Source organism: Algivirga pacifica (genome assembly GCF_039543525.1).
GTDB lineage: Bacteria > Bacteroidota > Bacteroidia > Cytophagales > Flammeovirgaceae > Algivirga > Algivirga pacifica.
The window spans coordinates 1-45,845 of record NZ_BAABJX010000003.1; the positions used below are offsets into that span (position 1 = coordinate 1).

The window sequence follows — 45,845 nt, forward strand, 5'->3', positions numbered from 1 at the left end:
GCTTGAGTACTCTCCTCAGGATAATTATGTTTTATCCAAAGATTAACTGAGCGAAAGCTCAGTTTCTAATTAATGATTCTTCATTCTTCATTTTTAATTCTTCATTAAAAGCTAAGTTCGCTTCCTTCCTCTGTAACCTTCAATTCCGCTTCTGCGCCACAAATTACCGGAAAGTTAGGTTGATCATGGCCAATGTCCATTCCAAAAGATACCGGGTAATCATAAGTTGCTACTTTTTCTAAAATAATGTCCTCGATCGAAAGTGGAAATGGATTTCCATCATTAGGCTTGATATCTGTAAATTGCCCAATCACTAATCCTTTTAGATTATTGAACAGCCCTGCGCGCTGCATCTGTCCGAGCATACGGTCAATGGTATAAGGATATTCCCCAATTTCTTCTATAAATAGGATCTTTCCATCTGTGTTGAGTTGAGATGGTGTACCAATACTGCTGGCTAGTAAGGCGATATTCCCACCAATTACACTTCCCTTAGCTTCCCCGATTCGGTTACCGGAGTGGGCAGGGGCTTGGATTTGAGGAAGGGACTCTCCCATCATCATTTGTCGAAGCATCTCTGTACTCGCTTGGGCATCTTCTCTAAATAAATGAATCCCCATAGGACCATGGATACTTTGGTAACCCATTTGGTTCAGGTGTAAAAGAAAAGCCGTAATGTCGGAAAATCCGATTAACCATTTAGGGTTCTTCTGGAACTTCGTCCAGTCCAGTTGATCAATGATACGGGTGGATCCATAGCCTCCTCTGGCACAAAGAATGGTTTTGACTTCAGGATTATCCAGTACTTCCTGTATATCCTGCAGGCGTTGGGAATCAGTTCCTGCCATAGAGCCGTTTTCGGCATATACGTGAGGCATTATTTTCACACGGAGTCCCCATGATTCTAGTACCGGAATACTAGCTTCTACTTTGGTGCGGTCGACTTTTCCAGCAGGAGCAACAATGGCGATGGTATCGTTGGCTTGTAAGAAGGGTGGTTGAATAGTATGCATTAAATTTATGAATTAGGGATTATGGATCGAATAATTAATTTCAAGATTCCAGACTCTATATTTTAGGAGTGAAAAATGGTAAAATGTAATGATAAGAAAGCTCACCTTACTCGTATCTTGCACGTTATTAGGGTAGAAACTCCTTTATTTTATCACTACATTATCTCAACAATCCTGAAAAAATAACATTTTAACAGCAAACAGTACAAGTTCTAGTGCTACTTTCGTTGAGTGTACTAATTACTTACAAACTCATATGAAACTAGTTTCTACTTTTACGCTACTCAATTTTTTGGTGCTTACTTTTTTATCCTCACAAGCCCAAGAAAACGACAACCTCTATATTGATGTCATTACTTACAATACGGAATGGCTGGGAAAACCTGAAAAGGCAGGGCTTGACCAAACTAGGTCTACGCAGATAAAAGCAGTCGCAGAAGATATTCTACGTTCTTCGGCAGAGGTGGTCGCTTTACAGGAGGTAGTCATTGATGAAGTGAATGGAAATGCCTTGGAAGATTTACTAACAGAACTAAATCAGTTAGATACTTTGGAGGAATGGGCTGGAGGGTATAATGACTACTTTTCGTTTTGGTGGTCACCCGATTTTGAGAACTATCCTGCCCAACGCCAGGCCTTTGTCTACAAGACAAGTGTATTCAAAGAGGTGAAATTTTCTACTTTGCTGCTGGAGCAAGTTCCACAAGGAGATAATCGTTTTGCCTCTGGACGCCTTCCTTTCAGTATGGAAGCCTTGCTAATACAAGGTGATAGTAGCTTTTCAGTTCAACTTATCAACCTGCACCTCAAATGCTGCCAAGGAAATCAAGATAGAAGAAAAAACTCAATGCAACTTCTATTGAATAACCTCCAAATGTTACCTGATAGGAGAGTGGTTCTATTGGGAGATTTTAATACAGCGGATCAAGGAGGGGCTTATGGAGAAGCGGTATCTTGGGGGACGTATAGGGATGTCAATCAAAATCAAAAATGGGATTTTATACATCTTGCAGGAAGTAAAAAAGATAGAGCATGGAGCGATATTGACCATATATTTATGTCCGAGCAGGGTATTCCTTGGTATCAAGCCGTTCCGGATACGATGAGGAATAGAACCATTGCCGCTACTTATTCTGATCATGACATCATTAAGACTACGTTACGGGTAAACGCCAATACCATCGATGATCAAGAACTACCGTCTATTCCACAGGATTTAAAGGCTAAGCAACTCAACGAAAGCACCATACTACTGAACTGGACCCCTTCTACAGATAATATAGGAGTATATGGCTATACAATTTACCAGGAAGAAAAGCTAATAGGTTTTTCAAGGAGTAATGAGTGGCGAGTGGCTGACTTGAAGGTGATGCAGTCGCACCATTTTGCTGTTCAGGCAGTCGATAGCAGTTTTAATATTTCTCCTTTCAGTGAAACGCTATCCTTTACGTTAGAGAAAGAAAATCAGCTGCCAGTAGTATCCATCATTAGTCCTGAGCAAGATTTTGAAGTGAAAATGGGGAATATGTTGAGGATTGAAGTAGAGGCGTATGACCAAGATGGCGATATTCAGGAAGTAGCTTACTACGTGAATGATTCCTTGATAGGAATAGATCAAGAAGCCCCATTTGCCATGGAGTGGAAAGTCGCAGAAGTACGAACATACTCCTTGATGGTAACAGCGACAGATAACGATGGAGGAAAAAAGTCTTCATCAGTGATCACAGTTCAGGGAATAGAGAATGAGGATTTGGTGTTGCAAAGTGTTTTTACCGTAAATGACTATGCCTACTATTTTTACCCCAACCCATTAAAAGCGGGAGGACTACACCTCAGCGTAGAGCAGTATAGCACAGGAGATCAGTGGAAGGTGCTCAGTTTAGGAGGTCAGGTGATCAGGGAAGGCAATATTGACTCATCCAAAACAGCTATTCAACTCACTTTACCCAATGGAATTTATTTTTTACAGCTTAGGCTAAATGGAACCCTATATACGAATAAGTTGATTGTTGAGAGGGATTAATACGCTACAGTACTTTTGAAAAGCTACTTTTTACTACTAACAGATTATGATATTACTACGAGAACTAGTACAGATTCATCGTCAGTCGACGCCGAAGTACTTTAATTCGTTCTTGCCTAAGGATACTAAGCTAAGGCAATTGTATGACCTAATTTGCGAACAAGAACATTTACAGGATCATGAGGCTGCTTTCATGATTTATCAGACCTCGAATAAGGACAAACGCTATTTGATGTTGAAGAAAAACCTTATCAATAGGTTGTCCGATATGTTGGTGGTCTATGAGGAAGAAGGGGTAATGGAAGATATAGATTCTGAAATGTTGTACAGTAAGCAACAACTATTATTGGTCGACCTTTTACTTCGAAAAAACGTTTACCATAATGCAGAAAAGATCCTGCTTAAGTTGTTGCGTAGGGCGCAACGTAACCTATTGAATGGCCTTAGTGTGGAGTGTTATCGGTATTTGCAGATCATAGCTTCCTTGAAGGGAAGTGCTCGTCAGATACAGAAGTTAATGACCGAAAAGGAGCAGGTAGATATTTTAGTGGAGGCAGAAAATAAGGCTAGAAATGGTTGGTTGCGTATACAAGCAATGGGGAAGTTCTGTCTTTCCTTTGATGAAGAGATCGCAGAAGTGGCAGAAACGTTGCTTCAACAGTCGGGCATTTGGTGTTTTGAGAAACAATCCCTCTGGATAGGATACTATAAAAATAAAATAGAACAGGTAGCTGCTTACCATGGTGGCGAATTGGAGTTGTTTCAGCAAAAGGTGTTATCGATGAAGGATATCTTTACCCGTTATCCATTGTTGTCTACAGAGGCCAATCAGCGAGAATATTACTTTCATTATGCACGTAGCTTACAGATGCAAGGAGAGGTCAAAAGGGCTTTGGCAGTGGTGGAAGAGATCCTTCCCATGACTTCTTATGCTGCTTTTGATCGTTATGAAGTGCAAGCACTACACTTTGATCTTCTAATGAAGTTGAAACAGCCTATAGAGGCGGCAAAAGTAATGGAGGAAGTGATGGATTCTTGTCAGTATGGAATGTTACAGTCTGTTGATCAGTCTGCTTGGTTATTAAAAGAAGCGTATTTGATTTTTTGGGGAAAACTTCACGGGATAGAAAAGTCTATTAGATCCTATCTTAGAAACTTTCCGGAAGAGATTACTCCTGACCTTCTGAGGGAGGAGTGTAAAGCCGCTGTAATCTATAAAGAAAGCTATAATGTTCAGTTTTTAATCTTGAATAGTTTATTAGAAATAGAACAAAGGGAAGTTGACTGTTACAAGATGTTCAATAATATGAAAATGTATTACTTACGCTACTTGAAGAATAGTAAGGATATGAGGACACAGCAGTTTTTCCAGCAGTTTTACAAGTCATTTTTTCAACTTTACCAAGGGCGGGAAGTGATTTTTGATGAGCCTTTGGTGTCGGGTTTCTCTCCGGTAGAGATTATTCCTTATGAGGAGTTAATAAAAGGATACCTTGCTTGTATACAAACATACCTGAAGGAAGAGGAAGGAAGTTTTCTTTAGTGGAATAAGACCTTTTAGAGCTTGTTTGGAATACTGATTTAGATAGAGGAAATTTCTATAACCTGTTCAAATTGATTCAAATTTAGAGCGCACGCAGTGATAATAGTGGTTCTATTTGTTGACGTACGTAGTAAAATTTGAGTTGATTTGAACAGTGATTAGAGGAATTTTCTATCTGAAGACGTATTCCAAACAAGCTCTTAGTACTGATAAATCATAGATTTAACCTGATTGTAAATCAGGGAGAGTTTACTTTTTGATGTGATCTGTTCCTGAGAGGTTGAGGTGATTTGTGATTCAGTTGGAATGAAGTAAGTGAATAAAGAATCATTATTCCCTGTGATATAGATGATTTCGCAGTTTACTTTTTCCCATTTTCTGTGGTTGTTGAAAAGTATAAGTCCCTATAAGTTTGCTAGCATAAAGTCTAACAGCAAGCAATTCTCAAAGCTATTTCACGGTGCGACAGTACCGGTTACTTGATGATTAGATTTTTTGAAGGTCTAAATTTTTAGTATTCATCAAATTGAAAAATGAAAACTTATTTAACTTTTCTACTATTTACCTTAGTGTCATTTGCCGCTATTGGACAGACGCAAGTGACTAAAATTCAAGGCTCCTTGATAGAAGCGGGGACCAGAGAAGCAGTAGTGGGAGCTACGATTCGCTTAGAAGGAACAACGATTGGTACACTGTCTAACCTGGATGGTGCATTTGAGCTCTTGGCTTCAGGACAAGAGGGAACAACGGCTACCCTAGAGATCTCATTTGTAGGGTTTGAGAAAATCCTTAAGGAAGTCACGCTAAATAGGGCAACTGTTAACTTGGGTGAGATAGCACTTAAGCCGTCCGTTGTAGGTATGGAGGAAGTACTGGTCTTGGCATCGGTAGCCATCGATCGTAAGACACCTGTAGCCGTGTCTACTGTAAGACCAGAGTTTATTCAGGAGAAGTTGGGAACACAGGAATTCCCTGAGATCCTTAAATCTACACCAGGTGTATATACTACCAAGCAAGGTGGAGGTTATGGAGACTCCCGTATCAATATCCGTGGTTTTGATATGAGAAATACTGCGGTAATGGTTAACGGTGTACCTGTAAACGACATGGAGAACGGATGGGTATACTGGTCTAACTGGGCAGGACTAAGTGACGTAGCGAGGACTATTCAGGTACAGAGAGGGTTGGGAGCATCAAAGATTGCCGTGCCATCTGTAGGAGGTACGATCAATATTTTGACTAAAACAACAGATGCGGAAAAAGGTGGAAATGTTCAAATGATGATTGGTAATAATGGTTTCCGTAAAACAGGATTGACATTATCTACCGGTTTGATGGATAATAATTTTGCGGTAACCTTTATGGGAACACGTAGTGAAGGAGATGGATGGGTTGATGGTACTTGGCATGATGCGTGGTCTTATTTCTTGAACGTATCGAAGAAATGGAACAACCACATCTTATCCCTGACTGCTCTGGGATCACCTCAGCGTCATGGACAGCGTAGCAGCAAAGCAGACCCATCAGTGTACAAGCAGTATGGTAGACAGTATAACAGTGAGTGGGGCTACAAGAATGGACAAATGTTCAACTTGAGAGAGAACTTCTACCACAAACCTCAGATCTCATTGAATCACTACTGGACAATCAGTGACAAGACTGATTTAGCGACATCAGCATATGTATCGTTTGGTACTGGTGGTGGAACAGGTAGCTTAGGAGAGGAGCAGAGCAAGTTCTATAACTATAAAACCGCAGATGGGTTGATTGATATCGATCGTATTATTGCAGAGAATCAAGAGAATGGAAACAAAGGTGCTTCTGCGATCTTGAGAGCGTCTAGAAATGATCACAACTGGTATGGAGTACTCTCTAACTTGACACATAGAGTAAATGATCGTTTGACATTGAGTGGAGGTTTTGATCTGAGAGCATATCAAGGAAAACACTTCCGAGAAGTAACGGACCTATTGGGAGGAGAATTCTATATGGATACTCGTGACATGAATAACCCAACACATTTTGCGAAAGTAGGGGATGTGATTGATTATAATAACCTTGGGGAAGTAGCCTGGGGAGGAACCTTTGCTCAGGCAGAGTATACGCTAGGAGAGTTAACTGCTTTTGTGTCTGGTTCATTCTCTAATGTATCTTTTAGAAGAACAGATTATTTCAACTATCTGAATACGGATGAGGCACAACAGTCGGATTGGTATAGCTTTCAGGGATATAGCGTAAAAGGTGGAGCGAACTTCAACCTGACGGAGCAGCAAAATGTATTCTTCAATGCGGGTTACTTTGAGCGTCCTCCATTGTTCAATGCTGTATTCTTCTCTTACAACTCTAACGATGTAAACCCAGAGGCAAGAACAGAAAAGACCTTGGGTCTTGAGCTAGGCTATGGACTTAAGTTGAACAAACTTTCTTTGAATGTGAATGCTTACCATACAGAGTGGAGAGACAAGGCATTCGTGAGAAGATTCTTTGATAATGATGGAAATATCTTCTTGTTCAATATGTCAGGAGTGAATGCTCTTCACCAGGGAGTTGAACTAGATTTTGTTTATAGACCATTTAAGGCTGTGGAGTTTACCGGAATGGCTTCTGTGGGAGACTGGAGATGGACAAACGACCTGAAAGATGTACAAGTTTACAATGACAGTCAAGAGTTGCTAGGGACAATCAATATGTATACGAAAGATTTAAAAGTAGGGGATGCTGCCCAAACGACTTTTGCATTGGGAGCTAACCTTTTCTTAACAGACGATCTTAAAATTGGTGCAAACTTCAACCATTATGATGACCTGTACGCATACTATGACCCGGCAGGAAGAACCAATGCAGAGGAGAGAGGTGAGCAAGTATGGGAGGTGCCATCATACAATCTTTTGGATGTCAACCTAAGGTATAACTTCCAGGTGGCAGGGATGTCAGCTACATTGATCGGAAATGTAAACAATGTATTGGATACAGAATACATCTCTGAAGCAAACAGTGAGACCGCTGTTTATTATGGGCTTGGAAGAACATGGAGCTTAGGAATGAAATTAAACTTCTAGGCAGTAAAAAATACGGATGTTGAATAGAGCATTTGAAAGCTAAAATAGATTATGAAAAATCACATTTCAAAGATATATATCGTATTGGGCTTCTTGCTTGCAGTAGCATGTAACCCACTAGAGGAAATCAATGAGCAACTAGCGCAAGATGAAGCTTTGGAGGAAGCGAAGTATGCTTTCCTTTATGATAAAGAAGTTGCGCCAGCCGCTTATACGCTTACGGATGAGGATTATGCACTGTCTTCTGTAGAAAGTATTGTCAACTATAAGAACTTCTCTAATCAGAATTTACCATCCAAGTATCTTCCAGAGATTCTGAATCAACGTTTTTCTGCAGAGGATACAGAGACAATGATGGTTACTTATGCTTATTACAGCAGAGTGTTTGTAGATTATGATAATGCGCTGGAGTTATCTTCTGATGACTATAAGATTGCAATGGGACAGTCCTATTCCAATTTCAGTGATGAAGATAAGGCGAAGGCTTTGATTGCCAAATACCTGGACAGAACACAGTATGAGACGGAGGCAGGAAAGGAGATCACAGTTGCTTATACCTTGTATGAGCGTGCTTATGAAGATCAGTTCCTACAGATTGATATCGCTACTGGAGCATATGAATATGTGAGTGTAGAAGAAGCAGAATATACGTTGTCTTCTGATGATTATGAATTAATGGGACAGTCATACCCTAACTTCTCATCTAAGTCTACTGCAGAGGAAGAGATTGTAGCTTTTGCACAAGAGAAGTTTTCTGATAAGACTTCTGTGATTGTAGAGTACGTTTACACTTTCACCTATCATGACAAATACGTAGTATACCGTTTTGATGGTACGCAATGGCAGTTGGCAACATCTGTGACCTCAGTAACAGAAGAGTTAAGTTATAGCGTCAATAAAGAAGATATTACGAAAAGTACATGGAAGGCAGATTCTTCGATTAAATACACCCTGACTTCTGCTGATTATGAGCGCTGGGAAGATAATACGAAGTATCACAACTTTGATCTTCGCTCAGGAAAACCTGAAGGTGATTTCGCTGTAGTGATTAAGAAGATTGGTGAAGTATTGGACGATGTATTTGATCCGGTAGAAGAAGGGCAAGAGTTTTTGGTCACTTACAACTATTATGATGGTTTAACAGGAAGTGCTACAATTCGTGTTGTTAAAGAAGGTGGTATTTGGATGGAAGTAAAATAATTGGCAATTACCACGTGTTGACCAAGGTCCGAGACTCATTATTGAGTCCGGGCCTTTCTACGCTTAAAGAGAATCATAACTGATATGAACTATAAGAATTTTTTCTGTTTCACCTTGCTACTATTGTTGGGGGGCGCTTCCTGTAAGACGGGAAAACCGGACTACTTTCTTTTTTATCAACAAGCACAGGTATTGCCGGTGACCCTTCAAGAAGGAGGCGGGGGAATCGATACCACGCTTTTACAGCTAATTGCTCCTTATAAGGATAGCCTTGATAAACAAATGAATGAGATCGTAGCATATGCAACGGTAGATTTTATGAAAAGGGACTCTGTTGATGCTTTGGGAAGAATGATTGCTAAACAAGTACTTTCTTGGGCAAATGATTCATTGAATGCCCAGGCAGATATTAGCTTATTTAATCGTTCAGGATTCCGTACTTCTATCTATCAAGGAGAGGTTACCTTGGGAAAGGTGTATCAGGTAATGCCTTTTGATAATAGCTTGGTAATAGCTTCCTTGACAGCGGAAGGGGTTAGGGAAATGTTGAACTACCTTGGAAGAAGAAAAGAACCAGTGGCAGGTATGGAGATGACGATGATAGGTGATAAGGTGATACAAGTGAAGGTCAATGGGGAGCTGCTGGATGAGACTAGAACCTACAGGGTACTGACGTCGGATTATCTTTACAATGGGGGAAGCAGAATGGATTTCTTTCAGCAATCTACCGCTGTAAAAGCAATGCCGATATTACTGAGGGAAGCGATTTTAAAGGCTTTTCAACGATCGGGAAGATTATTGCCGATAGAAGAGGCTGTTTATAGACAAGATAACCAAACGGTGAACTAGAGGAGGTTATGAAAAGATATTCAAGAAGAAATTTCGTACAGTTATTGGGGAAGGGAGCTGCCGCATCCTTGCTACTTCCTACCACTGTATTAGGTAAAGAGCAGGACTTGATCAAATTGACGATCTTACACACCAATGATACGCATAGCCAGATAGAGCCTTTTCCTTTGTCCCATAAACGATTTGGTGGAAAAGGAGGGGTATTACAGCGAAAAGTGTTGATCGATCAAGTACGTTCAATGGAAAAGAACGTATTGCTACTTGATGCGGGAGATATTTTTCAAGGGACTCCTTATTTTAATATGTACAAAGGAGAGGTGGAGTTTCGTGCAATGTCTGAGATGAAATATGATGCTGCGACGATTGGTAATCATGATTTTGATAATACGATTGAAGGGCTGGACAGCGTATTGCCCCATGCCTCTTTTGAGTTTCTTTCAGCAAATTATGATTTTAGTAATACTGTTTTAGATGGAAAGGTAAAGCCTTATCAGGTCTATGAAAGAGAAGGAGTACGTATAGGTGTTTTTGGTGTAGGAATAGAGTTGGATAGCCTTGTGCCTAAAGCATGCTATAAGGAAACTGTTTATGAAGATCCTATTGCCGTAGCCCAAACCTATTCCCGTAAACTAAAGGAAGAAGAGCTGTGTGATGTGGTGATATGCCTATCCCATTTGGGATATCAATACAGAGGTGATAAAGTATCAGATATACAATTGGCCGAGAAGACCAAAAATATAGATTTGATTATTGGTGGACATACACATACTTTTTTGGAGGAACCAAGTAAGGTGATGAATAGTGAAGGGAAAGAGGTGTTAATTACTCAAGTGGGATTCGCAGGTATTAACCTCGGAAGAGTAGATTTTTACTTCGATCGAAAGAAAAAGCGACGATTGGCATTCCAGTCAGATAAAGATTGGAGTAGTACCGTAGTGGTATAGTTTACAAAATAAAACGGTCAGCATTCCTTAGAGTGCTGACCGTTTTATTTTAAATGACAAAGATGTGATTACTTCATCTTAGCAATTACGTCTGCCGTGATGTCATCTTTTCCATCAGAGTACAATAACATCCCTTTAGGAATTACGTACTGGTATCCTTTTTCTTTAGCGACTGCATCGATTCCTTCCTGTACTTTCTTAAGTAGCGGCTGCATCAACTGTTGCTGCTTAAGGCTAATACTTTGCTGTGTTGAAACAGGGAAGTTATCGTACTGTTGTTTCAAAGTCTGAATTTCTTTTTCTTTTTGCTGAGCGATAGCAGGAATTACATCAGCACCTTTCTGTAGGTAAGTTTGGTAATCCTGGATCTTTGTCTTAAGATCGTTTTCCATACGCTTGAACTCTTCCTGAAGTTGGTTTTGGAAGCTCTGAAGCTTTTGCTCTGCTACTTTGTATTCTGACATAGTCTGTAGTACGCTGTCAGCATCTACATAACCAAATACTTTCTGTGCTTGCGCATTGGCACTAAAGAAGAACAGGCCAACGATTAGAGTAATAAAAAATCTTGCTTTCATAATTAGTTTTGTTGAATGACCCTATTGAATTAGTTAGAGCCGGTAATTTTATCAATAACTTTTTGGGTGATATCCTCTGTCTCATTCTTGTAAATCACCGCATTTTCTGAGATCACCACTGAGTAACCGTTGGCAATGGCTACCTCTTTAATCGTATCCATCAGTTTTTTCTGAAGAGGCTTCATCAGTTCCTGCTCTTTCTTACGCACACGTTGTTGCGCATTGAACTCAAGCTCCTGGTATTCTTGCATCAGTTTCTGGTATTCATTCACTTTCTGCTGGTATACTTCTGGAGTGATATTCTGGTTTGTTTGCACAAACTGTTGGATCTGCTGTATGGCCGCTCCTTTCTGCTCTAGCTGCGTTTTGAATTGCTTGCCATAAGATTCCAAAATTTTCTGTTGGGTCTTGAACGCTGGCAAGGCTTGAATGATCTTCTGCTCATTGGCATAGGCTACTTTCTGTGTTTGAGCCACTGAAAGGCTCGTGCCCAAACCTAAGGCCAATAGCAGGCTTACTACAAATCTTTTCATCAGGAACAATTTTCAATATACTATTCTAAATAGATGCAAATTTAGGAATTTATACCACGTATGAAAGGAGATGGAAGTCCCCTTCCTGTTAAAAAACGTTGTATCTACCCCTTTTCCCCTATCTAGGGGTATCTGCAGGATCTCCTAACTCTAATTCTTCTAGTACCAAGTCCGTATAATTATGACGTGGGTCAGAGTAAATCATGGTGAGGTCGCTGGCTTTATCAAATAAGAAGCTCAATCGATTTTTACGAGCTACTGTTTCGGCTGCCTTAGCAATTTTGTCCTGCAGGGGCTTAATCATTTCTTTTCGTTTGACATATAGTAGTCCTTCATAACCAAAGTGATCTGCCTGATATTTTCGAAGCTCGGTCTTTTTTTCTTCTATTTTTTCTAGACGAACTTCTTTCATGTCTATCGTCAATAAGAGTTCTTCATTGCGATAGTCTTGTTCCAGACTGGTGATCTCTTTTTTCATTTTTTCGATTTCAGAGCTCCATTCCTTCGTAAGTTTGTCCAATCGCCCTAAGGCATCTTTGTACTCAGGAAGCTGCTCTATAATCACCTGACTGTCTATATAACCAAACTTTTGCGCTTGTAGCTGCAAGGAAATAAATAAGGTTATACTGAGGACAAGTAGCTTTTTCATATGGCAATTCTTTTAACAGTTTTCAACAAAAAAAGGTATTTCAAAAACACGCTTATAAAAAAACAGAAAGCACATTAGCTGTACTTTCTGTTTTAAATATAAAGAATCAAAGGGAAAATTATCGGATCTGCTGACCAATTGTAAAGTGGAACTGGCTACCACTTACATCTTGTCTTCCCGGTACATCATCAAAACCGTAGGCCCAGTCAATACCTAGCATACCAAATGCAGGCATAAATACTCTAGCTCCTACCCCTGCAGAACGCTTCAGGTTAAATGGATTAAACTCTGCGTAGCTTCCCCAGTTGTTTCCTGCTTCTGCAAAGCCTAAGACATAGATGGTAGCAGCAGGGTTTAGGGATACTGGATAACGAAGCTCCAATACATACTTGTTATATACCACACCACCTGAGCTACTTCTTTGCTGTCCATTCTCTACCTCAATAGGAACAATAGACTGGTTCTCATACCCTCTCAAGCCAACGTTCTCAGTTCCCAATAGGAAGTTGTTGGCCGTAAGACCATCACCACCAAGGATGAAACGCTCAAATGGTCCTAAGCCTTTGTCCTGGTTATATGGAGCAATAAAGCCCATATGTACTCTTGAAGCCAATACTAGGTTACCAATGATCGTCTGGTACCAAGCATTGTCAAACATATATTTATGGTACTCTACCCAACGGTAACGGTCTTCATTGGTGATGCCTTCCTCTGAGAAGTTCTTGTCACTAAACAAAGAGTAAGGAGGAGTCAAACTCACCGTTAGTGAGATTTGTGATCCTCTTCTTGGGTAAGTCGGTTGGTCAATACTGTTTCTCGCAATGGTCGTGTTGAACGTAAAACTGTGAGAGTCTCCTGTTGGATAATCAAAGAAACCAGTAGAAATAAAGTCTCTCAGACGGTATGACTGGAACGTGACAGAGTTATTCATCACAAAGTAGTCATCAGGCCATTTCAAGCGACGTCCAAGCCCTACGGATGCAGAGTGAATACCTAGTGATCCAGTCTCACTTTGAGAGGATAGATCGGTTACAAAGAAGTTTCCGGCATTGTTGTACTGTCGCTGTATAGAGTAGCTATAACTTACTGAAAGGGAGTTAGGCTTTCTTCCACCCAACCAAGGCTCTGTAAAGCTCACAGAATAAGTTTGGAACTGACGTCCGTTGGCTTGCATTCTCAACGATAGACGTTGCCCATCTCCTGCGGGTAGTGGCCTCCACATATCCCAGTTAGGAATATTTCTAATAGAGAAGTTGTTGAATACCAATCCAAGTGTACCTACGAAACCGTAGAAACCACCCCAACCACCAGATAACTCAATCTGATCATTAGGCTTCTCCACCAAGTTATATTTAATATCTACTGTACCTTTTGCTAAGTTTGGAATTGGCTGAATGTCAATTTGCTCAGGGTCAAAGTAACCAATAGATGAAAGCTCTCGTTGTGTTCTGATCAACTGTGAACGGCTAAACTTCTCACCAGGAAGTGTTCTGATCTCACGAAGAATTACGTGGTCACTGGTTTTGGTGTTACCGTTGATGATGATTTTATCGATATAGGCTTGCTCTCCTTCACTGATTCTCATTTCAATATCAATAGAGTCATCCTCTACCAATACCTCTACAGGATTTACATTGAAGAACAGGTATCCATCATCCATATACAAGGCTGAGATATCCGTACCACTAGGGTTGAAGGTTAGACGTTTCTGTAACTCTTCAGGGTTGTATACATCTCCTTTTTTGATACCTAGAACTTGTGCTAATTGAGCATCAGTGTATTTGTAGTTACCAGTCCAGGTGATATTTCTGTAATAGAAACGTTTTCCTTCCTCTATATCCATCTCGATATTTACGAGCTTTTCGTTTACATCGTAAACGCTGTCTCTCTCGATGCTGGCATTACGGAAACCATTCTTATTGTAGTAGTCAATGACGTTATTCTTATCATTCTCAAACTCTTCCGCAATAAACTTGGAAGGGTTGAAGATTCTATACCATTCCTTGGTTTTCGTTTTTTTCATTTTGCGAAGAACCTTCTTCTCCGCAAGTTGCTCTACGCCATTTAGTTGGATTTCGTTGATTTTGACCTTACTATTCTTATTGATCTCAATACGCAACTGAATGGCATTAGCCAAGGTAGGATCTTGCTCTCGGACAATTTTTACATCCGCATTTTTAAAGCCTTTTTCAGCATAGTAATCCTTAATGACGTTGGTCGTGTTCTTGATAAGGGCATCTGTAACGATACGACCTCTCACCAGATTGATCTTGTCCGAAAGGGTTTTGGCTTTGCTCTTGTTGACCCCCTCAAAATAATATTTTGATAGCTTAGGTCTTTCCTTTAAGACAATTTCCAGGTAAACGTCTGAGCCGTTCGTTTTGGCTACGTTGATCTGTACATCCCCTACAATACCCAAGCGCCATAATTTACGAATGGCTTTAGAGATGCCTTCTCCTGGAATGGTGATTTTTTCACCAACCTTAAGTCCTGAAATATTAATCAGGGCATTTTTGTCATTAAATTCAGCACCAACCACATCGATTCCCGCAATGGTATATTCGATAGGTATTCCGTAATCTACGTCCCCTTGTCCACCTTGTGAACCGTAGGTCGTTCCAAACTGAGCAGAAACGAAAAGGGTACTCCCTAAAAAGAGGCTGATAAAAATAATTAATGACTTGCTGATATGGTCATGCAGTAAGCTCATGCGATAAAAAGCGTTAGTATAATCTAATATTTTAAGGATACAGCCAGTGATATATATTTGATCGATAAAGTGGAAGATAAAAAAATCCTCAATAGACCACTTTATTTCTCTGCCTACGAACAGGCAGCTTTGGCCGTCTGATCTTCTGATCTGTATACAACAGACACTCAAAGATGTGTGAAAGTAGACAACGTGGCGTCTTTTTCTGTTATAGAACGTTATAAACCAGTAAATTTAAACAAACTTTAACAGCGAACAGCTTAATTACTGCTCAGCTGTTCACTGGTTTTGCCAAATCGTCTTTCTCTGGACTGATAGTCTAGTAAAGCGGCATATAACGTTTCTTTGCGGAAGTCAGGCCATAGTACATCGGTAAAGTACATTTCCGTATAGGCCATTTGCCAAAGCAAGAAATTACTGATGCGTAGCTCTCCACTAGTGCGAATCAATAACTCCGGGTCAGGAATCTCTCCAGTTGACATATAAGCAGAAACTTGTTGCTCACTCAATCCTTCCAGATCGAGAGATCCTGCCTGATGATCCTGGCAGATCTTACGTATGGCCTGAGTAATATCCCAACGTCCACTATAGCTCAACGCAAGGGTAAGTACCATTCCCGTATTATTACTGGTAGCTTCTATAGCTTCATTCAACTCATTTTGACATTTGTCAGGAAGCAAAGAAGCATCACCAATACTATTTAAACGAATATTGTTTTTCTGTAAGGTAGCTGTTTCGTCTTTAATCGTAGAAACTAACAGCTGCATCAAGGCTTTGACTTCTCGCTCTGGGCGATTCCAGTTTTCCGTAGAGAAAGCATATAACGTTAAGAAATTTACGCCTAGCTCTGCGGCACCCTCAGTAATATCTCTTACGGCTTTGATCGCATTTTTATGACCAAATACTCTCATTGCCCCTTTCTGCTTCGCCCATCGGCCATTTCCATCCATAATCACAGCTATATGATTAGGGATCTTTTGCAAATCTATATTCTCTTTCATTATTATTCCTTGAAAAATATCCTTATCGCTACGAGAAACCAGAAGTGTGTAAATACCATCAAAAAGTAACTGTGAAGCTGAGTCAACACTTCAGGTGTAGTGTGCGAAATTACTGATATATGTTATCATTACAAAACAACCTTTAATGTTCTTGTCTCTGATAGGCAGTTAGCTGTGTTTTTTAAGGAAGGGCGCCCCTTGTGCCCCCCATTTCTTTATCTATTCTCTTTTCTCCTTGGCTTTTCAAGCGGAAAGCTTCCTTCTATTGAGAAGATTTGTCTGAAATTTTGCATTTTGCTAATTGATTATTTTGATGAGGGGGCTGCTTTTGAGGGAGGTGATAAGCTTTTTGTGCTTGATGACTAAAGAAAACTATGCTGAAAATTATACTAGAAAACTATATTTCCTGGATCGGAAGATTGAGTGAATGGACAGGAAGGGTTGCATCATGGCTGACGACGCTTCTTGTCGTGCTAATATGCTTGGATGTGGCTTTACGCTATGTATTTAAGGAGGCGAGTGCCTTATTGCCCGAGCTAGAGTGGCATTTATTCTCTTTGATTTTTTTGATTGGGGCAGCGTATACGCTAAAACATGACCGCCACGTAAGAGTAGATGTTTTTTATATGCGTTTTTCTCCTCGTCTTAAGGCTACTATTAACCTGATAGGGGCACTTCTTTTCTTATTGCCGTTTTGTTTGCTGGTGATAGATACTAGTATCCCTTATATAAAAGCTTCTTATGTATTACAGGAGCATTCTGCTGATCCGGGAGGGTTGCCACATCGTTACCTGATTAAGGGAAGTATTGTGGTAGGCTTTACTCTATTATTGTTGCAAGGAATGGCAATGGCTGCTTCATCCTTGCTTATTATTATTTATGGAGAACCAGAGAAGGACCGTTATTGATTTTTTGCTATTGATCTGAAAATATTATGGAAGCACTGTTGCTGTTTATCATTCTTTTTGCTTGCCTACTATCGGGGTATCCGGTAGCTTTTGTTTTGGCAGGAGTGAGTATTCTATTTGGTTATCTGTTTTTTGGAGAGGACTTGCTTCGATTGATTCCTTTACGGATTTATGGTACAATGAGTAACCAAATTTTGCTGGCAGTTCCCTTATTTGTGTATATGGGGGTGATGCTGGAGAAATCCGGTATTGCTGAACGATTATTAAATACCATGTCGCTGTTATTGGGGAAAGTAAGGGGTGGCTTAGCTTTATCGGTAATTTTGGTGGGAGCCATGTTGGCAGCCTCTACGGGTATTGTAGGAGCTACAGTAGTGACGATGGGGCTGTTGAGTTTACCAGTAATGCTAAGTAAAGGCTATAAGCCGGAGGTTGCTACGGGAGTAATAGCTTCTTCAGGAACACTGGGACAAATTATCCCTCCTAGTATTGTGCTGATTTTATTGGGAAGTGTGATGAATATTTCGGTAGGAGATTTATTTGTAGCAGCCGTATTACCAGGTTTATTGTTGGTGACACTCTATATGCTGTTCATATTGTTTATGGCTGCATGGAAACCTGCTTATGTACCAAAAATATCAAAAAAGGAATTAGTTCGTTTTAAACAAGGAAGTACATGGAAAGGTATTATCAGGGCTTTTGTTCTGCCGTTTACCTTGGTGCTATCTGTATTGGGGTCAATTTTTGCAGGAATAGCGTCTCCTACGGAGGCAGCAGGAGTGGGAGCCATGATGGCTACCTTACTCACTTTGATGGAGCGTAAATTATCTTTTGGGGTAATGAAAGCGGTGATGAAGGAAACCACCTACCTTACTAGTATGGTGTTTATTATTTTGGTAGGGGCAACAGCTTTTGGCTTGGTGTTTAGAGAAGTAGAAGGAGATAAAGTGTTCATTGATTTTATACAATCGGTAGAATTATCTCCCTATGCATTTCTGGCAGTGGTACTTATTGCTGTTTTTATTGCAGGATTTTTTATTGATTTTATAGAGATCATTTTTATTTTCATACCAGTAGTGACCCCTATCTTTCAAATGTATGATATGGATCTTTTATGGGTAGCTATATTGATCTCGATAAATCTACAGACGTCTTTTCTGACACCACCTTTTGGCTTCTCCTTGTTCTATCTTAAGGGGGTAGCGCCTGAAGGGGTAACAACAGCTCATCTGTACAGAGGGATATTACCTTACATCATCATTCAATTATTTTTGATGGCATGTATTATCTTGTTCCCTGAGCTAGTAACATGGCTTCCATCCATGAGTGGCTAATGAAATAAATAACTAATCATCACACACAACCAGAAATCTATGCTAAAACAACTTAACCTTATTCCTTTGCTCTTCCTTTTGTTAAGTGCATGCTCTAAAGAAAAAAGCTATGTACATATGGAACTGGTGGGGCATGAGGTACAACTATATGAACTAGATCCTCAACGAGAGTCATCCGAAAGCATGGATGAAATGCTCAAGGAATATCGACAAACCCTTGAAGACGAAATGCATGAGGTGATCGCTTATCAGGTGCACGACTTTTTTGGGGAAAGTGCTGAGCTAGGAGAGTTTGTAAGTGCCCTAATGTTAGCGTCTGCTAACACGGATTTACAAGATGCTTACGTAGACTTGGCAGTGCTAGAAAAAGCAGCCCTTAAAGAAAGCCTATATCGAGGAGTTGTGACCAAGGATCATATCTATAGACTCTTGCCTGAGGAACAACTTCTGGTAGTGTTGACACTTTCCGGAAAGCCTTTGGAAGAACTACTGACCTATGTATATAAGAATTCAGAGGCTTATGCAGGTATTTATCTTAGTAAGGAAAATGGAGTGTTGACAGCAGAAGTAGATGGAGAAGAACGCCCACTTACGGATAGTTTACGTATTCTTACGGTAAAGTCACTCATGGATAAAGGACCTTATGCTGCCTTCTTTAAACATGCCGACAAGGTAGCGTTTCAGCCGTATTATTTTCGCTCACGTTTGATTAGCTTTTTAAAACAAAGTCAGGAATTTCAGGAAGGGCCTGAAATGTAGTACAATGACAGGACAATGACATGATGAGAATATACTTACCACTATTATTAATCCTAATTAGTAGCCTTAAAGGATATACACAAGATACAGAAACACATATTCTGACAATCTTGCATACGAATAATCTGAACAGTGAGGTAGAGCCTTTAGCGACGAAGGAGAACTATGCAAACTTTGGAGGCTTTTCCAGGTTACACCAACAAATCAGTGAGATAAGACAAGAAGAAGAGTATGTACTTCTTTTGGATGCAGGAGGGTTTATTCAAGGAACGGCCTATTATGACTTCTTTCAAGGAATCGTAGAAGTGAAGGCCATGTCAATGATGCAGTACGATGCCGTTAATATTGGTAGTCGGGAGTTTGTAGGAGGATTAGATCGATTGCTGAATATGGCCGCAATAGCTTCCTTCCCAATGCTGTCAACCAACTATGCATTGGATAGCACTATACTACATGATGTTGTTTTACCCTATAAAATCATTGATAAAGGGGCCATGAGAATAGGGGTGATCGGGGTAGGAGATGTTCTGCAAGATAAGTTAGCAGAGGCCAACTATGCAGGAGTCAACTACCTTGTGCCTGATCGTGTAGCTTCAGCGGTCGCCCTGAGACTAAAGAAAGAAATGGGGTGCCATGCCGTGATTTGCTTAACCTATCTGGACGATAATACTACCTCTACAAAAGAACTTTCGCTAAAGGACTTTGTCGAGAAATCTGAAGGAATAGATGTTTTCATTGGAGGGAAATCAGGGGAAATGTTAGCAACTCCCTTAACTTTGCAAAACAAAAATGGAGCACCTGTTTTGCTTGCACAGGCAGGAAAACAAGGAACACATTTAGGAAGAATCGACTTGACTTTTAAGGTAAAAACACTAGAAGTGCAAAGTAAGCAGTAGGGGCGTCCCTTGTGGTCGCCCGACACCCGAGAGAGTAGTACATTCGCAAGAGCGTCCCTTGTGGTCGCCCGACAGCTACCACAAGTAGATTGCCTTTACAACTGAACCAACAATATACCAGCAATGGAACATCCTATAGCAATTGAATTTTTTGATGAACTATACATCTTGCATCAGGAGGAACGCCTCCATATGCAGCAAAAGTTTATTAAGCTTAAAACCTTATTGGAGCAAATTTGTAAGGACCTGACAAGGGATGAACCCATGCATATGTCCAATTTATTTGCTCGAATCTCCTATTTAGGGAATAAAAAGAAGCTGGATAAACGATTGCTTTGGCAATTGCATAGGGTAAGAATGACCGCCAATAGGGTTCGCAAACGTTACTATACCCCAGATCAACAAGAGTGGCTTTTTGCCGTAGCTACCGTAACAGAAGCACTCAGTATATTATACGCAGAAAGCAATAGTACTCCTTTGGATATCCCTCCTAAGTTGAAAGATATACGCCCCGAACGCATCCCCTATCAGGTCAGTGCGAGGGAGATTGGAGAACGTATTGAGAAGATAAGGGTGGTCGTGCTTCAGAAGTTAGAGGATGAAGCTTGTTTGCTGTGTGTAGAAGAATCAGCGGCAGATGAGGAGACGGTGAAAGTGCGTTATGATGTGCCTCAGGACAATCTCGAATACACGACGACCATACATCACCTTTGGGAAGGAGCACAGTTGAACTTATTGGACGTTTATACGGATGAATCGGGATGCTACGTTCCCCGACATTTTGTAGTGGAACCGGATTACTTGGTAGATGTAACGGCTGTGGCAGAATGTTTCCAGAAGTCAGGAGTCAATACACTATTGAATCTGAATCGTAAGTTTGAGCAAACAGAAGCTACGGCAGCCATGCAGCTGGGTAATGTAGCCAACTTTTTTCTGGATGAGCTACTGAATGAGTCGGTACAAGATCCACTTAATTTTGAGGAGACTTTCAAGAAGACGTTTCAACAATACCCTGTACAGTATTCTGCCATTAATGATTTGCAGGATAAAGAGTCTTTTATGAAGTTTTATCAGCGGGCACAGATACAGTTTACGAATATCCGTAAGGTGGTACGGGAAGACTTGAAGACGGAAGGTATCAATGAAGATAATTGCTATATAGAACCGTCCTTTATATCAGAAAAATACGGGTTTCAGGGACGACTGGATTTGTTACATTTCAATGAGAAAGATGGAGAGCCTCATTTCGATATCTTTGAATTGAAGAGTAGTAGTTCTGTACCAAGCTTGGAGTTGGGGCGTGATGGGATGTGGGTAAACCACAAGACGCAGGCTCTCATTTATCGCATGCTTTTACAATCAGCCTTTCAGGTAAAGCCAGAACAGGTGAATCCCTCTATTTTTTATTCATCCGTTAATGCACAAAACCTTCGTTTTGCTCCTTCGGTACAATCACTGGAGAAGGAGATCCTGAATGCCAGAAATATTATTGTTTGTCGAGACCTACAGTTGGCACAGTCTCCTCATGGTGAGAGCGCTTCTCAGGTGCTACGTTTGATTTCTGAAAGGAAGTTTCAAGGTGCCCCTCCTTTTGTGATGGATAAGGTTAGACATTTTGAACACTCCTTAAGAAGCATGTCCATATTGGAAAGGGAGTACCTTTTCAGTTTTGTGAGTTTTATTGCGAAGGAGCAACAACTGTCGAAGATAGGGGACACGGAGTTTCGACAAGGGATGGCAGCCTTATGGCTAGAGGGATTTGACGAAAAGGCAGAGGCCTTCAATATCTTCTATGATTTGGAGATCGAGGAGAATCATGCCGATGCTGAAAAACCTCATATCATCTTTAAGCGGACTAACGAGGAAAACAATTTTGTCAATTTCAGGGAAGGTGATATCGCTGTGCTTTATCCTAGAAGTTCGGCAGAGGATCACGCACTGAAGAACCAGATCTTTAAATGCTCTATAGTAAGTATTACTAAAGATCATATTACGGTACGCTTCCGTTTTCGTCAGCGTAACTTGTCGTTCTTTAACTTACACCAGCAGTGGGCTTTGGAGCACGATGTATTGGATAATTCTTTTGCATCCATGTATAAGGGCTTATTCAGCTTTCTAAGTGAGACAAGCAAGCAGAAGAAAGACGTTTTATTAGGTATGGAAAAACCTAAGCGCGCACCATTGGTGACTGATTTCTATACAGAAGATGTCCTGAACGAGGAGGAGAAAAGAATTATCGGCAAAGCATTGGCTGCCGAGGATTACTTTTTGGTGGTAGGTCCTCCGGGAACGGGAAAGACCTCTCGAATGCTCAAAAACCTGACTGCCAACTTACATAAAGATCCTCAGCAAAATATCTTACTGCTGGCCTATACCAACAGAGCAGTGGATGAGATCTGTGAAGCGGTAGATATGGCCATTGAAGAAAAAGCGGATGGAGAGCGAAAGTTTATTCGTATAGGATCTGAGTTTTCTACAGCAGAGCAATGGCGACCATGTTTGCTGGATAAAGTAGCGGCGGCGGCTAAGAACAGGGCAGAGCTGAAGGAAATGATTCAGAAGCACCGGATTTTTGTAGGAACTTTGGCTTCTATTACGGGGAAACTGGAGTTGTTTAAGCTCAAAGACTTTGATATTGCTATAGTGGATGAGGCTTCCCAGATTCTAGAGCCACAGATTGTGGGATTACTCCCTAAGGTACGTCGATTTGTCCTTATTGGAGATCAAAAACAGTTACCCGCTATTGTGCAGCAAGAAGCAGAACTTTCGGCGGTAAAGCAGGAGGAGTTGCATAGTATTGGATTATTCAATCGTAGAAACTCTTATTTCGAACGTATTTTTAATCGTTGTCAAGAGAATGGTTGGGAGTGGGCGTTTGATATGTTGACGCATCAGGGGCGCATGCATCAAGAGTTGTCCGTGTTCTCTAATCAATCTTTTTACGATAATAAATTGACGACAGTCCCTCTGCCTTGGCAGCATGCAACCTTAAGTTTTGATAAGGTAGATCAGGAGAATAAATATGAGCGAATGCTGAGTGAACATCGTTTATTATTTATTCCATCCCGAAAGAAATCTGATGATAAGTCGGATAAAATTAATTCTGATGAGGCGTTAATGGTGGTGGAACTGGTGAAGGCCGTGAAAAGTCTTTACCTGTCGAATGGGAAAGGCTTTGATCCACTCAAAACGATAGGGATCATTACTCCTTATCGTAACCAAATTGCCCAGATCAAGCATGAGTTGGAGCAGGCCGGGATTGAGGAAGCAGATAAACTGACCATTGATACGGTAGAACGTTATCAGGGCAGTCAACGAGAGGTGATTATTATTTCTTTTTGTGCCAATACTCCTTTTCAAGTCAAGAATCTCATGTCCCTGACCGATGACGGTGTGGTAGATCGAAAACTGAACGTAGCCATTACCAGGGCAAGGCAACAGATGATTTTTGTAGGAAACGAGGAGCTACTTTCCAGGGAGACAATCTTTTATCGATTGATCGAATGGGTGAAGTCCCGTGATGGCTATATCCACGAGGAAATTCCGAATATGCTGAAACATGATTTCCAACTACCGAAGGAAAGGTTGAGTACAGGAGTGGAACTGATCCCTGAAGATGTCGCTTTTGAAAAAGCCTTTGAAAAAGTGGTTTATAATGTTGTCCAACAACATCCAGCAACGGAGGGGGCCTCTTTAATGGGAGCAGATGATCATTTTCTAAGAAATATTGTATTGGCATACGGCAGGACGATCTTTGATGAACCTTACGAACATGAATGGGAGCAGTTTTGCTTTTCGGCAGAGGATAAGGTCAACGCTTATGCTTATTTCAATATGCAAAAGCATTTTTATTCCGGTAAATATGTGTTGGGGCAGATCAAGGACCAATTGGCAGAAACACTAGCGAAATGGAGTAATCGTTTATTCTTTTTTGATATAGGGTGTGGTCCAATGACGGCAGGGTTGGCATTTAACCAAGTGATGCAAACGACTCGAAAACACTTTGTCTTTAACTATATAGGGGTAGATCATTCACAAGCTATGCTGGCAAAAGCGAAGGAGTTCTCTGAACAAGACCTGCTAGAACGAACAACCTATTGTAGTTTGGTCAGTAGGTTGGAAGATATCAACTGGGGATATGTACAGGACTGTTTCGCACAACCTCATGTGATTATCCTTAATTTCTCCCATGTGATGGAGGTGTTTACGCTAGAGGAAACGTTGGTTTATGTAGATGTCTTTAAACGTATGATGAGTCGTTTTCCTCAGAACAGGTACTACGTGGTATATCAATCTACCTTGGCAGAGCAAGAGAGCTATAATTATAAACACTTCCTGGAGCGTTTGAACAGTAACTACCAAATACTGACCAATGGAAAAGCACAAGTGAAAGGGAAGGGGTGTAGTGAGGTGTTGTATGATCAGCAAGAAGAGGTGTATTATGAGTGGATAGCCCTGTAGAGGCGCCCAATCTGGCCCATTTACTAAGTAGTCCGTAAGGATGCGCCATTGGTGTGTCCGAGTTTATAAGCAAGTAGAAGGAACATAGAAGAAAAAGAAGAATCTATACCCTATATCCAAGAGATGTAAGAAATGAAGGAAGCTTAAGTTTATATCTATCCTTTTCTCAAAGTATATACATGGCAAACATTCATAAAAGCCATGAAAAAATACTTGTTTTTAATGATGATACTTTGCCTGATATTAGGATGTGAAGAAACATCACCTTCTTCTGAAAGCACTGAAAATACCACCCTACTTACTTCACGAAAATGGACAGTCACAAGGGTAGAACTCAATACCGGTAATGGATGGACAGATTATACAGAAAACTGTGACTTATCTATAGAAGAACGCTACCTGGAAGAAGGAAGTTGGGAAAGAATACAGCATAGTACCAGATGCACAGCGATCCATCTGGTAGCATCAGGACAATGGACCTTGGAGGCAGATCAGCAGACCATCAGTTTTTACTACCAAGGTAATAATTACCCTCATCAGGTGAAGATTGTTGGATTGGATGAGGAACAGTTGGTGATCGAGGAAGAGGCTTCTCAGGTGAATAACGCGAGGTTAAGGACTTATTTTCAAGCGATTAAGGTTCCTTAGACGTTTACTAGTCGTAAGCTCTAGCTTACGGCTTTACAGCGCTTTTTTCGAGGGTCCACCCTCGTATTAACTAGATGTGTATAGAGTATTTGACAGGAGGCTGGAGCCTCCAAATTGCTTTTAGGTCGTAGGCAGGAGCCTACGACCAGTATTTATTATTTAACTTATGAATATCAGTAGTCATAAGCCCTACAACTAAACATCATGAACGAGCGAAGCTCAATTAACACACGCCGTGTAGCGGATAAACAAAAACGTTTAAATAACCACAGAAGGCATCTTCTCCAAATACTCTTCCTTAAATTCAGCACCTACCCCAGGAGCATCTTCCAAACGGATTTTTCCATGAGCCCCATAAGTAATTCCCCCTTCCACAGGGTCCTCTGCCAACATTAGCGCGGAGTCCATATCATAGTGGATAATATTTCGTTTAGCCATGCATAGGTGAGCCAATACCGTTAAGGCAAAACGGGAATCGGCCATACAACCTACCTGACAGATCAAGCCTGCAGCTTCTGCAATATCTGCAATCTTCAGGGCATTGGTAATGCCGCCGGACTTGGAAAGCTTAATGTTAAAAGAATCGCATGATTGGGAAGCGGCCAATCGGAATGCGTCACGGTGGTCAAACACAGACTCATCAGCCATGATGGAGATCGGGCTGTTTTCGTAAACCTGTTTTAGCCCAGCTTGATTCCAAGCAGGAACAGGCTCTTCACACAATTTGATGTCATATTTTTCCAGTGCCTTAAGGGTACGAATGGCTGTAGCAACGTCCCATCCCTGATTGGCGTCAATAGAAAGTGGGATATCGTATCCAATAGCCTCTCGTATAGCCTTGATACGGGCGACATCTTCACTCATAGTCGTACCCAACTTTACCTTAATGGCAGGGAATCCCTCCTTAACAAATAGAACTGCTTCACCAGCCATTTGATCAGGAGAGGCAATGCCTACCGTCATGTCTGTATGTAGATCAAGGTCGTTATTACCACCCCATAGTGCATAGAGAGGAAGGTTGCAATGCTTACCCATGATATCGTATAAGGCGATGTCGAAAGCACTTTTAATGGTGTTATTGCCTGCAATGGCTTGGTCAATATCTTTCCATCGGTCTGCTATAGCCAATGCATTTTTACCTTTTAGGGCAGAAGCCAGTAGTTTGCCTATTTCAAAGGCAGCGTCTTGTACTTCTCCATTGATAAAGGCAAAAGGAGAGCCTTCTCCCGTACCTATAATACCTGCATCGGTATGGATACGCACAACAATATTATCTGTATGGGTGATGGTTCCCAACGAAATATTGAATGGTTGTTTATAGGGAATTCTTAATTTATAGATCTCTATCTTGGTGATGATTAATTCTGTATTCATAATCTATATGTTATTGTTGAGGCGGCTTGCGCCGCTGGTTGAGCGCTTCGCTGTTGAGTTTCACCTTTGGTGAGTTAAGTTTATTACCTTGAGCTTGAGGCGAATAAATAACTCACTAAAAGTGAGTAGTAAATAACTGAAAATTAAAAATTGATCATTGAAAATTAAAATCCTACTGAGCTAGTAATTTTACGTCTGAAGTATCAATGTTCACTGCAATGAGTGTGATCCAAGAAGCTTGTAATGAAGTTTTTTTTAGAAATAGGTGATCAAAAAATAATAGAAAAGAAATTACACACTTATTTTTGGTGAAAATAATAAGCAGATAATTCGATTCTATTCCATGAGTATATAATCTACCGAAGGTAGACCTAATCGAGGACATACCTCAACTCACCGAAGGTGAATCTCAACAGTGAAGCGCTCAATCAGCGGCGCAAGCCGCCTCAACAAATTGACTACAAATGATAATTCACGAGCAAATGCCCGAAGAGGAATACAGGGCACACCCAGCGATCAGTAATACAGATTTATCCCTTTTTAAAGACCTATTGACAGGACGTATACGTTATAGACGTTCGCAGGCATTGAGAATGGGATCGGCGATACATATGGCGATATTGGAGCCGGATCGATGGCCTGCTTACCGACATAAGTTTGCTCCTAATGATCTAAGGAGGATAGAGAAAGTAACTAAAGCGGCCTTGAGGAATGAAGAGTTGCAGGCAATGGTACAGGACGAAGAGGTAAAGAAGGAAGTAAGTATGTTCTGGACAGATGCTGATACGGGAATTGAATGCAAGGCGAGAGCAGATTTATACTTGGAAGGAGCTTTTATTGGAGATCTTAAGAGTACTTCAGCACGTCAATTAGACCATTTTTTAGCGGATGCTCATCGTTATGAATATAATCGACAATTAGCGTTTTATTGTAGTGGTGCCGGGGTGAAAGAAGCTCGCTTGATTGGTGTAAGTAAAAATAATATGGGAAGAGTGTTTACCGCAGCTTATTCGATGGAAGGGGATTTTATGAAGGCTGGGATTCAAATGTACAAGGCGTTATTGAGGCAATTGCAGGAAAGAGAGGATTTACAAGAGCAATTTCAGCAACTGAAAAAAGGATAAATTTAGAATCATGTAGGCCCTCGCGTCACGAGAGGGCCTGCGGAAGAATAGTATTTCGGGTAGCTATAAGGTTACTTTATTATGAATAGGCTCTGTCGACAATTATAAATTAGAATATGAAAGAAAAAGCATTGTTGTCCGTTGATAAGCAGCAGTTACTGAACCGTATTGAGGGATTGGAAGACCCTACCATCCTTATGCGAGTACAACAACTGATAGATCCAAGCAACGAAGAGGAGTTGGACGATCCCTTTGAGGTGATACTTAAAGAGGTATTGGAGGAGGTAGATAAAGCGCAAGAGCCTTTGCTTATACATCAGGAGTCTTCTAGCCAATATACTTTATTGACAAGATTGGAGCATCAGTTGGCTCCTTGGAGTTTTGGCTTATCCTTATTGTTCTTGATGAGCTTGGGATTGGTTATTCAAGAGCTGGCACAGTTGGGAGATTTATTATTGAGCGATCAGAAAGAACGAGAGATCGCGCATATTTACTATTTATTGACCCCTATGCTAGTTGTTTGGCCTTATTTTTTCTGGGAGTATTTTCAGTATTGGAAAAAGAGCAAAGGACTGGGGATTAAGAAACGAACAAAAACATTATACCTCTTAGCCGCCTTTTTTCCGGTGTTACGATTTGCTACGCCCCGTTTTTCGGATCAAAACTTGATTTGGCTACCAGCATGGCAATGGAGTTATCGTAATGATACGCTATTTGATACGTTACGCAAGAAGTTTAGTCTACCGATGATTCTGATAGCGGCGTTGATTGTTCCTATCTTATTCATTGAAATGAAATATGAGGAGCAAATGCGGGCTTATGTGTCGGATATAGATTTTTACCTGGAAGTCAGTCAGGCATTTATTTGGATGGCTTTCACCTTTGAATTTGTATTGATGATCTTCGTGAGTAGGGAAAGGGGCGATTATGCCGTGAAGCACTGGATGGATCTTTTGATTATTCTGGTACCGTTGATTTCTGCTTTTCGTTCGATGCGCGTATTAAGGGTGTTAAGGGTACAAAACCTGGCAAGGGCTTATCGGGTAAAGGGATTGTTTTTGAAGTTGAGACAAACATTATTCTTAGCTGATATTGTACATCGTTTACTTTACCCTAATCCCAAAAAGCATCTGAAAACATTACAAAAGCGTTTAAAAGCGAATAAGCGTCAACGTTATTTGTTGGAAGAACAAGTGGGATATGCCATTGAACGATTGCGTAAAAAGGAGGGAAAAGTGAATGAATAGAATGCTAATTTGTTAATGAAATCAAATAAAAAACCTTGACTTTTCATAAAAAATTGTATTTTTGACACTAACATTTGTAATAAAGTTATACCAATTTAAAGGGCGTGTACGTTCGTTTAAAAAAAGGTATTTTTTTTATTTCTATTATAATTAACTAATCAACGATGAAAAAACTTTTAATTTCTGTATTGGCACTTTTTGCATTCTCAGCTGCCAATGCACAGCTACACTTGGGTGCTAGACTAGGTGGTAACGTAGCTTTTTATAACTCAGATGTAGAGGCTGAAAATGTAGCTCCAAGATTGTTCTCTCCAAACATTGGTGTAGTAGCAGAGGTAAGAATTGCTCGTTTCGGTGTACAGGCAGAGGTGCAGTACTCTCAGCAAGGACTAGACGTGAATGGTGCAAAAACAGGTGTTGATTTGTCAGCGTTATCTTCAGGTGTAGATTTGACAGACCCTTCAGCAATTGCAGCATTTGCAAGCCAGTATCCAAACTTGGCAACACAATTGGCTTCAGGAGCTGAGCTTCCAGCAGGTGAGGTATCTACAGAAGGAACACAAAGAAGAGATTACTTGAACATCCCTGTAATGGCGAAACTACACTTGCCATTGGGTATCAAGATCTTTGCTGGTCCTCAGTTTGGATTGCCACTAAGCGCAGTAAACGATTATAAAAACACATTGTCTTTGAACAAAGGTGAGTCATTCGTAAATGCTGTAATGGAGAACCCATCACTTCAAAGTGAAGTAGTTCAATTTGCTGAGGCAAATGGATACGGACCACAAGTACAAGGCTTGTTGGGATTAGCTCAAGGTGGTGAAGCAGGTGTAGAAGTAGAAACAGACGTAAAAGAGGAAGTAAGCCCTCTAGATGTATCTGCAGTAATCGGTGTTGGTTTCCAAATCAAGAAATTGGCGATCGATGCACGTTACGCTAACTCGTTCACTAACATGTACAAAGATGTTTCTGAGCTAGCTTCAGGTAATACTAAGAACGCTGTAGTTCAAGTAGGTTTGACTTACTTCTTGTTCTAAGAAACACATAGTAGTCTTATCTGGTAAGTATAAAGTTTAGTAATAGAATATTTCTGTTGTAGAGGAAAATGGTTATATCCTTCTTCCTTTATCCTTCCTCTTTCAACTCGATGGGAAGTAGAAGTTATCTATAAACGCTATAATTGCTTGCTCGAGAAGAATATTGCATGAGAGAGTCACGGATATAATTCTGTGACTCTTTTTTTGTGTTTTAACGTGTTTTGTGTTTTTTTGTGTACAACTATTCTTCATTAGCAGAAACTATCTCTTAAAAACCATAGAATGAGAGACCAATTTTTAACGCTCAGGCGTTTATCGCTGCATATACTTTTTTTTCTGTTTACGATTTCTACCGGAACCCTGCTAGCACAAGAGGTATCTTCTGCCTATCCTCCTTTGCCTGAAGGAATCAAGCCTACTAACTTGACTCCTAAAGAACTTAAAGAAGTGGAAGAGCTCAAGGAGCGTCACCTCAAGATGCTGAAAAGAGGTGATTACAAAGAAGCCTCTCGTTGCCTTAACTTGATTGCACTTACCTATTGGAACCATATGAAGTTATGGGAAGCTATTGATTATTATGATAGTTCGTTAGTGCTGAATGAGAAGGTGGGAAACAACAGTGGTATTGCCAAGATCAATAACAATCTGGGAATGATTTACTCGGATCTACTGCAGTTTGATAAATCGTATAACTACTTCTACATGACGCTCAAGGAGCGAAAGGCCAACAAAGAAAAGTTGGGGGTATACTCTGCACTAATCAACTTGGCAGTTGTAGCAGAAAACCTTAATAAGAACAAGGTAGCCATTGAACACCTACAAGAAGCACTTAGTATTGCTATAGAACTTAATGATGTTCCTTTGATGAGAAGCTGTTATGGCATGCTTTCAGAGAATTACGAGAAAGTGGGGGACATGGATAATGCTAAAAAGAACTTTGAGCTATATAGAACCTTCAATGAGATGGTGCATAGGGTCAAGGAAACGGCCATGGAGAAGGATAAGGATCTGATGAAATTAAGAGCCGAGTTAGCTGAAACCCAAAAAGAGAAAAAAGAGCTCGAATTAAAAGCCGTAAAAGAGGAGTTAGGTCTAACCAAGGAGGAGTTATATTCCTTTGAAACTCAATACAGGGATTTACTGGATACAGCCAATATCAGGGACTTACAGATTGCGCTATTGAAGACGGAGGAGAAGGAGAAAAATATGAAGTTAGAGCGTCAAAAGGAACTGAATGAATGGCATAAGCAACAGACTAAATACCAGCGTATACAGCGAAACTTTTTCATTGTACTCACCTTACTTTGTATTGTAGTACTAGCGCTCTTTTGGAAGAGTTATCAGGAAAAGAAAAGCTCTAATATCGCTTTGCAGGAAAAACAAACCCAGATTCTTGAGCAAAACCTCTTGCTATCCGAAAAGAATAAAAATATACAGAAGAGTATCAATTACGCTAAGCGTATTCAGTCGGGAGTGATGGAGCCTTTGGAGCACCTTTCTCATATTTTACCAGAATCCTTTATCTTCTTTCAGCCGTGTAGTACGGTGAGTGGGGACTTTTACTGGTTCAAGGAGGTAGAGCGAGATGGAGAGCGATTGGTATTGCTGGCAGGAGTGGATTGTACAGGGCATGGCGTACCTGGAGCTTTTGTTTCTTTATTGGGAAAGAGCTTTTTGGATCAAGTGGTGGCCGAAGGAATTATAGATCCCGATCAGGTACTTTTGGAAATGGATTATCGTATTTCCAGAGCTTTACACAAGGATTCTCATGGAACGATGGACGGAATGGATATGGCCTTTTGTGTGATTAATCGCGAAAAAGCTTATATGGAGTATGCAGGGGCACATTTTCCATTGGTATACTTTCAGGATGGGGAAGTGAACTACATTAAAGGAGCTCGTTACTCTATTGGTGGATACCATGGAAAGGGGAGAAAACCTCATTTTCCGGTACACCGTATCGACATTACAAAACCAACTCGTTTCTATACGTATTCGGATGGTTATATTGATCAATTTGGAGGTAAAAAAGATAGAAGGTTTACCTCTAAACGCATGCGAGAACTTTTGAAGCATATCCATCAAGATAACTCTGAAAGACAGAAAGAATTACTACAGGTTAATCTCAAAAATTGGATGAAGGAAACGTCGCAAACTGACGATATTCTTGTGATTGGGGCATTGGTTTGCTCCAATATGGAACAAGAGTGGGAGGGATTACAGAAACATTCCAACAACCGATTAACAACTTCTTGAAGCGACTAAAATCAATTAAAATACTAACAGGGAATAAATTCTTATTATATGAAATTCTCATTTCTATTTAGGCACTTTTTAATTTTGGGGTTTCTTTTTCCATTGCTGGCAGAAGCTCAAACGCCTAAGGAGCATGAATTTACACATTACGTGGATTCTGCCAATCGCTATTACACACAGGCCTCTTTGCCGATCTACGTGATGATCTCCCATAAGCCCGATATGTCCGATGCGACACCTCTGGCCAAGTTAGATAAGACTAAAAATACAAATAAGGTAGAGCCATTTTACCTGGATGGTCCCGGTATGCATATCTTGAAGCACTATGATCAAATTGATCATCGGGATGATCGATTTATTATTTATGCTGATGGAGAAGCACCAAGCTCTGTCAGTCATTTTGAAGGAGCGGAGCGCTATAAAGATACCAATGGGACGGTATATTATGGACCTGGACTTAATGTCACCCTAAGTACAGAAGATGATATGGTAGGAGTGGCCAAGGTTTTTCATTCGATTAATGAAAAGGAATATACCCCTTATCAGGAAACAATTTCCTTTGAGCAGGAGGGAAATATCTCCTTTAAATACTATGGTGTCGATCATGTAGGGAATGCATCAGCTCCCAAAGAGGAAGAGTTTGTGATAGATACTTCTTCTCCTAATACTTATCATGTGATCAATGGAATTTCTATTGATAATATTATATCGGTGAGCAGTAAGGTATTTCTCTTGTCAGGTGACTCTTTATCAGGGGTAAAAGAGGTTTGGATGCGATTTGATGATGAGGAGTTTGTACAGTACAATACCAAAGAGCCAATAGCGACAGCAAGATTAGAGGATGGTGAGCACGTATTGGAGTATTACGCTATAGACCATGTAGGCAACAAGGAGGAGGTGACTTCTTTTGATTTCTACTTGGATAAAACAGCACCGATTACGGCAGCAGATGTATTAGGTGATCGCTATGTGGTAGATGGAGAAATGTTCTTCTCAGGAAGGTCTAAATTGAAATTAACTGCCGTCGATAATAAGGCTGGAGTAAGAGCGATTATGTACTCCATCGATGGACAGGAGTTCCAGAAATATGAAAATCCATTCTATTTGCCTTCTGTAGCTGGAAAACACTCAGTAAGTTTCTACTCTATTGATAATCTGGCCAATGAGGTAACGGAAAAGGAAATGATGTATAACCAATACCTGCACAACGTCAGTAAAGTATACTTGGACTTGACCGGTCCGACACTATCTTACGGGTTTGAAGGAGATACTTTTATGAAGGATGATACCTTGTATATTAGTGAAAAGACAGGAGTCAGATTGAATGCGACTGATCCGGAGTCTGGTATGCAGTATATTGCTTATAGCTTCAATCAGGAGATTGACGAAATTACTTACGAGAGCCCTTTACATTTGAAGAAAGAAGGTGCTTATCAGTTAAATATCTATGGATATGATAACGTAAACAACCGTAATGTAAAGAGAGGGACATTTGCTGTAGATAATACTGGTCCGGAGGTCTTTGTCCATTATAGTATAGATCCTATTGTGGATGAAAATGGGCAGGAGTACTACCCTTCTTATACCTCTGTATTCTTAGCGGCAACAGATAAGCTGACCGGTTATAAGGCGATGTATTACAAGGTAAACGGTAAAGCAGAACGACCTTATACTGGAGTGATTGATGGGTTCAGGAATAATAGAACCTATGAGATAGAGGTAAGGGCATTGGATAAGTTGTCCAATGAGACATACTATAAGTTTAGCTTTAAGACCTCTAAGCGATCTTTGGAAAAAGAAGTTGTGAATTAATGTTCATGATGTTTAATTGAGCTTCGCTCGTTCATGATGTTTAGTTGTTGAATCGTTGAATTGAGCTTCGCTCGTTAATTCAAGTTGATATGTTGTCTGAGTCTCAACACAAGCTTCAATCAAACAACATAAACAAAAAACTCAATTAAACATCATGAACGAGCGAAGCTCAATTAAACAACATGAACAGCTTATGGATAAGATTGCATTAGAAGGAATGGAGTTTTTTGCTTACCATGGTTTTTATGAGGAAGAGCAAAAAATAGGAAATAAGTATGGAGTAGATTTGGAGGTAGAAACGGACTTTGGAGCAGCAGCCCAAGGAGATACCCTGAATGATACCGTGAACTATGAATCACTCTATAAGATCACCAAAGAAGTGATGGAAGAGCCTGTAAAGCTTTTAGAGCATATTGCAGGGAAGATTATCGCTAAGGTATTGGATACCCATGCTTCGGCCCAGACGGTACAGGTAGTTGTTCGTAAATATAACCCTCCGATTGGAGGAGTTTGTTACGCTTCTAAAATTACAATGGAACGAAAAAGGGATGCTGTATAAGCATCCCTTTTTTTGGATTCTGAGTGATAGGTTATTGGTCTGATTATTAAGTTTGCTCATAACCTATTATAGCAGCATTTTTAGTGATTAGTGATTAGTATAGATATTCAGTAAAACGAATCACTAATCACCAACCACTAATCACCAATACCTAGCGTAAGCGATCCACTGATTTGACTAATTGCTCATCTCTTTTGATAAAGCGGTTAGCCATATTGTTCATTAATAAAGCAACGAAAGGAAGGAAGAATCCGAAGCTAAATTGTGACTTTCCAGCTTCTCCACCTAGTGTTTGGTAGGTCGCAAAGAAGTAAGCATTGATAATGATTACCGCTCCAATCAACAGGATGTTTACCATGTTGAGTTTTACTTGCGTCATACGGTTCTTATAACTAAAAATAGAAGCCAATCCTAGTAAGGCTGATAGTACTGATAAAACCGTTAAGTAAATAACGTTGGTAGTGCTAGGCTCTCCAGTTTCGTTATAAGTGATCAACTCATAAGTGTCCATTTGTGCCAATACGTCTGCTTCACCGCTTAGGCGTACCCATGTAGGAACGAAGATCGTACTGATCATGCAGACTACCAGTACGAATAGGAAAATTGTTTGTACTCTTTGTATCATTGTTAAATAAATTTAGAATTAGTGATGCAAATTTACACAAGGGATTCGAAAAGTTGTAATAAGTTTTCTACATGTCGATGTTGTAGATAAGTTTGTCCAAAAACTACTCGTATGCAATAGACACCATTTAGTTTTGTATGGGTGAGGTAAGCTTTGCCGCTATCATTGATTTTTTGAAGGATTTCGGCATTGTATGCATTGAGTGCTTCGGTGTTGTGTCCCGGTTTTTGTAGCTGTAGGCATACTAAGTTCAAATGTGTGGGCGCTAGTATTTTAGCTCCTAAACGTTTTTGTATTTCTTCCTCAAAGTATTGAGCATAGCTGATGTGTTCCCTGAGACGTTTTTGTATCCCTTCCTTTCCATAACTACGAATTACAAACCATAGCTTTAAGGCCCTGAAACGTCTTCCTAAAGGTACGCCCCAATCTCTATAATTATTTACGATGTGATCTGTCTTGGTTTTGAGATACTCCGGTAGAATCTCAAAGGTACGTATTAGTGCTCCTTTGTCTTTAACATAATACGCCGTACAGTCAAAGTTGGTAAACATCCATTTATGAGGATTGAATACGTAGGAATCGGCCATTTCTACTCCTTCAATAATCCATCGTTTTTCAGGTAGGATAGTTGCAGTACCTGCATAGGCTGCATCCACATGTAACCATAGGTTATAGCGTTGGCAAATTTCCCCTATGGCAGAAACAGGGTCCATGGCAGTAGAGCTAGTAGTACCGGTAGCTGCCACCACACAAAGTGGTGTATAGCCTAAGGCAATGTCTTCCTTGATATGAGCTTCCAAGGCATCAGGGCGCATGGCAAACTCCGAATCAACCGCTACTTTGCGTAATTGGTCAGAACCTATACCTGCAATGCGTACGGCTTTGTCAATCGAAGAATGTGTTTGAGAAGAACAATAGATGGTGTATTTCTCGTTGCCTGTGAATCCGGTATGATTTAGCGTAAACCCAGAAGCTTTCTCCCTTGCGGAAAGAATTGCACATAAGGTGGCTGTAGAAGCGGTGTCTTGTATTACCCCCGTAAAGTCCTTGGGTAGTCCCATCATATCCCGAATCCATTCCATCATGCGCTCCTCTAGCTCAGCGGCAGCAGGGGACGTTTCCCATATCATACACTGTGCCCCCAAGGTTGCGGTGAGCATTTCTGCTAATACCGAAGGGTAACTGCTGTTCGCGGGAAAGTAAGCAAAGAAATTAGGACTCTGCCAGTGTGTGATCCCTGGCATCACTAAGGATTGGAAATCTGAAAAAATAGTAGAAAACGCTTCTCCCTTTTCAGGACTTGCTGCAGGCAATTGCTTTAATAAGTCACCAGGAGCCTGAGGAGACTTTACAGGATATTGTTCTACTTCCTCCAGATAATCGGCCATCCAGTCTACTAACCGGTGGGCTTCTTTTCTGAATTCTTGACTGTTCATGTTTGTGCTTAGTTTAAGTATATTGGAGGGTATTGGCGTTTGAATATTTATACGTCTACTGCCAACTAGCTTTGTTGAGTGGTACTACGTACCGTTGAGGCGACTTACGTCGCAGGTTGAGTATGCTTCGCACGTTGAGATTTAGTAGTACTGCTTTTTCTCAACAGCCCGAAGGGCTACTCAACGGCACGGCGTGCCACTCAACTAGCGGCGATAGCCGCCTCAACTGTTGGTTATTTATTCAACCTTAATTATCGTACTCCAATTTTTATCTCCCTACAATCTCAATGTTGTCCTCCCCGTCTTCTCCGTAGTTCAGCTCTTCATCAGTTGCTTCACGAATACCAACGACTTTTCCTTTAAAGTAAAGATCTAAACCGGCATACTCATGGTTAAGGTCCATGATCAGGGTTTTCTTTTTGACCTTAACAACACGGGAGTCCCAACGAAAACCATCCTGATCAATCATAGGAAGGATATGTCCTACCTGGAACATCGCCTCCATTTCTTCAGGATCAGATAGGCCAAAGATTGACTTGTCCACCTCAATGTTACTCATTTCAGGATTGACTTCTCCATAAGCATCCTTTGCTTTTAGAAAGAAAGCAAAGGAATCACCTTCTTGTTTTCCACTCAGCTGTTGCTCAAATTTTGGGAGAACGCCTCCTGTACCAAAAATAAACATGAATGGTTCACTCTCTTCCGTCTTCTCCAATAGCTTTCCATCCTCATTATCCTCATATAAGGTGTAGAGTACAGAGACTACTTTGTTATCTTCTATTTTCATCTTATTTTTTGTTTACCGTTTATTGCTGATCGTTTACCGTTTAGATAAGTTGCTCACTGCTCACTGCTCACTGCTCACCGATAATCTCAACTCACCAAAGGTGAAACTCAACAACACGAAGTGTTACTCAACAAGCGACGTAAGTCGCCTCAACCACTAGTAGATACCGTCGTTACTAAGCTCGTCTTCGGTCGCTTCACGAATGTCGATTACTTCTCCCTCGAAGTGTAAGTCAATACCTGCAAGTGGGTGGTTGAAGTCCATGACTACACTATCATCTTTCACCTCGATGATTAACCCATCCATTGGCATTTCTTCTGGCCCAACCATAGGAAGTACATTACCTACCTGAAGTAACTCCTCACTTGCCGCTTCTCCTTCTATATTGAAAACTGATTTAGGAATCGTTACAACGGCATTGTCCTGACGCTCACCATAACCGTCTTCTGCCTTAATACCAAAGCTGAATTGATGTCCTTTGCTTACGCCTTCTAGTTCTTTTTCAAAGATAGGAAGTACGTTTTCATGTCCGAAAAGGAACTCAAATGGCTCATCTTTGTCTACAACCTGAATCATTTCTCCCTCAGGGCTTCCTTCTGACAGGTAATAAGTAATGACGATGACTTTATCTTTTTCTACTTTCATGGTATTGATTTTTCTATTGATTGGAAATTAATTAGTGGACTGATTGCTAAGTACGATTTTCAAATGATTTAAGGAAGAAGTAGAAAGGATTAATAATTATCCCTCAGGGAGCTATACTCCTTTATCCATTTGGAAGTCGTACCCTTATTTTTATCAGAATACTTAGTGTTTAGACTGCTAGAAGCATTTTTCAGAATTACTCTAGCAATGTATTCGTTTTTAAAGTTAACAAGATTTTTGAGGAATAGGCTCAAAATCCCTTCCTGCAAACATACAAAGATAGAATGGTAATAAGGAAGAATTGTGTATTTTGAGGAATCGAAACCAATTACAACAATTTATAATAAACCAATAGAAACCAATTTGCTGTGTTTCTAATCAGAACAAACTATGGAGAACAGATTAGCAGAACTAAAAGAAATGAACAAACAAGCTGAGCAAGGAGGAGGAAGCAAACGAATTGCTGCTCAGCATACAAAAGGAAAACTTACCGCAAGAGAACGCATTGATCTACTTCTGGATAAAGGCACGTTTCATGAGGTAGGAAAGTTTGTACGTCATAGAGAAACAGCCTTTGGATTGGATCAGGAACATTACCTTGGCGATGGAGTTGTGACAGGGTTTGGAAAAGTCGAAGGTCGATTAGTCTATGTGTTTTCTCAGGACTTTACCGTTTTTGGAGGTTCCTTGTCAGAAGCTCATGCTGAAAAAATCTGTAAGATTATGGATATGGCGATGAAGAATGGAGCTCCTGTTATTGGGCTGAATGATTCTGGAGGAGCCCGTATTCAGGAAGGAGTAAAATCTTTAGGAGGATATGCTGACATTTTTTATAAAAATACCTTGGCCTCAGGAGTAGTTCCTCAGATTTCTGCAATTATGGGACCTTGTGCGGGAGGAGCCGTATATTCCCCGGCGATCACAGACTTTATCATGATGGTGGAGCATACTTCCTATATGTTTGTGACAGGACCCAATGTGGTGAAAACAGTAACTCATGAGGTAGTAACAGCAGAAGAGTTAGGTGGGGCAAGCACTCATGGTACTAAGAGTGGGGTGACCCATTTTTCAGCGCCCAATGAAGCCGCAGCACTTCAGAATATTCGAAAACTGTTGAGTTATATTCCTCAAAATTGCGAGGAGGATGCACCAGTGTATCCCTATGAGCCGAAGGATGAAACCCGTAAGGCCCTGAACGAAATCATTCCTGAGAATCCTAATCAACCTTACGATATGCGAGAGGTGATTGAAGCAACGGTAGACGAGGATTCTTTCTTTGAAGTGCATAAGGACTATGCAGAGAATATCGTCGTTGGCTTTGCTCGTATTGGAGGTAGAAGTATAGGAGTGGTAGGAAATCAGCCTGCCGTACTGGCAGGGGTATTGGACATTAAAGCCAGTAAAAAAGCGGCTCGTTTTGTACGTTTTTGTGATGCCTTTAACGTTCCCTTATTAGTACTGGAAGATGTGCCAGGGTTCTTGCCGGGTACAGATCAGGAATGGAATGGGATTATTACAGAAGGGGCAAAATTACTATATGCATTCTGTGAAGCAACTGTACCAAGAGTTACCGTGATTACACGAAAAGCTTATGGAGGAGCTTATGATGTGATGAATTCTAAGCATATCGGTGCTGACCTCAATTTTGCATGGCCATCGGCTGAGATTGCCGTAATGGGGGCAAAAGGAGCTGCAGAGATTATTTTCCGTAAACAGATTGCGGAGGCAGAAGATCCAGAAGCTAAGTTACAGGAGAAAGTAGAAGATTATGAGAAAACTTTTGCAAACCCGTACCGCGCGGCTTATAGAGGATTTATTGATGAAGTAATTACACCTGATCAAACGAGAGAACGATTGATTACGGCTTTTGAAATGTTAGAGAATAAAGTAGATAAGCTTCCAAAAAAGAAACATGGAAACTTGCCTCTTTAATAAAGGAGGTTGAATCGTTGAATTTCAGCAGCAAGCTGCTGAGTTGAATTGAGCTTCGCTCGTTGATTCGAGTTGAATTGTTGACTGAACTCATAAAACGATTCAACTCGAATCAACGAGCGAAGCTCAATTCAACGATTCAACGATTCAACAAGCTGTTAGTATAGTGAAAACAACCAGATAAATAGAGAAAATGAAAATCAGATTGACTTTTTTAATTACTGTATTTCTAGTGGGAATGGACCATTTGCAGGCACAGTATAAATATGAGCCCAAGGATGTGCTGACCAAAGACTTTCATGCCAATAGAAGGGAGGCTGTAAGGGCAAAGTTATCAAAGAACTCTGTGGCAGTGTTTTTTGCCAATCCAGTTCGTAATAGGGCAAATGATGTGGATTATGTATACCATCAAGATCCTGATCTATATTACCTTACAGGGTATAAGGAGCCTAATGCGACCTTATTGATCTTTTCTGAACCTGTTGATATTAATGGAAAACAGTTTAAGGAATTATTCTTTGTACAACCTCGTAGTGAACAAAGTGAAATGTGGAATGGGGAGCGTCTTGGAATAGAACGAACCAAAGAGCGTACAGGAATAGAAGGTGTATTTGCCAATGACTTCTTTGATGATTTGCCTCTTGACTTTAAGTCTTTTGACAAAGTACTGATGTATGAACTAAAGGGAGATGTTAGGGATAATCGCAATGATGAAGGAGATCTGTATAGTATGATGCAGTACTTTAAGGAAGTAACGGATTATCCTGAAGCTGATTTTTCTGAGACAGAGGATCAGTTATATACCCTGATTGAAACCGCAGATGAGTACAGTGCTGCCAATGTCGCTAAGGTAATTGGTAGGGCTATGGAGAATGACCCGTCTTTAGCAAAAAATGAAACCTTGAAAGCCTACCAAAATGCTTCAACATTGGAGGAGCGTACATTGGTGGTTGAAAAACTTCCTAAAACCAATATTGACTTGAATCAATTGCATGTCATTATGGGGGCGTTAAGAGAGGTGAAGTTAGAAGAAGAGATTAGTATGCTAAAAAAGGCGGTACGTATTTCCGCTATGGGACAGGTAGAGGTTATGAAAGCCATGCATCCAGGAATGTCTGAAAGAGAGGTGCAAGGAATCCATGAGTTTGTCTTTAAGAAGTATGGTGCAGAGTTCGAGGGATATCCTTCTATTGTTGGAGGAGGACATAATGGTTGTGTGTTGCATTATATCGAAAATAATAAGCCACAATTGACGAAAGATGAAATGATCCTGATGGACCTGGGAGCTGAATATAGGGGGTATACTGCCGATGTGACTCGAACGATTCCTGTGAATGGAAAATTCTCTAAGGAACAGAAGGCGATCTACGAGATTGTATATAAAGCCCAAGAAGCAGGCATTCAAGCTTGTCAGGTAGGAGAGGATTTCTCCGCACCTTATATCGCATCGGTTAAGGAAATAAAAGAAGGGTTAATGAAACTGGGTATTATCAAGACTGAAGCGGATTATGGTATTTATTTACCACATGGAGTGTCTCATCATATTGGATTGGATGTACATGATAAGTCCAATTATTCCGATTTTCAGGAGAATATGGTAATAACAGTGGAACCGGGAATTTATATTCCTGAAAATAGCCCTTGTGATCCCAAGTGGTGGGGAATAGCGGTACGTATAGAAGATGATATTTTGATTACCAGCAAAGGCCCTGTGAATTTATCAGAAGAAGCCCCGAGGCACTGGAAAGAAATAGAGAAGGTGATGAAACAAGAGAGTGTTTTGGAGAAATGGGAGTTGCCGGTTATTGAATAATTATAACGTAGATATGAGTCATCCCTTATTAATATTTAAGGGGATGGCTCTATTTTTTTGTTTAAAAACGACCTTGAAGAATTGCCGTTAAGATTTTTAATCGTCAAAGCGTTAAGAAAATTCCATTGTTTGAGCGTAGCGAGTTTGGAATTTTTAGCTTTTACGATTGAAAATTAGGCGAATTCTTCAAAGTCTTGATTTTTTTGCTTCGTTTTTTCATCAAGGAAAAAATGAAGAAGCTTATAAAAAGCTTGTGAGGTAGCTGTAAAGTGATGAATTCTCAAAAAAATAAGTCATTTGTTAATATGGGATGATTCATGTTTTTTCTTTAAATAGTATTTATCAGGTATTGGAGGTAGAAACAGGTGAATTATTATAGTTTTTCAGATAATAATTCTCTAAAGAAAGAGTTTAATACATAGGTTCAATACCCGTTGGAGGTACCCGAGAGGCTACTATAGACAAGCTTAATTCCAAAGTGAATATTTTTTGAGCGTATTGGGCTGTATTGTAAATGCACTGTGTTTCAACTTAGAAAAGTTGATCTCGGAATAAATCTACTGCTTTCAATGAAAAACCTTTTGATTATATGGTTGCTTTCGGGGTTTGGTCTTTACCCTGTTGAAGAGCCTACTTCTGGCTTGAAAAAGGATGTGGTGCAAATGGGAATTTTGGTCGAAAAGCAATTTTTTAACAAACATAATTCCATGATGAATTACCAGATGGATGTGAGTTATCCTTTGGTAAAGTATCCTCTTACAGAAGTAGAACATCAGGTGAACTTGGGGTTGCAGAATATTATGGCTTTGGCAATCAGTGATTTCCGTTCAACCATGAAAGTATTGGGAGAACATAAAGGGTTAAGTTCTTTGACATTGGATTACAAAGTCAATTATCAGCAACACAATATACTTAGCATCCGGTTTGAAAAGAATACTTTTTATAATGGAAGCCGCAATCAAAGAAAACTAGTATTTACTTATAACTATGATTTGTCTACTCGAAAGAGAGTTACTTTTGGAGACCTTTTTCAAGATGAGTGGATAGCCCGCAAACGTGTACTTCAATTTTTAGAGCGAAATTATCAAGGGTTATCTTTTAGAGATGAACAGCTTTTTACCTCTTTTGGACTGAATGAACAAGGGGTTATTTTTATTGTAGATCAGAAGAAACGCAAGCAGGATACACCGGGTATGGTAGAGGTATTAATCCCATGGGAAGAGATAGGGGTTGATACAACCTTGGCCAGAGCTATTGATGGAAGACATCAATAGCGTCTTTTTTTTGTATTCTTACTATTTTTTTATTGCATTATTTTGTTAAACAACAGGGTTGTTGTTTTTTTGTGTGTTGTCGCCACGACAAACACGCTTTACTCAAGAAAGGTATATTCAGGCGATTAGCTTTTTGTCGTAAAGGAAAAAGGAGGGGAGAGCGAACGTGTATGGAGTTATATCAAGCCTCTAGAAGGAGATATTGTTCTGTATATGTTAAGAGGAAATACCTTAAACCACTTTCAAAATTACTATAAATACTAGAATTGTGAGCAGAATCAAGATTAAAGACATTTTGTCCTCAGGAGAGGTTGGACAAAAGGTGTTGGTGAAAGGATGGGTTAGAACATTCAGAAGTAATCGTTTCATCGCTATAAATGATGGGTCTACCATCAACAATCTTCAAGCAGTTGTTAACTTTGAGAATGAATCAGAGGACACCCTGAGAAGAATTACGACAAGTGCTGCTCTTGCGATTGAAGGAGAGCTGGTAGCTTCTATGGGTAAAGGTCAGAATATTGAGTTGCATGCAGAGAAGATTACTATTTTGGGTGATGCCAACCCAGAGGAGTACCCATTGCAGCCAAAGAAACACTCTATGGAGTTCTTAAGAGAGAAAGCACACTTGAGAATGAGAACTAGCACGATGAGTGCCGTATTTAGAGTAAGACATGCCTTGGCTTTTGCAGTGAATAAGTTCTTTAATGATAAAGGGTTTAAGTATTTGCATACACCAATTATCACAGGTTCTGATGCAGAAGGAGCTGGAGAGATGTTCCGTGTAAGTACCTTGCCATTGGGGAATCCTCCAATGACAGAGGAGGGGCAAATTAACTTCGAGGAAGATTTCTTCGGAAAAGAAACTAACCTGACAGTTTCTGGACAGCTAGAAGCTGAGGCTGGAGCAATGTCTTTGGGTGAAGTATATACATTCGGTCCTACCTTCCGTGCTGAGAACTCCAATACTTCTCGTCACCTGGCTGAGTTCTGGATGATTGAGCCGGAGATGGCATTCTATGAGTTGGAAGAGGATATGGACCTGGCAGAGGAAATGGTGAAATATTTGATTTCCCATGCCATGGAGCACTGTGCCGATGATATGGAGTTCCTGAACAAGAGAGCTGCGGATGAAGATAAGACTAAGCCTGCCAACGAGCGTTGGGACTTAGGATTGTTGGAGCGTCTGAACTTTGTGGTAGACAATAGCTTTGAGCGTATTACATATACAGAAGCAATTGATATCTTACTACAGTCTAAGCCTCATAAGAAAAAGAAATTCAAGTATCCAGTAGAGTGGGGAATCGACTTGGCTGCAGAGCATGAACGTTTCTTGGTTGAGAAGCACTTCAAGAAGCCTGTGATCATTACAGACTACCCTAAGGATATCAAAGCCTTCTACATGAAGCAAAATGATGATGGAAAGACCGTAAGAGCGATGGATGTATTGTTCCCGGGTATTGGAGAAATCATCGGAGGGTCTCAAAGAGAGGAGAGTCTGGAGAAACTGAAAACAAGAATGGCTGAGATGGATATCCCAGAGTCTGAACTATGGTGGTACCTAGATCTTCGTAAGTTTGGTACAGCGCCACACAGTGGCTTTGGATTGGGCTTTGAGCGTATCGTACAGTTTGTGACCGGTATGGGTAACATTCGTGACGTAATCATGTTCCCAAGAACACCAAAGAGTGCCGAGTTCTAGGAGTCAGTTGAGCAATCATATAGAAAGAGGTAATCTCACGCTATACCAAGTGAGGTTACCTCTTTTTTTGTTCATAATGTTTAGATTGAGCTTCGCTCGTTCATAATGTTTAGTTGAATGTTTAATTCATTTTTCATACTTAATAAAAAAACAACTAAACATTATGAACGCAATTGCGAAGCAACTGCAATTAAACACCATGAACAACTAGACGTAGCTTATTCTCCATTAACAATTAATAAGTTATTTTTTCTCACATAGAAAAATTGCTCATCCACTTCTGCCTTGTACCAGATGTCCTTAGTGTTACCCAATAAGATACGATCTCCTTCTTGAAGTTTTTGTATTCTTTTTCCTCCAGCAGAGGGGGAGTCAGTGCCGTAAAGGTTAACGGTTTGTACAATACCATAAGTTCTTTGGAACCCTAGATTGAATAGCCATAAGTTTCCTATGGAAAACAATATCAGGAAGATAAAAGGAATTAAAGCATTCTCTTTTCTTTGCTTCTTATAGATGCTTAGCCCCAGTGTTACAAGGATTAATAATGCGCCAATGGAGAAGAATACTAGTTTATATTTATGAAAAACATTACTGAAGTATTCATAATCCGTAAAGGTATACCCACTCAAATTATTATCTTGTGCGAGGGTTTCCATTTTCTCCAATACACTTCTGTCAGAAGTGTGTTTGTAATACAAGTTGAGGTAATAAAGCGCCTCTGCATATGCTCCTTCAGCTTGTGTGATGAAGGCCATATTTAATAGCATTTTTGGTGTGTAAGCACCTTCTTGTTTGATGAGGCGTTTGTATAAATTAAGTGACTTGGTATAGGAGCCACTTTCAAATAGACTGTCTGCTTCTGATAATAATTGTACTTTTTCTTGAGAGAAAGAAGTGTTGATTATCAGTGAGTAAGTGATAAGTAAGACGAAAAACTTTAATTTTTTTTGCATAGAGTATTACTTTCTGTTAGTTTTGCACTCGCAAATGACGAAAGCCCCACAGGTTTTCAAAAATAAAGAGAATTTTAGAATGATTCTCTTATTTAAAAAAATTTAAGATTCCGTAGCTCAGCTGGTAGAGCATCTCCCTTTTAAGGAGAGGGTCCTGGGTTCGAACC

General features: G+C 40.3%; 34 protein-coding genes. 22 read left to right on the plus strand and 12 right to left on the minus strand.

All coding sequences use genetic code 11. The features are described from left to right. Window positions 1–104: 104 nt before the first annotated feature. Entirely contained in the window at window positions 105–1,013 is a 909-nt protein-coding gene (locus ABD985_RS00515; protein WP_345368451.1) for a S66 peptidase family protein, read from the minus strand. 256 nt (window positions 1,014–1,269) lie between these two features. Between ABD985_RS00515 and ABD985_RS00520 the strand changes: the two genes are divergently transcribed. The 6 genes from ABD985_RS00520 to ABD985_RS00545 all read left to right on the plus strand — a co-directional run bounded on the left by ABD985_RS00520 (window position 1,270) and on the right by ABD985_RS00545 (window position 10,631). Beyond that, window positions 1,270–3,036: an Ig-like domain-containing protein gene (locus ABD985_RS00520; RefSeq protein WP_345368452.1), complete on the plus strand. Its 1,767-nt coding sequence runs from the start codon at window positions 1,270–1,272 to the stop codon at window positions 3,034–3,036. Between the two features lie 46 nt (window positions 3,037–3,082). Then, window positions 3,083–4,579 carry a hypothetical protein gene (locus ABD985_RS00525; protein ID WP_345368453.1) on the plus strand — a complete coding sequence of 499 codons (1,497 nt, stop codon included), beginning with the start codon at window positions 3,083–3,085 and terminating at the stop codon, window positions 4,577–4,579. Between the two features lie 533 nt (window positions 4,580–5,112). After that, window positions 5,113–7,638, plus strand: coding sequence for a TonB-dependent receptor (locus tag ABD985_RS00530; protein ID WP_345368454.1), 2,526 nt, complete (start codon window positions 5,113–5,115; stop codon window positions 7,636–7,638). A gap of 51 nt (window positions 7,639–7,689) precedes the next feature. After that, window positions 7,690–8,838, plus strand: coding sequence for a hypothetical protein (locus ABD985_RS00535; protein ID WP_345368455.1), 1,149 nt, complete (start codon window positions 7,690–7,692; stop codon window positions 8,836–8,838). Window positions 8,839–8,922: 84 nt separating this feature from the next. Next, window positions 8,923–9,687: a 5'-nucleotidase C-terminal domain-containing protein gene (locus tag ABD985_RS00540; protein ID WP_345368456.1), complete on the plus strand. Its 765-nt coding sequence runs from the start codon at window positions 8,923–8,925 to the stop codon at window positions 9,685–9,687. A gap of 8 nt (window positions 9,688–9,695) precedes the next feature. Then, window positions 9,696–10,631, plus strand: coding sequence for a bifunctional metallophosphatase/5'-nucleotidase (locus ABD985_RS00545; RefSeq protein WP_345368457.1), 936 nt, complete (start codon window positions 9,696–9,698; stop codon window positions 10,629–10,631). Between the two features lie 68 nt (window positions 10,632–10,699). On the opposite strand, the gene ABD985_RS00550 is transcribed toward ABD985_RS00545, so the two are convergent. The 5 genes from ABD985_RS00550 to uppS form a co-directional block, all read right to left on the minus strand. After that, window positions 10,700–11,206 carry an OmpH/Skp family outer membrane protein gene (locus tag ABD985_RS00550; protein ID WP_345368458.1) on the minus strand — a complete coding sequence of 169 codons (507 nt, stop codon included), beginning with the start codon at window positions 11,204–11,206 and terminating at the stop codon, window positions 10,700–10,702. A 29-nt stretch (window positions 11,207–11,235) separates the two neighbouring features. Further along, on the minus strand, window positions 11,236–11,739 hold the full coding sequence (locus tag ABD985_RS00555; protein WP_345368459.1) for an OmpH/Skp family outer membrane protein: 504 nt from the start codon (window positions 11,737–11,739) through the stop codon (window positions 11,236–11,238). Window positions 11,740–11,857: 118 nt separating this feature from the next. Then, complete coding sequence (locus ABD985_RS00560; RefSeq protein ID WP_345368460.1) at window positions 11,858–12,388, minus strand: OmpH/Skp family outer membrane protein; 531 nt, start codon at window positions 12,386–12,388, stop codon at window positions 11,858–11,860. 118 nt (window positions 12,389–12,506) lie between these two features. Beyond that, window positions 12,507–15,098 carry an outer membrane protein assembly factor BamA gene (gene bamA, locus ABD985_RS00565; RefSeq protein WP_345368461.1) on the minus strand — a complete coding sequence of 864 codons (2,592 nt, stop codon included), beginning with the start codon at window positions 15,096–15,098 and terminating at the stop codon, window positions 12,507–12,509. A 260-nt stretch (window positions 15,099–15,358) separates the two neighbouring features. Beyond that, the gene (gene uppS, locus ABD985_RS00570) at window positions 15,359–16,099 is read right to left on the minus strand and encodes an undecaprenyl pyrophosphate synthase (RefSeq protein ID WP_345368462.1); all 741 of its coding nucleotides are present in this window, start codon (window positions 16,097–16,099) and stop codon (window positions 15,359–15,361) included. Window positions 16,100–16,473: 374 nt separating this feature from the next. Here uppS and ABD985_RS00575 point away from each other — a divergent pair, with 374 nt between their 5' ends. The 6 genes from ABD985_RS00575 to ABD985_RS00600 all read left to right on the plus strand — a co-directional run bounded on the left by ABD985_RS00575 (window position 16,474) and on the right by ABD985_RS00600 (window position 25,105). Next, complete coding sequence (locus tag ABD985_RS00575; protein WP_345368463.1) at window positions 16,474–17,007, plus strand: TRAP transporter small permease subunit; 534 nt, start codon at window positions 16,474–16,476, stop codon at window positions 17,005–17,007. Between the two features lie 26 nt (window positions 17,008–17,033). Further along, on the plus strand, window positions 17,034–18,341 hold the full coding sequence (locus tag ABD985_RS00580) for a TRAP transporter large permease (protein ID WP_345368464.1): 1,308 nt from the start codon (window positions 17,034–17,036) through the stop codon (window positions 18,339–18,341). A gap of 39 nt (window positions 18,342–18,380) precedes the next feature. Next, window positions 18,381–19,100, plus strand: a complete 720-nt coding sequence (locus tag ABD985_RS00585) for a 5'-nucleotidase C-terminal domain-containing protein (protein ID WP_345368465.1) — start codon at window positions 18,381–18,383, stop codon at window positions 19,098–19,100. A gap of 20 nt (window positions 19,101–19,120) precedes the next feature. Continuing rightward, on the plus strand, window positions 19,121–19,996 hold the full coding sequence (locus ABD985_RS00590) for a bifunctional UDP-sugar hydrolase/5'-nucleotidase (RefSeq protein WP_345368466.1): 876 nt from the start codon (window positions 19,121–19,123) through the stop codon (window positions 19,994–19,996). A 123-nt stretch (window positions 19,997–20,119) separates the two neighbouring features. Further along, window positions 20,120–24,457 (plus strand): AAA domain-containing protein, encoded by a 4,338-nt coding sequence (locus tag ABD985_RS00595; RefSeq protein WP_345368467.1) that lies wholly within the window; start codon window positions 20,120–20,122, stop codon window positions 24,455–24,457. A 201-nt stretch (window positions 24,458–24,658) separates the two neighbouring features. Continuing rightward, a complete protein-coding gene (locus ABD985_RS00600; RefSeq protein ID WP_345368469.1) occupies window positions 24,659–25,105 on the plus strand; it encodes a hypothetical protein in 447 nt (148 codons plus the stop codon). Window positions 25,106–25,363: 258 nt separating this feature from the next. On the opposite strand, the gene ABD985_RS00605 is transcribed toward ABD985_RS00600, so the two are convergent. Continuing rightward, window positions 25,364–26,479: a mandelate racemase/muconate lactonizing enzyme family protein gene (locus ABD985_RS00605; protein ID WP_345368470.1), complete on the minus strand. Its 1,116-nt coding sequence runs from the start codon at window positions 26,477–26,479 to the stop codon at window positions 25,364–25,366. Between the two features lie 464 nt (window positions 26,480–26,943). On the opposite strand from ABD985_RS00605, the gene ABD985_RS00610 reads away from it, so the two are divergent. The 6 genes from ABD985_RS00610 (at window position 26,944) to folB (ending at window position 34,514) form a co-directional block, all read left to right on the plus strand. Then, window positions 26,944–27,603, plus strand: coding sequence for a PD-(D/E)XK nuclease-like domain-containing protein (locus ABD985_RS00610; RefSeq protein ID WP_345368471.1), 660 nt, complete (start codon window positions 26,944–26,946; stop codon window positions 27,601–27,603). Window positions 27,604–27,719: 116 nt separating this feature from the next. Beyond that, window positions 27,720–28,850, plus strand: a complete 1,131-nt coding sequence (locus tag ABD985_RS00615; RefSeq protein ID WP_345368472.1) for a hypothetical protein — start codon at window positions 27,720–27,722, stop codon at window positions 28,848–28,850. A 164-nt stretch (window positions 28,851–29,014) separates the two neighbouring features. Further along, a complete protein-coding gene (locus ABD985_RS00620) occupies window positions 29,015–29,887 on the plus strand; it encodes an outer membrane beta-barrel protein (protein ID WP_345368473.1) in 873 nt (290 codons plus the stop codon). Between the two features lie 282 nt (window positions 29,888–30,169). Beyond that, complete coding sequence (locus tag ABD985_RS00625) at window positions 30,170–32,143, plus strand: SpoIIE family protein phosphatase (protein WP_345368474.1); 1,974 nt, start codon at window positions 30,170–30,172, stop codon at window positions 32,141–32,143. 48 nt (window positions 32,144–32,191) lie between these two features. Beyond that, window positions 32,192–33,955 (plus strand): OmpL47-type beta-barrel domain-containing protein, encoded by a 1,764-nt coding sequence (locus ABD985_RS00630; RefSeq protein ID WP_345368475.1) that lies wholly within the window; start codon window positions 32,192–32,194, stop codon window positions 33,953–33,955. 193 nt (window positions 33,956–34,148) lie between these two features. Next, on the plus strand, window positions 34,149–34,514 hold the full coding sequence (gene folB, locus ABD985_RS00635) for a dihydroneopterin aldolase (RefSeq protein ID WP_345368476.1): 366 nt from the start codon (window positions 34,149–34,151) through the stop codon (window positions 34,512–34,514). A 151-nt stretch (window positions 34,515–34,665) separates the two neighbouring features. Here the strand turns inward: folB and ABD985_RS00640 are convergent, their stop codons facing one another. The 4 genes from ABD985_RS00640 to ABD985_RS00655 all read right to left on the minus strand — a co-directional run bounded on the left by ABD985_RS00640 (window position 34,666) and on the right by ABD985_RS00655 (window position 38,007). Next, window positions 34,666–35,139, minus strand: a complete 474-nt coding sequence (locus tag ABD985_RS00640; protein ID WP_345368477.1) for a DUF4293 domain-containing protein — start codon at window positions 35,137–35,139, stop codon at window positions 34,666–34,668. A gap of 32 nt (window positions 35,140–35,171) precedes the next feature. Next, window positions 35,172–36,575, minus strand: a complete 1,404-nt coding sequence (locus ABD985_RS00645; RefSeq protein WP_345368478.1) for a pyridoxal phosphate-dependent decarboxylase family protein — start codon at window positions 36,573–36,575, stop codon at window positions 35,172–35,174. 268 nt (window positions 36,576–36,843) lie between these two features. Beyond that, on the minus strand, window positions 36,844–37,362 hold the full coding sequence (locus ABD985_RS00650; RefSeq protein ID WP_345368479.1) for an FKBP-type peptidyl-prolyl cis-trans isomerase: 519 nt from the start codon (window positions 37,360–37,362) through the stop codon (window positions 36,844–36,846). A gap of 156 nt (window positions 37,363–37,518) precedes the next feature. Further along, a complete protein-coding gene (locus ABD985_RS00655; RefSeq protein WP_345368480.1) occupies window positions 37,519–38,007 on the minus strand; it encodes an FKBP-type peptidyl-prolyl cis-trans isomerase in 489 nt (162 codons plus the stop codon). Window positions 38,008–38,397: 390 nt separating this feature from the next. Between ABD985_RS00655 and ABD985_RS00660 the strand changes: the two genes are divergently transcribed. The 4 genes from ABD985_RS00660 (at window position 38,398) to asnS (ending at window position 44,725) form a co-directional block, all read left to right on the plus strand. Continuing rightward, window positions 38,398–39,939 (plus strand): acyl-CoA carboxylase subunit beta, encoded by a 1,542-nt coding sequence (locus ABD985_RS00660; protein WP_345368481.1) that lies wholly within the window; start codon window positions 38,398–38,400, stop codon window positions 39,937–39,939. A gap of 193 nt (window positions 39,940–40,132) precedes the next feature. Next, window positions 40,133–41,752, plus strand: coding sequence for an aminopeptidase P family protein (locus ABD985_RS00665; protein ID WP_345368482.1), 1,620 nt, complete (start codon window positions 40,133–40,135; stop codon window positions 41,750–41,752). A 569-nt stretch (window positions 41,753–42,321) separates the two neighbouring features. Then, the gene (locus ABD985_RS00670) at window positions 42,322–43,026 is read left to right on the plus strand and encodes a hypothetical protein (protein ID WP_345368483.1); all 705 of its coding nucleotides are present in this window, start codon (window positions 42,322–42,324) and stop codon (window positions 43,024–43,026) included. 268 nt (window positions 43,027–43,294) lie between these two features. Continuing rightward, on the plus strand, window positions 43,295–44,725 hold the full coding sequence (gene asnS, locus ABD985_RS00675) for an asparagine--tRNA ligase (protein WP_345368484.1): 1,431 nt from the start codon (window positions 43,295–43,297) through the stop codon (window positions 44,723–44,725). Between the two features lie 218 nt (window positions 44,726–44,943). Here the strand turns inward: asnS and ABD985_RS00680 are convergent, their stop codons facing one another. Next, complete coding sequence (locus tag ABD985_RS00680) at window positions 44,944–45,678, minus strand: hypothetical protein (protein ID WP_345368485.1); 735 nt, start codon at window positions 45,676–45,678, stop codon at window positions 44,944–44,946. Between the last annotated feature and the right edge of the window lie 167 nt (window positions 45,679–45,845).

Bases quoted from the DNA above. Each gene is read 5' to 3' on its own strand.
- ABD985_RS00555 (WP_345368459.1), bottom strand. From the start codon at position 11,739: ATGAAAAGATTTGTAGTAAGCCTGCTATTGGCCTTAGGTTTGGGCACG.
- ABD985_RS00620 (WP_345368473.1), top strand. From the start codon at position 29,015: ATGAAAAAACTTTTAATTTCTGTATTGGCACTTTTTGCATTCTCAGCT.
- ABD985_RS00540 (WP_345368456.1), top strand. From the start codon at position 8,923: ATGAACTATAAGAATTTTTTCTGTTTCACCTTGCTACTATTGTTGGGG.
- ABD985_RS00645 (WP_345368478.1), bottom strand. From the start codon at position 36,575: ATGAACAGTCAAGAATTCAGAAAAGAAGCCCACCGGTTAGTAGACTGG.
- ABD985_RS00520 (WP_345368452.1), top strand. From the start codon at position 1,270: ATGAAACTAGTTTCTACTTTTACGCTACTCAATTTTTTGGTGCTTACT.
- ABD985_RS00615 (WP_345368472.1), top strand. From the start codon at position 27,720: ATGAAAGAAAAAGCATTGTTGTCCGTTGATAAGCAGCAGTTACTGAAC.
- ABD985_RS00515 (WP_345368451.1), bottom strand. From the start codon at position 1,013: ATGCATACTATTCAACCACCCTTCTTACAAGCCAACGATACCATCGCC.
- ABD985_RS00630 (WP_345368475.1), top strand. From the start codon at position 32,192: ATGAAATTCTCATTTCTATTTAGGCACTTTTTAATTTTGGGGTTTCTT.
- ABD985_RS00545 (WP_345368457.1), top strand. From the start codon at position 9,696: ATGAAAAGATATTCAAGAAGAAATTTCGTACAGTTATTGGGGAAGGGA.
- ABD985_RS00575 (WP_345368463.1), top strand. From the start codon at position 16,474: ATGCTGAAAATTATACTAGAAAACTATATTTCCTGGATCGGAAGATTG.
- ABD985_RS00525 (WP_345368453.1), top strand. From the start codon at position 3,083: ATGATATTACTACGAGAACTAGTACAGATTCATCGTCAGTCGACGCCG.
- ABD985_RS00535 (WP_345368455.1), top strand. From the start codon at position 7,690: ATGAAAAATCACATTTCAAAGATATATATCGTATTGGGCTTCTTGCTT.
- folB (WP_345368476.1), top strand. From the start codon at position 34,149: ATGGATAAGATTGCATTAGAAGGAATGGAGTTTTTTGCTTACCATGGT.
- bamA (WP_345368461.1), bottom strand. From the start codon at position 15,098: ATGAGCTTACTGCATGACCATATCAGCAAGTCATTAATTATTTTTATC.
- ABD985_RS00530 (WP_345368454.1), top strand. From the start codon at position 5,113: ATGAAAACTTATTTAACTTTTCTACTATTTACCTTAGTGTCATTTGCC.
- ABD985_RS00665 (WP_345368482.1), top strand. From the start codon at position 40,133: ATGAAAATCAGATTGACTTTTTTAATTACTGTATTTCTAGTGGGAATG.
- ABD985_RS00655 (WP_345368480.1), bottom strand. From the start codon at position 38,007: ATGAAAGTAGAAAAAGATAAAGTCATCGTCATTACTTATTACCTGTCA.
- ABD985_RS00670 (WP_345368483.1), top strand. From the start codon at position 42,322: ATGAAAAACCTTTTGATTATATGGTTGCTTTCGGGGTTTGGTCTTTAC.
- ABD985_RS00580 (WP_345368464.1), top strand. From the start codon at position 17,034: ATGGAAGCACTGTTGCTGTTTATCATTCTTTTTGCTTGCCTACTATCG.
- ABD985_RS00605 (WP_345368470.1), bottom strand. From the start codon at position 26,479: ATGAATACAGAATTAATCATCACCAAGATAGAGATCTATAAATTAAGA.
- ABD985_RS00550 (WP_345368458.1), bottom strand. From the start codon at position 11,206: ATGAAAGCAAGATTTTTTATTACTCTAATCGTTGGCCTGTTCTTCTTT.
- ABD985_RS00650 (WP_345368479.1), bottom strand. From the start codon at position 37,362: ATGAAAATAGAAGATAACAAAGTAGTCTCTGTACTCTACACCTTATAT.
- ABD985_RS00600 (WP_345368469.1), top strand. From the start codon at position 24,659: ATGAAAAAATACTTGTTTTTAATGATGATACTTTGCCTGATATTAGGA.
- ABD985_RS00680 (WP_345368485.1), bottom strand. From the start codon at position 45,678: ATGCAAAAAAAATTAAAGTTTTTCGTCTTACTTATCACTTACTCACTG.
- uppS (WP_345368462.1), bottom strand. From the start codon at position 16,099: ATGAAAGAGAATATAGATTTGCAAAAGATCCCTAATCATATAGCTGTG.
- ABD985_RS00610 (WP_345368471.1), top strand. From the start codon at position 26,944: ATGATAATTCACGAGCAAATGCCCGAAGAGGAATACAGGGCACACCCA.
- ABD985_RS00660 (WP_345368481.1), top strand. From the start codon at position 38,398: ATGGAGAACAGATTAGCAGAACTAAAAGAAATGAACAAACAAGCTGAG.
- ABD985_RS00590 (WP_345368466.1), top strand. From the start codon at position 19,121: ATGATGAGAATATACTTACCACTATTATTAATCCTAATTAGTAGCCTT.
- ABD985_RS00625 (WP_345368474.1), top strand. From the start codon at position 30,170: ATGAGAGACCAATTTTTAACGCTCAGGCGTTTATCGCTGCATATACTT.
- ABD985_RS00585 (WP_345368465.1), top strand. From the start codon at position 18,381: ATGCTAAAACAACTTAACCTTATTCCTTTGCTCTTCCTTTTGTTAAGT.
- ABD985_RS00640 (WP_345368477.1), bottom strand. From the start codon at position 35,139: ATGATACAAAGAGTACAAACAATTTTCCTATTCGTACTGGTAGTCTGC.
- ABD985_RS00560 (WP_345368460.1), bottom strand. From the start codon at position 12,388: ATGAAAAAGCTACTTGTCCTCAGTATAACCTTATTTATTTCCTTGCAG.
- ABD985_RS00595 (WP_345368467.1), top strand. From the start codon at position 20,120: ATGGAACATCCTATAGCAATTGAATTTTTTGATGAACTATACATCTTG.